Source organism: Sinorhizobium sojae CCBAU 05684, from assembly GCF_002288525.1.
Taxonomy (GTDB): domain Bacteria; phylum Pseudomonadota; class Alphaproteobacteria; order Rhizobiales; family Rhizobiaceae; genus Sinorhizobium; species Sinorhizobium sojae.
The window spans coordinates 112,309-169,979 of sequence record NZ_CP023068.1 but is presented as its reverse complement, the minus strand read 5'-3'; the positions used below and the strand labels follow the sequence as shown (position 1 = coordinate 169,979).

At 63.1% G+C, this 57,671-nt stretch carries 44 protein-coding genes and 1 riboswitch (2 of these 45 only partly in view); of the genes, 24 read left to right on the top strand and 20 right to left on the bottom strand.

The features are described from left to right. From SJ05684_RS18485 to SJ05684_RS30930, 6 genes are all read right to left on the bottom strand, one after another. Nucleotides 1-493 carry the start of a cupin domain-containing protein gene (locus tag SJ05684_RS18485; RefSeq protein ID WP_050980113.1) on the bottom strand. Its footprint begins 572 nt before the window's first position, so 493 of the gene's 1,065 nt are visible here — the first part of the coding sequence; the start codon lies at nucleotides 491-493; its stop codon lies off the left edge, out of view. 66 nt (nucleotides 494-559) lie between these two features. Continuing rightward, the gene (gene maiA / locus SJ05684_RS18480) at nucleotides 560-1,207 is read right to left on the bottom strand and encodes a maleylacetoacetate isomerase (RefSeq protein ID WP_034857161.1); all 648 of its coding nucleotides are present in this window, start codon (nucleotides 1,205-1,207) and stop codon (nucleotides 560-562) included. A gap of 2 nt (nucleotides 1,208-1,209) precedes the next feature. Next, nucleotides 1,210-1,905: a fumarylacetoacetate hydrolase family protein gene (locus SJ05684_RS18475; protein WP_034857159.1), complete on the bottom strand. Its 696-nt coding sequence runs from the start codon at nucleotides 1,903-1,905 to the stop codon at nucleotides 1,210-1,212. Nucleotides 1,906-1,963: 58 nt separating this feature from the next. After that, nucleotides 1,964-3,934: a TRAP transporter permease gene (locus SJ05684_RS18470; RefSeq protein WP_244426682.1), complete on the bottom strand. Its 1,971-nt coding sequence runs from the start codon at nucleotides 3,932-3,934 to the stop codon at nucleotides 1,964-1,966. 62 nt (nucleotides 3,935-3,996) lie between these two features. Further along, entirely contained in the window at nucleotides 3,997-4,923 is a 927-nt protein-coding gene (locus SJ05684_RS18465) for a TAXI family TRAP transporter solute-binding subunit (protein ID WP_244426681.1), read from the bottom strand. Between the two features lie 153 nt (nucleotides 4,924-5,076). Next, on the bottom strand, nucleotides 5,077-7,821 hold the full coding sequence (locus SJ05684_RS30930; protein ID WP_034857155.1) for a benzoate-CoA ligase family protein: 2,745 nt from the start codon (nucleotides 7,819-7,821) through the stop codon (nucleotides 5,077-5,079). On the opposite strand from SJ05684_RS30930, the gene SJ05684_RS18455 reads away from it, so the two are divergent. Together SJ05684_RS18455 and SJ05684_RS18450 are read left to right on the top strand one after the other, a co-directional pair. Further along, nucleotides 7,820-8,326: an acyl-CoA thioesterase gene (locus tag SJ05684_RS18455; RefSeq protein ID WP_244426680.1), complete on the top strand. Its 507-nt coding sequence runs from the start codon at nucleotides 7,820-7,822 to the stop codon at nucleotides 8,324-8,326. The genes SJ05684_RS30930 and SJ05684_RS18455 overlap by 2 nt on opposite strands. Then, complete coding sequence (locus tag SJ05684_RS18450) at nucleotides 8,310-9,116, top strand: IclR family transcriptional regulator (protein WP_034857153.1); 807 nt, start codon at nucleotides 8,310-8,312, stop codon at nucleotides 9,114-9,116. The genes SJ05684_RS18455 and SJ05684_RS18450 overlap by 17 nt, the downstream gene beginning before the upstream one ends. A gap of 34 nt (nucleotides 9,117-9,150) precedes the next feature. Here the strand turns inward: SJ05684_RS18450 and SJ05684_RS18445 are convergent, their stop codons facing one another. From SJ05684_RS18445 to SJ05684_RS18425, 5 genes are read right to left on the bottom strand one after another with little or no spacing between them, the layout of a single operon-like run. Then, complete coding sequence (locus SJ05684_RS18445) at nucleotides 9,151-10,206, bottom strand: maleylacetate reductase (RefSeq protein WP_034857151.1); 1,056 nt, start codon at nucleotides 10,204-10,206, stop codon at nucleotides 9,151-9,153. A gap of 1 nt (nucleotide 10,207) precedes the next feature. Then, nucleotides 10,208-11,092 (bottom strand): intradiol ring-cleavage dioxygenase, encoded by an 885-nt coding sequence (locus SJ05684_RS18440; RefSeq protein WP_034857149.1) that lies wholly within the window; start codon nucleotides 11,090-11,092, stop codon nucleotides 10,208-10,210. Between the two features lie 10 nt (nucleotides 11,093-11,102). Continuing rightward, complete coding sequence (tsdA, locus tag SJ05684_RS18435) at nucleotides 11,103-12,077, bottom strand: gamma-resorcylate decarboxylase (protein ID WP_034857147.1); 975 nt, start codon at nucleotides 12,075-12,077, stop codon at nucleotides 11,103-11,105. 32 nt (nucleotides 12,078-12,109) lie between these two features. Then, nucleotides 12,110-13,330 (bottom strand): flavin-dependent monooxygenase, encoded by a 1,221-nt coding sequence (locus SJ05684_RS18430; protein ID WP_374193094.1) that lies wholly within the window; start codon nucleotides 13,328-13,330, stop codon nucleotides 12,110-12,112. A gap of 29 nt (nucleotides 13,331-13,359) precedes the next feature. Then, nucleotides 13,360-13,869: a flavin reductase family protein gene (locus tag SJ05684_RS18425; protein WP_034857145.1), complete on the bottom strand. Its 510-nt coding sequence runs from the start codon at nucleotides 13,867-13,869 to the stop codon at nucleotides 13,360-13,362. A gap of 186 nt (nucleotides 13,870-14,055) precedes the next feature. On the opposite strand from SJ05684_RS18425, the gene SJ05684_RS18420 reads away from it, so the two are divergent. The 4 genes from SJ05684_RS18420 (at nucleotide 14,056) to SJ05684_RS18400 (ending at nucleotide 19,788) form a co-directional block, all read left to right on the top strand. Then, nucleotides 14,056-14,499, top strand: coding sequence for a MarR family winged helix-turn-helix transcriptional regulator (locus SJ05684_RS18420; RefSeq protein WP_034857217.1), 444 nt, complete (start codon nucleotides 14,056-14,058; stop codon nucleotides 14,497-14,499). A 278-nt stretch (nucleotides 14,500-14,777) separates the two neighbouring features. Continuing rightward, nucleotides 14,778-16,451, top strand: coding sequence for a DUF4166 domain-containing protein (locus SJ05684_RS18415; protein ID WP_202947469.1), 1,674 nt, complete (start codon nucleotides 14,778-14,780; stop codon nucleotides 16,449-16,451). 962 nt (nucleotides 16,452-17,413) lie between these two features. Beyond that, entirely contained in the window at nucleotides 17,414-17,719 is a 306-nt protein-coding gene (locus SJ05684_RS18405) for a hypothetical protein (RefSeq protein WP_034857139.1), read from the top strand. Nucleotides 17,720-18,408: 689 nt separating this feature from the next. Beyond that, nucleotides 18,409-19,788: an enoyl ACP reductase FabMG family protein gene (locus SJ05684_RS18400; RefSeq protein WP_095694309.1), complete on the top strand. Its 1,380-nt coding sequence runs from the start codon at nucleotides 18,409-18,411 to the stop codon at nucleotides 19,786-19,788. A 323-nt stretch (nucleotides 19,789-20,111) separates the two neighbouring features. Here SJ05684_RS18400 and SJ05684_RS18395 read toward each other — a convergent pair whose 3' ends face one another. Further along, entirely contained in the window at nucleotides 20,112-23,501 is a 3,390-nt protein-coding gene (locus tag SJ05684_RS18395) for an AAA family ATPase (protein WP_034855974.1), read from the bottom strand. A gap of 307 nt (nucleotides 23,502-23,808) precedes the next feature. Between SJ05684_RS18395 and SJ05684_RS18390 the strand changes: the two genes are divergently transcribed. Together SJ05684_RS18390 and SJ05684_RS18385 are read left to right on the top strand one after the other, a co-directional pair. Further along, nucleotides 23,809-27,189 carry a hybrid sensor histidine kinase/response regulator gene (locus SJ05684_RS18390; RefSeq protein WP_034855977.1) on the top strand — a complete coding sequence of 1,127 codons (3,381 nt, stop codon included), beginning with the start codon at nucleotides 23,809-23,811 and terminating at the stop codon, nucleotides 27,187-27,189. After that, a complete protein-coding gene (locus tag SJ05684_RS18385) occupies nucleotides 27,182-28,102 on the top strand; it encodes a response regulator transcription factor (protein ID WP_374188713.1) in 921 nt (306 codons plus the stop codon). The genes SJ05684_RS18390 and SJ05684_RS18385 overlap by 8 nt, the downstream gene beginning before the upstream one ends. A gap of 72 nt (nucleotides 28,103-28,174) precedes the next feature. On the opposite strand, the gene SJ05684_RS18380 is transcribed toward SJ05684_RS18385, so the two are convergent. Beyond that, nucleotides 28,175-29,500, bottom strand: a complete 1,326-nt coding sequence (locus tag SJ05684_RS18380; protein WP_034855982.1) for a dicarboxylate/amino acid:cation symporter — start codon at nucleotides 29,498-29,500, stop codon at nucleotides 28,175-28,177. A 239-nt stretch (nucleotides 29,501-29,739) separates the two neighbouring features. Between SJ05684_RS18380 and SJ05684_RS18375 the strand changes: the two genes are divergently transcribed. Then, nucleotides 29,740-31,614: a sensor histidine kinase gene (locus SJ05684_RS18375; RefSeq protein WP_034855983.1), complete on the top strand. Its 1,875-nt coding sequence runs from the start codon at nucleotides 29,740-29,742 to the stop codon at nucleotides 31,612-31,614. Continuing rightward, nucleotides 31,611-32,975: a sigma-54-dependent transcriptional regulator gene (locus tag SJ05684_RS18370; protein ID WP_034855985.1), complete on the top strand. Its 1,365-nt coding sequence runs from the start codon at nucleotides 31,611-31,613 to the stop codon at nucleotides 32,973-32,975. The genes SJ05684_RS18375 and SJ05684_RS18370 overlap by 4 nt, the downstream gene beginning before the upstream one ends. 78 nt (nucleotides 32,976-33,053) lie before the next feature. On the opposite strand, the gene SJ05684_RS18365 is transcribed toward SJ05684_RS18370, so the two are convergent. Further along, nucleotides 33,054-34,931, bottom strand: coding sequence for an ABC transporter ATP-binding protein/permease (locus tag SJ05684_RS18365; protein ID WP_083846180.1), 1,878 nt, complete (start codon nucleotides 34,929-34,931; stop codon nucleotides 33,054-33,056). Nucleotides 34,932-35,221: 290 nt separating this feature from the next. Then, nucleotides 35,222-35,333: riboswitch (TPP riboswitch) on the top strand. A gap of 97 nt (nucleotides 35,334-35,430) precedes the next feature. Between SJ05684_RS18365 and thiC the strand changes: the two genes are divergently transcribed. From thiC to SJ05684_RS18340, 5 genes are read left to right on the top strand one after another with little or no spacing between them, the layout of a single operon-like run. Beyond that, on the top strand, nucleotides 35,431-37,260 hold the full coding sequence (gene thiC, locus SJ05684_RS18360; RefSeq protein ID WP_034855987.1) for a phosphomethylpyrimidine synthase ThiC: 1,830 nt from the start codon (nucleotides 35,431-35,433) through the stop codon (nucleotides 37,258-37,260). A gap of 2 nt (nucleotides 37,261-37,262) precedes the next feature. Then, nucleotides 37,263-38,237 (top strand): glycine oxidase ThiO, encoded by a 975-nt coding sequence (thiO, locus tag SJ05684_RS18355; protein WP_034855989.1) that lies wholly within the window; start codon nucleotides 37,263-37,265, stop codon nucleotides 38,235-38,237. Then, complete coding sequence (gene thiS, locus SJ05684_RS18350; protein WP_034855990.1) at nucleotides 38,234-38,431, top strand: sulfur carrier protein ThiS; 198 nt, start codon at nucleotides 38,234-38,236, stop codon at nucleotides 38,429-38,431. The genes thiO and thiS overlap by 4 nt, the downstream gene beginning before the upstream one ends. A gap of 2 nt (nucleotides 38,432-38,433) precedes the next feature. Then, nucleotides 38,434-39,207, top strand: a complete 774-nt coding sequence (locus tag SJ05684_RS18345) for a thiazole synthase (RefSeq protein WP_034855992.1) — start codon at nucleotides 38,434-38,436, stop codon at nucleotides 39,205-39,207. Next, on the top strand, nucleotides 39,204-39,809 hold the full coding sequence (locus SJ05684_RS18340) for a thiamine phosphate synthase (protein ID WP_034855993.1): 606 nt from the start codon (nucleotides 39,204-39,206) through the stop codon (nucleotides 39,807-39,809). Before SJ05684_RS18345 ends, SJ05684_RS18340 begins: the two co-directional genes overlap by 4 nt. Nucleotides 39,810-40,073: 264 nt before the next feature. On the opposite strand, the gene SJ05684_RS18335 is transcribed toward SJ05684_RS18340, so the two are convergent. The 6 genes from SJ05684_RS18335 to SJ05684_RS18310 form a co-directional block, all read right to left on the bottom strand. Continuing rightward, nucleotides 40,074-41,447 carry an alpha-glucosidase/alpha-galactosidase gene (locus SJ05684_RS18335; RefSeq protein WP_034855995.1) on the bottom strand — a complete coding sequence of 458 codons (1,374 nt, stop codon included), beginning with the start codon at nucleotides 41,445-41,447 and terminating at the stop codon, nucleotides 40,074-40,076. 23 nt (nucleotides 41,448-41,470) lie between these two features. Further along, the gene (locus SJ05684_RS18330) at nucleotides 41,471-43,141 is read right to left on the bottom strand and encodes an ABC transporter ATP-binding protein (protein ID WP_034855997.1); all 1,671 of its coding nucleotides are present in this window, start codon (nucleotides 43,139-43,141) and stop codon (nucleotides 41,471-41,473) included. Between the two features lie 11 nt (nucleotides 43,142-43,152). Further along, a complete protein-coding gene (locus tag SJ05684_RS18325; protein WP_034855998.1) occupies nucleotides 43,153-44,280 on the bottom strand; it encodes an ABC transporter permease in 1,128 nt (375 codons plus the stop codon). Nucleotides 44,281-44,282: 2 nt separating this feature from the next. After that, nucleotides 44,283-45,290, bottom strand: coding sequence for an ABC transporter permease (locus tag SJ05684_RS18320; protein ID WP_034856007.1), 1,008 nt, complete (start codon nucleotides 45,288-45,290; stop codon nucleotides 44,283-44,285). Nucleotides 45,291-45,412: 122 nt separating this feature from the next. Beyond that, nucleotides 45,413-47,494 (bottom strand): ABC transporter substrate-binding protein, encoded by a 2,082-nt coding sequence (locus tag SJ05684_RS18315; RefSeq protein ID WP_034856010.1) that lies wholly within the window; start codon nucleotides 47,492-47,494, stop codon nucleotides 45,413-45,415. 145 nt (nucleotides 47,495-47,639) lie between these two features. Beyond that, nucleotides 47,640-49,112 (bottom strand): alpha-glucosidase/alpha-galactosidase, encoded by a 1,473-nt coding sequence (locus SJ05684_RS18310; RefSeq protein ID WP_034856011.1) that lies wholly within the window; start codon nucleotides 49,110-49,112, stop codon nucleotides 47,640-47,642. A 185-nt stretch (nucleotides 49,113-49,297) separates the two neighbouring features. On the opposite strand from SJ05684_RS18310, the gene SJ05684_RS18305 reads away from it, so the two are divergent. The 9 genes from SJ05684_RS18305 to SJ05684_RS18265 all read left to right on the top strand — a co-directional run. Then, complete coding sequence (locus tag SJ05684_RS18305) at nucleotides 49,298-50,233, top strand: AraC family transcriptional regulator (protein WP_034856013.1); 936 nt, start codon at nucleotides 49,298-49,300, stop codon at nucleotides 50,231-50,233. A gap of 57 nt (nucleotides 50,234-50,290) precedes the next feature. Further along, on the top strand, nucleotides 50,291-51,352 hold the full coding sequence (locus SJ05684_RS18300) for a LacI family DNA-binding transcriptional regulator (RefSeq protein ID WP_034856015.1): 1,062 nt from the start codon (nucleotides 50,291-50,293) through the stop codon (nucleotides 51,350-51,352). 298 nt (nucleotides 51,353-51,650) lie between these two features. Beyond that, entirely contained in the window at nucleotides 51,651-51,974 is a 324-nt protein-coding gene (locus SJ05684_RS18295) for a c-type cytochrome (protein ID WP_050980059.1), read from the top strand. Between the two features lie 97 nt (nucleotides 51,975-52,071). Continuing rightward, nucleotides 52,072-53,094 (top strand): ABC transporter substrate-binding protein, encoded by a 1,023-nt coding sequence (locus tag SJ05684_RS18290; protein WP_034856016.1) that lies wholly within the window; start codon nucleotides 52,072-52,074, stop codon nucleotides 53,092-53,094. Between the two features lie 71 nt (nucleotides 53,095-53,165). Next, on the top strand, nucleotides 53,166-54,671 hold the full coding sequence (locus SJ05684_RS18285) for a sugar ABC transporter ATP-binding protein (RefSeq protein WP_034856018.1): 1,506 nt from the start codon (nucleotides 53,166-53,168) through the stop codon (nucleotides 54,669-54,671). Then, entirely contained in the window at nucleotides 54,671-55,663 is a 993-nt protein-coding gene (locus tag SJ05684_RS18280; RefSeq protein ID WP_034856020.1) for an ABC transporter permease, read from the top strand. The genes SJ05684_RS18285 and SJ05684_RS18280 overlap by 1 nt, the downstream gene beginning before the upstream one ends. Next, complete coding sequence (locus SJ05684_RS18275; RefSeq protein ID WP_034856021.1) at nucleotides 55,660-56,616, top strand: ABC transporter permease; 957 nt, start codon at nucleotides 55,660-55,662, stop codon at nucleotides 56,614-56,616. Before SJ05684_RS18280 ends, SJ05684_RS18275 begins: the two co-directional genes overlap by 4 nt. Then, entirely contained in the window at nucleotides 56,613-57,650 is a 1,038-nt protein-coding gene (locus tag SJ05684_RS18270) for a LacI family DNA-binding transcriptional regulator (RefSeq protein WP_095694308.1), read from the top strand. The genes SJ05684_RS18275 and SJ05684_RS18270 overlap by 4 nt, the downstream gene beginning before the upstream one ends. Then, nucleotides 57,647-57,671 carry the start of a Gfo/Idh/MocA family protein gene (locus SJ05684_RS18265; protein ID WP_034856030.1) on the top strand. Its footprint extends 1,220 nt past the window's final position, so 25 of the gene's 1,245 nt are visible here — the first part of the coding sequence; it begins with the start codon at nucleotides 57,647-57,649; its stop codon lies off the right edge, out of view. Before SJ05684_RS18270 ends, SJ05684_RS18265 begins: the two co-directional genes overlap by 4 nt.

Genomic DNA, 57,671 nt, shown 5'->3' with positions numbered 1-57,671 from the left:
GGATGTCGAGCCCGTCGATCCAGGCCATGGGCTTATCGGTATCATTATGATGACCGTGGAAATGCCAGCCCGGGGTCAGGAGCAGATCGCCGCGGCTCATGCGTACCGGATCGCCGTTGACCACGGTCCAGACGCCTTCCCCCTCGACCACGAAGCGGAAGGCATTCTGCGCATGGCGGTGCTCGGGAGCGGTCTCCCTCGGGCCGAGATACTGGATCGCCGCCCAGAGCGTCGGGCTGACATAGGCATGGCCGCCCAGCCCCGGATTGGCCAGGCCGATGGCTCGCCGCTCGCCGCCCCGCCCGACAGGGACGAGCTCGCCGGAGCGTTGCGCCAGCGGCAGCAGGTCCGCCCACTTCCAGACATGAGGGACGGCCCGCGGCTTGGGATGGATCGGCATCAGGTCGCCGAGTTGGGTCCACAGCGGAAGCAGGCACTGCTCTTGGAACCCCTTGTAGAGCGCGCGCAGTTCCGGCGTCTCCTCAGGCTGCATCGCATGGGCCGGCGCGTTTTCTGTCTTCTCAAGCACAGCATATCCTCCTGCTTGCGAGTTTGATGGTTAGGCAGCGTCCGGCTGGTTTGGCGGGGCGGCATCCCTGAAGGCAGGGATCTGATCCAGCCGTTTGAAGATGCGATCGATCGTCGGCCATGCCGAGGTACGGATGTCGAAGCGGCGATTGTTCCAGACTTGTGCGTAGAGACAAAGGTCGGCGAGCCCCGGCTCGTCGCCATGGCAGAATACGCCGGTCCTCGGATCCGACGACAGCATCTTTTCCAGCGCCTCGAAGGTGGTTTCCACCCAGTGAGTGAACCATTCCTTCTGTGCCGCCTCATCAGCGCCGAAGCAGTCTGCCAGATAGGCGAGCACCCGGAGATTGTTGAGGGGATGGACCTCGCACGCGATCATAAGCGCCAGCGCCCGGACCCGCACCCTGCCATCGGAATCGGTTGGCAGAAGGGCAGGCTCAGGATGGTTTTCCTCCAGCCATTCGATGATCGCCAGCGATTGGGTCATGATCGTGCCATCCGGGCCCTCCAGCGCGGGCACGAGGCCGGCCGGGTTCATCGCCAGGTATTCCGGCGTGCGCGTGTCTCCCCGCCGCAGGACATAAGGCACGTAATCATAGTCCAGGCCCTTGAGGTTCAGCGCAGCGCGCAGCCGCGTGGACGTCGAGGAGCGGAAGAAATTGTGCAGCGTCAGGGTCATTGTTACGCCCTGGGGCCGATCCGGGTGCTGATCTCGCCCAGCCCCTCGATGCTCACGACGCACACGTCGCCTGGCACCAGCGCTCCCACGCCTGCCGGAGTGCCGGTCATGATCAGATCGCCCGGCGCAAGCGTGACGGAATGCGACAAGAACGAGATGACCTCGGGCACTGACCAGATCAGCTCGTTCAGATCCGCGTCCTGCTTCGTCTCGCCGTTCACGGTGAGCCGGATCGAGCCCTTTTCCGGATACCCGACCTTCGCCACCGGATGAACCGGACCGATGACGGCGGAGCGGTCGAAGGCCTTGCCGAAATCCCACGGACGCCCTTTGTCTCGGGCTTGAAGCTGCAGGTCGCGCCGGGTCAGGTCGTTGCCGATGGCGTAGCCCCAGACATGCGTCAGAGCGTCCGCCTCGGGAATATCGCGCCCGCCCGTGCCGATGGCGACCACCAGCTCCGCCTCGTAATGGAAGTTCTCCGTCTGCGGCGGGTAGGCGACGGTTTCGCCCGCATCCACGACTGCGTCTGCAGGCTTGCTGAAGAAGAACGGCAATTCGCGCTCCGGGTCCTTGCCCATTTCGCGGGCATGGGCGGCGTAGTTCCTCCCGACACAGAAGATGCGCCGCACCGGAAACCTGTCAGGGCTATCGGCAACTGCCACAGTCGCGACCGGTGGGGGAGAAAAGACGTAGGACATTTGTGTCTCCTTGTTGTCGAGTTCAGCCAGGTTTGCGAAATAGCTACCAGCCGATCTGTCATTGCGCGGGATGGGGAACGGAAACCTGGCTTTGCCTGTCCCGGCCCAGCAGCCAGAGCATAGCCAGCGCGGCAAAGCCCGCCCCGTTGATCCAGAGTGTTGCTGCTCCGAGAATTCCCGGTGGCAGCAACAACGCCGCGCCCGCGAGCCCTGTCAGGATGCGGCGGAAAATGCCGGCCGGGCCATGCAGCCAGCCGATGAAGGCGCTTGAGATCGCGTAGACGCCCAGGATCGCCGTGGCGACCGCGACCACGATTTCGACCGGATCGCCCATCAGGAGCAGGGCGGGCGAGAAGACGAACAGGAACGGGACAATATAAGCGGTCCAGCCGAAGCGCATCGACTCGAACGCCGTCGCGAGCGGGGGAGCCTTCGCGATCGACGCCGCGAAGAAGGCGCCGATCCCGATGGGCGGCGTCACCATCGACATCATGCCGAGATAGAAGATGAAGAGGTGTGCAGCGATGGGCTCCACGCCCGTCTCGATCAGCGAGGGCGCGACGAGCACGGCGAGCAGCAGGTAAACGCCCACGGTCGGCATGCCCATGCCCAGGACGAGGCAGACCGCAGCCGAAATGAGCAGCAGCAAGAACAAATTGCCCTGCCCCAGATCAACCAGCGCGAAGGTTACGGCAAATCCGAGACCGGTCACATTCAGCACACCGATGATAAAGCCCGCAGCAGCCGAGATCATGATGATGTCGACGATGGACTGGCCGCTTTCTACGGCGGCACTCCAGAGGTCGCGCAGGGACATGCGGGCTTTGCCGTAGCCCATGAAAAGCCCGATCAGCAGGGCCGCACCGCCGCCCCACAGAGCCGCGGTCTCGGCCCGCTGGTTGAACCAGAACAGCGCGGCCACAATCGCCGCAAAGGGCAGCGCGAAAACCCATCCACGCGACAAAACGCGGCCCACGGGAGGAATGACCTCCCCCTCTACCGGCCTGATATTGTGCTTGGCTGCCTGAAGGTCGGCCTGCACATAGAGAGCGACATAGTAGAGCAGCGCCGGCACGATCGCTGCCACGACGATTTCCGAATAGGGCTTCTGCAGGATGTCGGCCATCAGGAAGGCCACCGCGCCCATGACCGGCGGCGCGATCTGACCGCCGGTCGAAGCGACCGCTTCGACAGCCGCCGCCGTGGTACGGCGGAAACCCGAATTGATCATCAGCCGGATGGTCACCACACCAGTCGCGACGATGTTCGACACCACCACGCCGGAAATCGAACCGAACAGAGCCGATGCGACGATGGAGATCTTCGCGGAGCCGCCGCGCCTGTGGCCCATGCTGGCGAGTGCGATATCGTTGAAGAAATCGGCTCCGCCCGAGCGCAACAGAATCTGGCCGAAGAGGACGAAGGCGACCACTACCGTCGCCGCGACGTTAAGGGTTATCCCGAACAGACCGTTCGGATCGAAGGCGAGATAGACCGCCATGCGCGGCGCCTGAACTTCGCGCGTTTGCAGGATGCCCGGCACCATATGGCCGATAAGCCCGTAGAGTACGATCGCCAGCACGACGATGACGAGCGTCATACCCACCGTCCGGCGCAAACCTTCGAGCACAAGGAGAAACAGCAAGCCGCCGCCGACGAGCGCATCCCACGGCAGCATCATGGCGCTGGAGAGGAGGGCTGGGTAGGCCCAGGCTACATAGAAGGAAAGGCCGAGGCCGAGCGCGGCGAGGATCAGATCGGGGATCGGCGGCGAACCCTTTGCCTCGTCCGAAGATCGAGCCCTGCGGAGAAGGAAGACGAGCGCAAGGCTTAAGCCTAGGATCACCGCCAGGAACTGCTCGGTATAATAGGAGTAGCCAAGCCTGGACGCGAGGTCAGCGGCCTGCGCAACAGCAACCAGGGTCAGGGTGCCGGCGAGCGCATGGACCAGGTGACGAACCCATGGCGGCCCGCTCACATCTTGCGGCACTTCGGTTCCGGCTGCGATTTGCGAGATGTTGTCGGTCACTCTATACCCTTCCGATCCAGCTCAACCCGGGTGGCGCCAGCGCCGCCCGGGGAGACACAAGACTATTTGGACTGCTTGATGCCGCGCTCTTCGAAGAAGGCGACTGCGCCGGGATGGTATTCCAATCCCGGATAGCTCTTGTATGCAGTCTCTACATTGAGCGCCCTGAGTGGGGGATAGGCCGTGCCGATGGCTTCGACGTTGTCAAAGATGACCGCGAGGAATGATTTCACCTGCTCGTCCGGCACGTGGCTGCCCGCAAGGAGGACGTTATCCCAGGTCACGAACATCGTTGGCTCCTCGACCCCGACCCGGGCCGGGGCGGGGGCAATCTCGGAGAAATAGAAAGCCGGGCGCACCGCCTGAATCTTCGCAAGGTTCTCGTCATTGGCTTCGACGGCCAAAAACCGGACGCCGCCGACCGAGGCGTCTATCTCGGCCACCTTCGGTCCGCCGACGGCGAAGAAGGCGCTGTCGACCCGGCCGGAAGCCATGTCATCCGAGCCGCGGATCAGCTCCGGTACCGGAACCTGTTTGACGTCATCCCAGGTCAATCCGCCGGCGGCAAGAATGGCCGTGATGTGGGACCGCGCGATGGGAAAACCATCCCAGCCCGAGGGCACGCTCTTGCCCGCGAGGTCAGCGACCTTGGTCATCCCGGAGCTTTCCTTCACATAAAGCCCGACCGGGAACGGGTTGATCCGCGCAACGGCACGCAGATTGGGCAAGGCAGCGCTATATTCGCCGCTGCCCGCGACCGCCGAAATGGCATCGTTGACATCGTTAAGTGCGAACTCCGCGATACCTTCGTTCAGGGCCTGCATCATCTGTGCATTGCCGCCGTAAGGCTGCACCACCATGCGCAGATTGCTGCTTTCGCGCGCCTGACCGGCGATGACGGACGACATGGTGTTCCAGACCGATCCCTGAGGCGGGGTCGCGATGGAACTGACCTGCGCGGTGGCGGGCACGGTGAGCCCGAGCGCCAAGCCGGCTGCCAACAAATATCTGCTGATGTTCATTTTATTCCTCCCGTTGATGGATTTGCCAAACGAATCGTCGCAAGGGCCTCCCCGCCCACAGGACGATTGCGGATCGTTCGTTTCAACCAGTCTCGGCTTTGGGCTTCGGCCCATGCCGCGTCATAAGCTTTCCTCTTTCACCCGCAGCAGTGCCTGCCGATCTATCTTGCCGGTTCCGGTCTTGGGCAGATCGGCGGCATATTCGACGATACGCGGATATTTGTATGGCTGGAGGCGCGACTTGACGTAGGCCCGCAGCGCTTCGCTCTGTTCTTCGCTCCCCGCCTTGCCGTCGCGAAGCCGCACCACGGCTCGCAGCGTCATCCGGCGGTCGGCCATTTGATGCGCCATGACGGCGCATTCGTGCACGTCCGGATGCTCGTTCAAGCAGCGTTCCACCTCCAGCGGCCACACCCACTGGCCCGACACCTTGATCAGTTCGTCGGCGCGTCCCTGAAAGTAATAGCAGCCGTCTTTCTCGATGAAGCGGTCGCCTGTGTAGAGCCAGTCGCCGCGCATTGTATCGCGTGTCTTGTCCGGCCGGTTCCAGTAACAAGGTGCCGAGGAATGGCCGCGCACGAACATCACGCCTTCTTCGCCGGGACCTGCCGGCTTGCCCTCAGGCGTTTCGAGACGCACCTCATAGCCCGGCACGCGCGCGCCCGCCGAACCGATGCGGTGGTCGTCGAGGCTGTTCGACAGATAAATGTGCAGCATCTCGGTCGAACCCAGCCCCTCGGTCGGGCCGTGCCCCGTCAACGCCTTCCAGGAGTCATAGATTTCCTGCGACAGGATCTCAGCCGCCGACATGGACTGGCGCAGGCAACTCAAGTCGCGCGCCGCCACGCCCTCGGCCCGCGCCAGTGCGGTATAAAGTGTCGGAAGGCCAAAGAGCACCGTGGGCCGAAAGCCCTCAATAGCGTCCAGCACAGCGTTGGGGCGCGGCTGGCCCGGCAGCAATAGCGTTGTCGCGCCGATCGAGAAGGGAAAAGTGATCGCATTCCCAAAGCCATAGGCGAAGAAGATCTTCGGAACCGAGAAGCAGATGTCGTCGGGACGCAGCTTCAGGACATGCTCACCGAAGGACGCCTGCGTATAGGCCATGTCGTGATGCAGGTGGACAATGCCCTTGGGTCGCCCGGTCGAGCCGGAGGAATACATCCAGAACGCCATGTCGTCCGCACCGGTGTCGGCACAGTCGAGCGTCTGCGGTTGGCCTGCGAGGAAGTCAGCGGCGGCGATGCGCCCTGCCCCATCAGCCGTGCCATTCGCGATCACAACCCGCTCCAGTGCGGTGCCTTTCAGCGTCTCCGGGCCGAAACGGTCCGCCAGGGACGCCTCACATAGCGCAACCCGCGCTCCGGTGTCCTGAAGGAAGAAATTCAGGACGTCGGGCGTGGTCTGGATATTCAGCAGAACGGGCACAAAGCCGGCGCGTACTGCCCCGAAGAAGGCTGCTGGATAGGCCGGCGTATCATCGAGGAAGAACGGTATGCGCTCTCCCCGCTTCAGCCCGGCGGCGATCAAGGCATTGCCCCACCGCGCCGCCTCGGCCACCATTTCGGCATAGGTCAGCGTGCCGGCAGGCCCAATCACCGCAGGCTTGTCCGGATTGCGGGCGAGATTGTCCCACAGGATAATGGAGCAGTTCGGGTGCGCCGCCTTCTCGAAGCCGATCTCGGTGGCCCCGGGCGCGTCGTCCTTCACCGGGTCGGCAAGCGCGCTGCCTTCCGCCGCCTTCTCGGCCTCGTAGCGGGCCATGAAGCCCGGCGCGATCTTGCGCAGACGCTCCATGTCCATACGGCCGGAACGCGTCAGGTAATCGAAGGCGAAATCGACCGGCGGCAGGGCCATCTTCGCCGCGAAGCTCTCATACCAGTTCGCAGAGGTGTTGGCCGCGTCGACAATCTTCCTGGCGACTGGCTGCCGCTCGGCCTGGTATGCGGCCAGCGCTTCATCGACATCATCATGCTTGCCAAGCGACCGGACGAGTGCGATGGCATCCTCCATTGCCAGCCGCGTGCCGGAACCAATCGAGAAATGTGCGGTATGGGCAGCGTCGCCCAAAAGCACATGCCGCCCCGCAACCCAATTTTGGCACCATAGCCGCGGAAACTGCCGCCACATGGACTTGTTAGTGATCAGCGGCGCGCCTTCCAGAACGTCGGCAAAGATCGTTTCGCAAAGCCGCGCGCTCTGCGTCTCGTCCATATCGGCAAAGCCGTATGCGCCGAAGGTGGCCTCGTCACATTCGACGATGAAGGTGCTGCGGTTCGAGGCGAATCGATAATGATGCGCGTTGAGCGCCCCCTTCCCGGTTTCCACAAAGGTCTGGGTCAGCGTGTCGAAGGGGCGTTCCGTGCCGAACCAGGCGAAACGGTTGCTGAAGTGCTCAAGCACCGGCGCGAATTCCGCCTCCCGCGAGCGGCGCACGAGCGAATTCAGCCCATCCGCTCCGATGATGAGATCCGCCTGCAATCCGTCAAGCGCGGTCACCGTGTGCGAGAAGCGCATTTCGACGCCAACCGCTTCGGCCCGCTTGCGCAGGATCTCGATTAACTCCAGCCGGCCGACGGAGGCAAATCCGACACCGTCGAGGATAACCTGCCCGGCGGGCAGATTCAGCGTCATGTTCCGCCAGCGCTCCATAAGCGGCGTCACAAGATCATGGGTCTCGGGATCGTCGGCCTTGAGGAAATCCAGCGCCTGATCGGAGAAGACCACACCGAAGCCGAAGGTCGCGCCCTTTGGATTTTGCTCGGTCACACGCACCCGCGCCTCCGGCAGGATACGTCGCAGCAGGATTGCCGCATAAAGCCCCGCCGGGCCCCCGCCCAAAATCTCGATGCTGGACAGCCTAACCATGCGTCCTCCCAAACTCACTCGACAGACCGAGATTAAGACGATAGATTCTTTTCCAGATTATGCAATGCTTTTTATGGAGCAGAAAATGATAACGGTACACAGCCTTGATTATCCGGTCAGTTTTGGCGATTGTGATCCCGCTGGCATCGTCTTTTATCCACACGTCTACGCATGGTTCGACCGCACCTTCCACGACTGGCTCAGGCAGTTCGGCGGTCATGGTGCGCTTTGCGAAAGGTTGGGAGCCATCGGCATTGGGCTGTTGGAGGCGAGCGCCCGGTTCCTTCGGCCGATGCGCGATGGAGACAGCCTGATCCTGACCCTTTCCCTCGAAGAATGGGGCCGCAAAACCCTGCGCCTTTCCTACGAGGGGCGCGTCGGCGGCGACATCACGGTTGTGGGCAGCGAGGTGCGAGCGCTGTTCAAACACGGCAATACCGGTATGGTCGCTGCGGAAATCGAGGCATTACGCAGCATGGTGGAAGCCAATGGCCAAGAACGATAAGGGCGAGGGACAGACGGGCGGCATCCAGTCGCTCGACGCGGCATTGCGGCTGCTCGTCGCCATGATGGAACGCCGCGGTCCGGTGTCGCTGTCGGAGTTGGCTCGCGATTGCCGCATGCCGCCCAGCAAGGTGCACCGCTACCTCGCTTCCTTCCAGCATGCGAGCCTTGTGGAGCAGGCCGGGCGCTCCGGCAAATACGACCTCGGTCCCGGCGCGGTGACGCTCGGCCTTTCGGCCCTTGCCCGGCATGACTTTGTGAACCGTGCCTCTGACGCCTTGCCCGATCTGTGCACCGAGTCGGGTCTGACCACGCTGCTCTCCGTCTGGGGAAATCAGGGCGCGACGGTGATCCGCTGGGAGCGCGCCGCCTCGCCCACGGTCACCTCCATGGGCCTCGGCACCACGCTGCCCCTGCTAAACTCCGCGACCGGCCGCGCCTTCCTCGCCTGGGCACCCCAGGCGCCGCTTCAGGCAATCCGCGACGCTGAGTTGCGTCACGCCCGCAAGAACCCGGCCATCGCCCCGGATGTGCCAGCCGACCGGGATATCGACAAGCTGGTTGAGACCATCCGCGCCAAGGGCTACGCCTCGGTGGAGGGCAAGTTCATTCCCGGCCTTGTTGCCATCGCGGCCCCGATCCTCGACTGGCAGGGAGAAGCGCAGGCGGTGGTGACCTTGATCGGCACCGACCCCTCTGTGGTTCAGCCGGGATCGGAGGCGGTCAAGCGCCTCATTGCCTTTTGCGAGGATCTTTCCTTCGCCCCCATGACAATGGCCGACGCGAAGTAGGCGAAGCGGATCTCCTCTGCATGGTCGGCTGCTCTCAAACATCGGAGCCATGGAACGCGCGCTCCAGAAGGTCACGGATGCGGGCCTCGATCAGCGGCTCGGGGTTCCAGTATGGGTTTGCCATAGCCTGGGCCACCGCAGGATCGATGCCTTCCGCGGTCATGCCGATCTCCTTGAGCGAAAGCGGTGCGCCAACGCGGCGCGCGAGGTTCTGCAAACCCTTTGCCGCGTCCCCTGCCCCGAGCGCGCGCGCTACCCTTCCAGCGGCTATTGGTGCGGCCTGCATGTTGTAGCGCATCGCATGGGGCAGGATGACGGCGTGCGTTTCCGCGTGGGGAAGATTGAACATGCCCCCCAGCGTGTGGCAGAGCTTGTGATGCAGCGCCATGCCGACAGAGCCGAGGCAGATGCCGCAGAGCCATGCGCCATAAAGCGCATCCGACCGCGCATCGAGATCGTCCGGCTTGGTTATGGTGGCGGGGAGCGAACGGGCGAGCGCTGCGATGCCTTCCTCGGCCATTAGGTCGATCACAGGGTTGCGGTCCTGCGCGTAAAGCGCCTCCACTGCATGGGCTATGGCATTGAGACCGCTGACGGCGGAGAGCTTCACCGGCAGCCCGAGCGTCAGCGAGACGTCATAGATGACCGTTTCGGGAAGCACCTTCGGGTCGCGCAGCGTGGTCTTGCGGCCATTTTCCGTCTGGCCAAGGATTGGCGTCATTTCCGAGCCAGCATAGGTAGTCGGCACCACCAGCTGCGGCAGATCGGTGCGCAGCGCAATCGCCTTGCCGAGTCCAGTCGTCGACCCGCCGCCTATGGCAACAATGCCGTCCGCTCCGCCGCGCTCGACCTCGCGCATCGCCCGCTCGGTGACATCGACGGGCGTGTGCATGGCCGCTTCCGAAAAGATGCCGGCAGCAAGCGAACCGAGGCGCTGCGCGGTATCCTCCGCCATGTCCCGCTGATGAGGCGTTGAAAGTACCAGCGCGCGCGAGATGCCGAGGCGATCCACCTCGGGGCCAAGCTTTTCGAGCGTGCCGTGGCCGAAAATGACCCTCGTGGGAAGCCCGGTATATGTGAATGGCTGCATGTCAGGCACCCGATCGTATTAGAACGAAGTCCCAATTCACGCTCCAGTAGGGTGCTGCGAGACCCGCATCTTCGCCCGTTCCGGGCTCCTCGATCCGCCGGAAATCCGCGATCAGGCTCTCCTTTACGCCGAACACCGCGTCCTGATCGATAAATTCGCAGTCCGGCGGGAAGATGTGGGTGATGAGCGGATCGTAACCCGGCGCGGTGACGATGAAATGGATATGCGCCGCGCGGTTGGGATGCCGCCCGAGCTGGCCGAGCAGTTTGCCCACCGGCCCGTCATCCGGGATGGGATAATAGCGCGGCTTGACCGAGCGGAAGCGATAGCTGCCTTGTTCGTCCGTAGTGAAGACGCCGCGCAGGTTCCAGTCCGGCTGCACGCCCTTCTGTTGCACGTCGTAAAAGCCGTCGTCATTGGTCTGCCAGATGTCGATCAGCGCGCCCTCGATCGGTTTCCCCTCTGTATCGCGAACGAAGCCGCCCACCAACAGCGGCTCGCCCTTTCCATCGAGACAGATATTGGTGCCGCGCTCGTAGCGGGGCGCCTCGGGCACGTAAAACGGTCCGAGGATCGTGTTTTCCGTCGCGCCGGACGGGCGGCGATGGTTGATCGCATCGACCAGCATGGACACGCCAAGCACGTCCGACAGCAGGATGAACTCCTGCCGCCAGTCCGTGCACATGTGGCCGGTCTTGGTCAGGATCTCGATTGCCGTCAGCCACTCCTCGTGGGTCGGTTCCACTTCCTTCACCGCCGCATGAAGATGGCGCACGATGGCGCCCATCACTTCGCGCAGGCGCGGGTCGATATCCGCGCCCATGCGAGCATTGACCACCTCCGCAGAGTTCTCCTCTGAGAAGAGCGGATATTTGCCGTCCGTCATGGTCCGCCTCCTACAGGTTGAAGAGCGCCTTTGCGTTCGTACGGCCGATCTTGGTGCGATCCGCCTCCGAAATGGTGGTGCTGTCGAACCAGTCTGCGGCGTGATCGATGTTCTCGAACGGCCAATCGGTGGAGAATAGAATGCGGCCGGAGCCGATCTCCAGCATGGCGTCAATCAGCGTCTGGGTGCGGAAGTTCCCAGAGGTAGTGATGTAGAAGTTCTCGTTGAAATAGTCCGCGATGCGCCGCCTCGCCGGATATTTCGGCGGCACCTTCACCCATGCATTGCGGTTGTCGATCCGCCACATCATGTAGGGCAGCCCCTCGCCCATGTGGCCGAGGATGATCTGCAGGCCGGGATGCTCGTCGAAGAGACCCGAACCCATCAGCCGGAGCGCGTGAACCGCCGTTTCCTGCGCGAAGGCCCAGGTGGGGCCCATCAGCCAGGGATGGCCTTCATAGATGCGGCTATCCTCTGGCAGGGGATTGCGCGGATGCAGGTAGAAAGGCACATCGAGCGCGGCGACCGTGGCCCAGAAGCTACGATATAGCGGCAGATCGTAGTAAAGCAGGTCTTTGGTGTCGTTGCGCTGGCTGAAGCCGTTGACCAGCGCGCCGACGAAGCCGAGATCCTTGACGCAGCGCTCCAGCTCGCGCGATGCCGCTTCCGGGTCCTGCAGCGGCAGGGCGGCAAAGGCGCGGAACCTGCTAGGGCGCTTTGCGCACTCCTCGGCCAGGGCATCGTTCGCGCGGCGCGAGATTTCGACTGCCTTGCCCGTATCGGGGATTGCCTGAACGGCGGGCGCGTTGAGCGACAGGACCATCATGTCGATCCCATGCCGGTCCATGAGCCTCAGGCGCGTGTCCTGGATATCGAGCAGCCTGCCTTGCAACTCCGTCCAATAGTCCCCCGGCACGAACCCGGCTGAATCCATCAACGTTTCGCGAATAGCGAAATGCTCCTCGAGCGCAATCTTGCCTTGCATGTTTCCTCCCTTGAGGTTTGTTCGAGCGCGGGTCAGTACTGACCCTTGGGTTCGAGACCGAGCATGTGCTGGCCGACCATAGTTCCGACGGCGTCCCAGTTCATGCTGATGTGTCGGCCGACCGCATTTGCGTCCCGCCAGGCGCGCTGGACGGGATTTTCCAGACCGAGTCCTGTGCCGCCGGTCGAGGCATTGAGCGCTTCGACGGCGCGCAACGCGAGGCTCACCGCGAAGGCCTGGCCACGGCGACTGACGAGGCGGTCCTCCACCGTGAACGCATTCCCTGACCCGGCCAATGCCTCGGCATTGGTGACATCGCGTAGGAGGATTTCGCGTGCGGCATCGACGCTTGCCGCCGCTTCCGCGACGCGAAGCTGAATGGTGGGAAACTCGGCCATGCGGTTGTTGCCGCCGGCCACCGCGCCGCGCGTGACGCGTGTCGAGATCGAGGCTGCATAGCTTTCGAGCGCGCCCTTGGCGGCACCCACGGCGGCGGAGGCCAGGCAGGAGGGAATGCCTGTCAGCAGAGGCATGTTGAACAAGGCCTGACCCGGGTAGACTTTGGCGCCTGGCGTCCTCCCGCTGGTGGCCTGCGGGAATGCCAGAACGCGATGCTCCGGCACCACCACATTGTCGGGCACCAGGGTCTTGGAGCCCGTGCCGGCGAGACCCACCACATTCCAGGTGTCGTCAATCGTGTATTCGTGCGCCGGAACGAGCAGAAAGGCGGGAACCGGCTTTTCCTCGCCATAAGGGGGAAGGATGGCCGCGCACAGCGACCATTGCGCATTGTCGCAGCCGCTGGCGAAGGACCAGCGCCCGTTGAGGCGATAACCGCCTTCGACGCGCTCGGCCATGGAGATGGGCGCATAGGAGCCGCAGAGCAGCGCGTCGGGATTTTCGCCCCAGACATCTTCCTGCGCCTGCTTCGGGAACATGGCGAGCAGCCATTGATGCGCCGAGAGAAGGCCCGCGACCCAGCCGGTGGAGGCGCAGGCGGCGGAAAGCTCGATATTCGCGTCGACGAGTTCAGCGAAAGGCCGCGGCGAACCGCCATAGGCCGCAGGCTTTACCGCGTCGAAATAACCGATCTCACGCAGGGCCGCGATGTTGGCCGCCGGCACCCGCCGCATGCGCTCGGTTTCCAATGCCCGCTGCCGGATGAGAGGGACTAGTTGCGCCACGCGGTCTTTAAGGCTCCCGCCGATGACGGCAACGTCCTCCCTCATGGCTTCGATAGCGCCGAGTGTCATGGGTTCCCTCCTGAAACTGATTGCGGGACTCAAGCGGCAGGCTGCGAAATGCAGTACCGCGCATTCTCGTAGAGAAGAGGCCGGGTCACATCGTCCACGAAAGCGTCGATAACCTGGCCGATAAAAAGGGTATGGGTTCCGTAGGGCACTGCGGCGACGCGCCGGCAGACCACCCGCGCATGAGCGCCCGCAAGCATGAGGACGCCAGATCCATGACGCTCCCATTCGTCCGGCTGGAACCTGTCCTCCGGCGCGACCTTGCCGCTGAATGCATCGGAAAGAGGCCGCTGCTCCTGCGTCAGTACGTTCACCGCAAAATGAGGCTGGCACAGAACCATTTCATGCAGGTAGGACCGGTTGTTGAGGCAGACGACCAGTGCTGGCGGTTCCATCGAAACAGAGGTGACGGCCGTCACCGTCATGCCGTGATCGACCCCTTCGTTACAGCCTGTGACCAATGTCACCGTGGCCGGGAATTTCCGCATCATGGCGCGAAAGCTGGTGCCAACGGTTTCGTCTGGAACGACAGTCAAGGTCATGAGACTTCCTCCTCCCAATCTGCAAGTGACAATATTTGCATTTGCAAATGTTGTCTACACAATTATCTTAAAGGAGGCGCAGGGCATCGACGAGGCGCTCGGCCGGGCGGTGGTGCATCGTCTCGCTTGCTTGCATGGCGGGGCGGCAAGCGCTAACCATGCCCCACGCAACAATTGTGAATGAAAATGACCTACCGCTTCACGAGTTCACTGCCCTACCTGCTCAACCGCGTCGGCGTCAGGATGGGCGAGCTGTTTTCGCAAAGGCTCGCAGAGCACGACCTCACCCTTCCCATGTACCGCGTCATGGCGGTTCTCCGGCAGGAAGGCCCACAGCGGCTGGGCGATCTCAGCGCCATGGTCACGGTCGAGATTTCGACCCTCTCGAGACTGGTCACGGCCATGAAGCAGGTCGGCCTGGTCTCGCGCGTGCGCCCTGAAGACAATGGCCGGACCGTCCGGATCGACCTGACCAAGGCCGGGGAGAAGCTGGTGGACGATCTCATGCCCATTGCAGCACATTTCGAAGAGGTGAGCATAAAGAGCTTCAGTGAGGACGAAGTGAACAGGATCAAGAACGCTCTGAAGCAAATTCATGAGAACCTCGAACAGATCGGCGATTCCGATTAGCCGCCACATTGACCGGCACGTGGTGCCTCTGAGGCAAAGCGTTTAAAAGGGATTTACTCGCGCCTGATATCGGTCAAGCTCAACCGCTTCGTCCGGAATGTCCTCAAAGCAGGCGCTCGTGCGCCCGGCTGCCGAAGGCGGCCCCAGTGCCTATCGACAGATGTCAGCGTGGCCTTTCGCAGATCACACACAACTGCTATCGCATGTTCGGGCCGGCGTGACGCCTCATTGATTTCACCTACCGTTGATCGAACACGCTTCGTTGTTGGGCATTGGAAATGATGGCACGGCGTGTACTTTTGGTCGGAGCGACTGGTACCTTCGGAAGCCGCCTCGCGGCACTATTAGCAAAACACGCCGAAGTGGAACTGATTCTTGCTGCGCGAGGAACCGGCGCGCTGGAGGCGTTACGAGCATCGCTCGTCGGAAACGGTGCACGCGCCAGAATTCTAGTCCGTTCTTTCGATCGGTTGCGCCCGCCGGATCTGAGCGAGCTTTCACCGTGGCTCGTCGTGGATGCTGCCGGACCATTCCAGGGAAGCGACTACCGCTTGGCGCAGGCGGCTGTCCGGCACGGCGCGCACTATGTCGATCTCGCCGATGCACGTGACTTTGTCGCAGGCTTTCCAGACGCGCTTGATGAATCTGCAAGACAAGCTGGCGTCCTCGCTGTCACCGCCGCGAGTTCGACCCCGGCCCTCTCCCAGGCGGCCCTCGATCATCTTGTCGAAGGCTGGCGAGCTATTGATGAAATCGTGGTGGCGATTTCGCCCGGCGCTCGAGCCCCGCGCGGCCTTTCAGTGATCGAGGCGATCCTGTCCTATGTCGGGCAGCCCGTTCGTGCCTTCCGCAACGGCACCTGGCAGATCGTGCGCGGCTGGTCTGGGCAACGCATGCTCTACATGCCGGGCCTTGGTTGGCGATGGGGCTCGATCTGCGAAACGCCAGACTTGGATCTTCTTGCCCGGCGCTTCCCAGTTCGAAGCACCGCGCTGTTCATGGCCGGCCTCGAGCTACCGGTGATGCACCACGGCCTCACACTGCTCAGCCTCCCGGTACATTGGGGGATCATCCGATCACTGCGGTCATTGGCTAGACCGATCCGGACAATGGCAGACGCACTGGCGGCGTTTGGCTCAGACCGCGGCGGGATGATCGTGGAAGCGATTGGTCGTGATAAGCAGGATCGGCCGATTCGCGCGCGCTGGGCGCTGGCCGCAGAAGCCAACTCAGGGCCGAACACACCGGCGGCGCCAGCGGCCGCATTAATCCGGGCATTGCTGGAGGGGCGTGAGATGACGCGAGGCGCCACGGCCTGCGTCGGCTTGCTCGATCAGCGGGACATCTTGCGCGAACTCGCGCATCTGCCGATCAGTACACGCGTCGATGACGGACTGCCTCAAAGCAACATCCTGTTCGAGCGCCTGCTCGGCAACAGGTGGGCGACGTTGCCAGCTTGTATCAAGACAGTGCATGGAGGCGAGCACCAAACGTTGTCCGGCCGCGCGGTCGCGCGCAGTGGAAAAAACGTGGTCGCCAAGGCATTGCGCTGGCTACAGGGTCTTCCTCGGACAGGTCCACACGACGTTGAAGTAATGCTGAATCAGGACAATGACGGTGAAAAGTGGGTCCGTCGCTTTGGTAACTCGAGTTTCTCCTCGCGCCTGTGCGATGCCGGACCTCTCGGACTGTTCGAAGAACGCTTCGGTCCGCTGCGATTCAAATTCGACCTCCAGCCAACGCCAAACGGAATTTCCTGGGAGTTTTGCGGTTGGAGTTTTGGCGGACTCGCACTACCGAGCCGCCTTGCACCACGCATCAGAGCTGGAGCAGAGGATACCAATGGCTTCTACCGCTTCAGGGTCGTTGTCTCCCATCGTCTGACTGGCTTGCTATTCGCTTACCGCGGGACCCTTATCGACAGGCCCCACTTCCAAGCACCGCCGGCGTGAGTCCCATGTAACTGCGGCACCCAGATCATCATTCGCAAATTCCGCTCATTCGTTCGGCCTCAACATTGCGCATATTCGTGCGACAGCCGCTGTCGGCTCAGCTTCGACATTTCGCCGATCTCATCCATCATGAACGTCGTGTAGCATCAAGGATAGCTTTTGCCATGTAGAGATCCTGGAGGGAAATGCCCGAGCTGTCGAAGACGGTGATCTCGTCCTCGTTCTGCCGGCAGATCGAAGCGGAGAATCGTTCCACAAACTACATCGACACGCCCGTGCGGGACACCGCATCTGTCGCGGCCGGCGCGATTACACGGCCTGGCCGTGGAGGCAACCGCTCAATGCATTCCTCGCCGGTTGAGCCTCAGCCCGAGTTCCAATGGATCGAACGTGATGCTCGTCCCGGCGTTCAAGGAGTTTCGTCGCTTTGACGACCAGCGGCATTTGACGCTCGCCTTGAAAGGATTCGAACTCTGGACCTCCAGCACCGCTACAGACAAACGACGTCAAATCAAAAACTAGGTTGCAGACGCGATGTCCATAAGCCGATTCCCCACGCGCTTCCCCAGCCTATGACCCGCAGTCGACATGATAGACGGTGCTTACTCATCTGGTCGCAAGTAGTACAGGTGCTTGCGGATCTCGTCTTTGAAGTCCTTTGCCAGCCGAGGTTTCGGCCCATCGACAAGCATGTCCAGAAGGAGCCTTGTTCCTGGTCGATCCCGTTTACCGTACGCCATCTGACACAGCGAATCGCTCGGCCGGTTGCTGCTGGTGCATTTGATGTGCTGAGCACGGCGGACCTAGGCTACGAAATGCGCCGATGAACGATGGTACGCCTCAAATTCGGGGCGTTCCTCCTGATCGGACAGTTCGACAGACGATGGGCTGTGCAAAGTTTGCGTTGACCGTTTTCGATGGCGAGGCGACACTGCAACCTGCAGCAAGACAGGAGGAAAATGATGGCCGAGCCAGACCCCTGGCGACACATGGCAAGCGCACCGAAAGACGGCAGTCGGATCCTCGTTACGATCCGCCCGTCCGAACAGGGGGCGGCAGAAGTTGACCTCGCGTACTGGTCGAATGGCGATCAGTTTGGTGCAGAAGGTTGGCGCGCCTCTGACTCCTCGCCGGGGCGCATCATCGAATACGCCGAGCCCGAATTGAAGTGCTGGATGCCGATGCCCTCGGCCAATGTCGATCGCACCTCGCTGCCCTCACCCTGGGAAGGCGAAGACGAGCGAGAGCTCGACGGGTCAGGGATTTAAGAACTCGCGCCGCCATGTTGCGTGGATGGGACGCAGCGAGTGGCAAGATCCGCGCAACGACTGTGCACCCCGGCGACCCTGGAACTCACGGATCGTCCAACAAAATCGATTTTATCTTCGGAACGGCATGAACTTCTTCGGTTAAGCGGACTTCGAGGGCCAGCGCAGATCGTTCATTGGCTGTCCGTAACAATTGCTCTCATAAGTAAACCTTCCCGTGTAAAGCTGCCGGACGACTATCCTATGACAGCTCCGGCCAATGCCCACCAGCGCGCCGAACTCGCACGCGCGTCCGGGCGGCGCCGAGAGAGGCTGCTGCTGCGCCCCAGCCTCGCAAGAAGATCGGCCTGAAGTTCCGTTGAGGGCTTCTCCGTCCTGCTTAGGCCAGCGGCGCACCCCGTCATCCGTATCGAAATCCCGCCAAAAACTGAACGTCAGGCCGAGCCCGGTGCTATGGCCGCAGGACATTTCGTCTGCGGCCATTGCACATCGGACCGGCGGGAGCCAGCGACGCCTGCAAAAATCTGCTTTATCCGGTTCGGATTGCGAGAACTCCTTTGGGGGACTTCACGCTTTGAAATGAACGGTCACTTAAAATGACTTCCTATTACGGCCCTTTACGGTCATGTGGATTATCCAAGCTCGTGTGAGCCATCGATCGACGACTAACGGACCAAAGAGCTGATTGCATGGAAAACCCGGTCTCATTGAACCGCATCGCCGAAAACAAAGTCTTTCGTAAAGGTGATGTTTTCGTCCTCTTCGGCGAACTATTCGGGCGCGGCTATGCGACTGGCTTGCTCGAAGAAGCCCGGCGGGCTGGAATGGAGATCGTGGGAATCACGGTTGGGCGGCGCGACGAGAACAACGCGCTGCGGCCCCTGGACGCCGAGGAACTCTTTGCCGCCGAGGCCCGATTGGGCGGCAGAATTATCAACATCCCTCTTATGGCCGGCTTCGATCTCGACGCTCCGGCAGGGGGCCCCACTCCGACGGATCTCCTCGCAGCCATGACGCTGGAGAGCTGGGAACAGGACACGCTCGATTGGGACTACATCAAACAGTGCCGGGACATCGCCACCGCACGGTTCACGAATTCGCTTTCGCAGGTCATGGCCGTTCTCGACGGAATGATTGCCGACGGCCGCAATGTCTTCTTCGCCCACACAATGGCCGGCGGCATCCCGAAGGCTAAAGTTTTCCTGGTCGTCGCCAACCGAATCTACAAGGGACGCGGTCCCCGCCACATGTCGTCGCAAGCCCTGCTCGACAGCGACATGGGCAAGCTCATCCTGCAGAACTTCGACGAAGTCTCCGCAATCACCTTTCAACATCTTATCGACTTCAGCGCAGCGATCCGTGAGCGCGTGGAGGCGTCGGGTGGTCAGGCCCGGTATACCGCCTACGGTTACCATGGAACCGCAGTCCTGATTGACGGGAGTTATCGCTGGCAGACCTACACCAACTACACCCAAGGCTACGCTAAGATGCGGCTCGAATGTATCGCGCAAGATGCCTGGGCAGCGGGTGTCAAGGCAACCGTCTATAACTGTCCCGAGATCCGAACCAACTCGTCCGACGTATTTACGGGTATCGAGCTTCCGCTGATACCGCTGCTGCTCGCCTTGAGGAAAGAGAACGGTGGACAGTGGGCAGAGGACCAATGGCAGGCATGCCAGCAGCTTCTGGCAGACGGCTTCACGATGAAGGATGTTTTCCAGAAAATTACCGAAATGCAGGCCAACGAGGTCATGCGTCCGTTTTACGATTTCTCGGCGTGGCCCATGGCAAACAGCCAAGCACAGTCCGATCTGACCATCGGCACGTCCAACGAGATCACGCAGATGCATCGGGACAGCAAGGCGATGATAAGCGACCTCCTGAGTGCTCTCGTGGTCGAGGCGACGGGGCAGCTCATTTTTGGCGAGTCGTCAGATCCCTCCGGTCCCATCCAGTGGCTCAATCACGATATCGTGGCGCGCCGACTTAACGCTTCCCACCGGCAATGGAAGTCTCCCGTGCCGTTGATCGAGCAAAGGGCGAACGATTCTCACGTTGAGTTGGCCTGACAGCTTCCCGATGTAGCTTGGAAGTTGGTTCCTCTTAGGGCCAAAGGGATACGAGAGTCTTGTAGCAGGCGGTAGAGACAACGGTGTAGTTCCCGCACCCTTCGTCCCTTCTCGGGGGCAAGCCGATGCGGTTGACAGACTCTAAGCGGTCGCTCGCCTAGCGAGCAGAACCGCCGTCTGCCCCCGGATCGGACATTCAGGGGCTCTAATTCGTTGCCGGAAAGCGGACGACTACTGCCTCGGTGACGCTCCATCACACCACACCCTTGCCGTCCGACAGTGCTGTCAGCGCGGTTTGGCGCAGAACATTGCGACTCGGCTGACTAGTCGGATGACTTGGTCGCGCCATTGACACCGGCTGTCTCGCGAAGCACCCGTTGGGCCGATTGCAGATCCGATGTCGCGAATCCCTCCGTAAACTTGCCGCAGAGGGGCGCAAGCAGGTGATGAGCGTCGCCGAACCGGTTCTGCACGATCCATAGTCGGGCTAGGCTCGTCGCCGCGCGCAACTCCCACAAGTCAGCGCTTTGCCCTCGCGCTATCTCGGCCGCGTGCCGGAGTCGTGCTTCCGCCTCGGCACGATCAAACGCGGGCAGCTTCAGCATCAGTTCGCCCGTCAGCCGATGCAATTCCGCCTCGAACCACCGCTCGCCCGTTGCGTCCGCTCGGTCCAGCGCGTCGGTCAGCAAATCCAATCCTCGCTTTGCTCCCCCGGCATGCGTCTCGAGGCGCGCGAGCAAGCTCAAAAAGAATGGAACCAGGAATCTCGCTCCAGTCATCTGCCACGACGCCAAACCCTCTCGAACCTGTATGAGGGCCGCCCGTAATTCACCCGCCTCTGCTACCGTCCAGCCTCGAACTATTGCACCTGCGCCGAGGAAGTGGGGAGAGCCCTGCGCTCTTGCGAGCGAGATCAGTGAATCCGCCCGGTCTCGTGCTTCTCGCCAGTCGCCCCGAAGCTGCGACAGGATGCAGCCGTAAAGCAGGGCGTAACCGAGCGTGTTGCGGTGGGAAAGTTCCCTTGCGTCCGCCAATGCCTCGTTACTCCTGGCCTGGGCCTGCTCGGGATACCCAAGAGTGAAGAGGGTCCAAGAGAGGACCGACAGTCCCGCCACCCGAGGGTCCTGGGCGAACAGGAATGCGAGGGAGCGGTGTTGCTGCGGGTCATAAAGGGCGAGCGACCGTTCCAGATATTCACGGGCTGTAGCGATCTCGCCGCGAAGGAAGGCATCGGTTCCGGCAATGCGATTACCGACGGTCTCACCGGACGCCTCCCGTTCTTCCTTCGCGCGCCGGAGCAGCTCCTCTCCGGCCTTCCTCCCCGCCTCCAGTTCAGCGCGCACGACGTGGAAGACCCACTCCCCGTAGAGGACAGGGAAGAGCCTGCCTTTATCCCCGATCCGCTCGCATAATTCACGTGCTCGCGCGTTGGCCCGACCGACCTCTGGCGCTGCCCAACCCTTGGCAGTCATCAGTGCAACGCTGAGAGCGACCTGCAATTCGAGTTCCTGCCGCCATCGCGCAGCATCATCCGGCAGTCCTTCAAGCAGCTCCAGCCCTCGTGTCAGATGGGTAATCGCTTCGGCCGTTGCCGAGCGCGCAATCTCTGCTTGCCCGGCCTTGAGCCAGTAATTGACGGCAGGTTCCAGCCGCCCCGCCTCCGCATAGTGCCGGGCCAGAAGCTCGGGCTGCGTCTGGACCGTTTCGGGGAAGCGTTGCTCGATCGCAGTGGCTATCGCCGCGTGCAACCGTTGTCGTTTCGTGCGCACAAGGGTCGCGTAGGCGGCGTCGCGTACGAGCGCGTGCTTGAAGCTGTAGGTCACCTGCGGCGGGGTCCCGTGGCGGAACACCAATCCCGAAGCAACGAGGTCGTCCAGTGCTTCCTCCACCTCGCTCGTCTGCAACGGCGCGGCGGTCACGAGCAACTCATGCGAGAATTCCCGACCGATTGCTGCCGCAACCTGCGCTACCTCCCTGGCGGACGCAAGTCGGTCGAGCCGGGCCAATAACGATTCCTGAAGCGTAGCTGGAATTGCCATTGCCGACAGGGGACTCGCGAGAGCGTAGTGATCGCCCTCGTCTTTAAGCAAGTTGGTCTCCAATATGGCGCGCGTCAGCTCCTCAACGAAGAGCGGCACGCCGTCTGTCTGTCCGACGATCTGGTTGAGCACTTCGGCAGGCAGAGCCCTGCCGCCGGTCAGGCTCTCGACCATATCTGCGCCTTGCCGGCGGCTCAAACGACTAAGCGTCAATGCCGTGACATGGGGATAGCGCATCCACGGTGGGAGAGACTCGGAGCGGAATGTGATGAGCACCAGCACTGGCGAGTCTTGCACGCGGTCAACAACAAGATCCAGCAGTTCCATCGACGTCGGATCTGCCCAATGCACGTCCTCGTAGACTGCCAGGACGGGCCGACGTGCCGCGAGCCCCATAAGCTGATCGACGAGTACCTCCAGCGTCCGCTTCTTCTGCCGGTGTGGGCTCAACTCCAACGGCAGATAGCGACCGTCCGCAGGAACCGACAGCAACGCCGCGAGCAGTGGGGCCGCGTGGGCGACGTCTTCGGTCGATTGCGTGAGCAGCGCCTCGAGCTTGCTCAGTTTCATTGCCGGGGGATCGTCCGCAGCGAAGCCAGATGCCCGCTCCAGAAGGCGGATGACCGGATGAAGCGGACTGCTCTGATGATAGGGCGAGCAGTAGTGACTTACGGTGGTATGCGGCTCACCTTCCAAACGCCGACGCAGGGCACGAACAAGGCGCGACTTGCCGATGCCGGCCTCGCCCGCTAGCAACACCACGCAACCTTCCCCCCTTTTGACCGCTTCCCAGCGCTTAAGCAGGAGTCCTATCTCGTGCTCGCGACCGACGAGCGGGGTCAGGCTCGCCCCGTGCAGGGCTTCGAAACGGCTCTCCGCAGAGCTTTCACCGAGCACGCGCCAAGCGGGTACTGAAGCAGGAAAGCCCTTCAACGGGTGGAAACTGAGCTCGGCGAGATCGAACAGACCGCCGATCAGCTGTCGGGTGGTGGATGCCACCACCACCGTTCCCGGCTCGGCGACACTTTGCAGTCGTGCCGCTAAATTGGGCGTCTCGCCGATTACCGTCTCCTCACGCGCAGCACCTTCGCCGATCAGTTCGCCGACAACCACCAAGCCGGTCGCGATGCCGACGCGAGCTTGCAGCGCCTCCCCATGCGGTGGTTGCAGGTTCCCCACCGCGTCGATGGCTGCAAGCCCCGCTCGCACCGCTCGTTCTGCCTCATTCTCGTGAGCGCGCGGATAGCCAAAGTAAGCGAGCACGCCATCGCCCATGTACTTCGCAACATGGCCCTCGAGCCGAGCAATAGCGCCCGCCACTGCACCCTGGTAGCCTCGTAGCAGGTCGCTCATCTCCTCTGGATCCAGTCGTGAGGAAAGCCTGGTCGAGTCGACAAGGTCGACGAACATCACGGTGAGCTGGCGGCGCTCCGGCTCAGGGAGAATTACAGGTGTCCCGGCAATCCCCGCTGGGCCGCTCGGCTGTTGAGCGACCTCACGCAGTGCGGCGATAGCAGCAAGCAGCTTACGACGGTGCCCTACTGAAGCGACGCCAAGCCCAATCAGGTCCTCGACCGTAAGATCTCTTAGGACTTCAGGATCGATGTCGTTCTGGCGGAACGCTTCTTCGTACTGTCCCAGCCCTTGATCACGCAGCCAGGCACCGACGTCCATGGCTCCTCCTCCGTCTGCTCGGAGTACAAGGTTCTGCAGCATACTCCAGAAATCTCTAAGCCGCACGACCCCAAGCAAATGACCATGGCCTGCGTCGTCTAGTCGTCGATCACCAGGCTCGAGCAATTGCTCCCGTGGAATTGGCAGCCAACGAAGTCCCTAAAGATCAGGCTGCCTAACCTGCGACCCCTGATCTCATATGCGTTTCGCAGCAACTTTCCCGCAACGCAGCAATTCCGCCCGATCTCCGCCTGTGCTACGAAGGGGGAACTGGCGTTCGCCGGCATTCCGAGAGAAACGAGGCCCTATGGCGGCACGCCAGCGCATCATTCCCGTTCGACGCGAATATAACCGCTGGGTCGCCAACCAGACGCTCGAAGACTACGCGCTGCGCTTCACCGCCAAGGGCGCGCGCCGCTTTTCCTCCGAGCGCATCTCGCAGACGGCGATCGGCGCCATCTCCTTTCTGGCGCTGGAGGCGATCGGCGGCGCCATCACCATGTCCTACGGCACCACCAATGCGATCGTCGCGATCCTGGTGGCCAGCCTGATGATCCTCCTGGTCGGCCTGCCGATCAGCCGCTACGCCATTCGCTACGGGGTGGACATCGACCTCCTGACGCGCGGCGCGAGCTTCGGCTATATCGGCTCCACCATCACCTCGCTCATCTATGCGAGCTTCACCTTCATCCTCTTTGCGATCGAGGCCTCGATCATGTCGGGCGCGCTGGAGCTCGCGCTCGGCATACCGCTCTGGATCGGTTACATCGTCAGCGCCGTCGTGGTGATCCCGCTGGTGACGCACGGCGTTCGGCTGATCAGCAAGTTCCAGCTTGTCACCCAGCCTTTCTGGATCGTGCTCAACATCCTGCCCTTCGCCTTCATCGCGCTTGCCGATTGGGAGAAGGTAGGCCTCTGGCTATCCTATGCCGGCCTCCAGCATGCGTCCGGCCCCGTGGGCACCCTCGCCCCCTTCGACCTCCTCGAATTCGGCGCGGCATCCGCCGTCATTTTCGCCCTCATGGCGCAGATCGGCGAACAGGTGGACTTCCTGCGCTTCCTGCCGCCGGACGGCCAGCGCAAGCTGCATCATCGGATCGCCGTCTTCCTCGCCGGCTCCGGCTGGGTCGTCCTCGGTGCCCCGAAGCTTCTCGCCGGCTCGTTTCTCGTCGTCCTGGCGCTCAGTGCCGGCGTGCCCTCGACCCGCGCCGCCGATCCGGCGCAGATGTATTACACCGCCTTCGGCTACATCTTTCCGTCGGAAACGGCGGCCCTGCTCCTGATGGTCGCCTTCGTCGTCGTCTCGCAGCTGAAGATCAACGTGATGAACGCCTATGCCGGGTCGCTCGCCTGGTCGAACTTCTTCTCGCGATTGACCCACAGCCATCCCGGCCGCGTCATCTGGCTCGTCTTCAACGTGGCGATCGCGCTGCTCCTGATGGAGCTCGGCATCTACCGCCTGCTCGAGGAGACGCTCGGCATCTTCTCGATCATCGCCATGGCCTGGCTCTGCGCGATCTCCGCCGACCTCTTCATCAACAAGCCGCTGGGCCTGGCACCCCCCGGCATCGAGTTCAAGCGCGCCCATCTCTACGACATCAATCCCGTCGGCATCGGCACGATGGGCATTTCGGCGCTTCTCGCACTCGTCGCGCATTTCGGGGCGCTCGGGGCGACCGCCGCCTCGCTTGCGCCCTATATCGCGCTTGTTGCCGCCTTCGTCGTCTCGCCGCTGCTTGCCTGGTGGACGGACGGCAAATTCTATCTCGCCCGCAAGCCCCGAAAGAGCTGGTTTCGCGAAAGCGAAATCACCTGCTCGATCTGCGAGCACCCGTTCGAGCCGGAGGACATGGCCTGGTGCCCGGCCTATGCGGCGCCGATCTGTTCGCTCTGCTGCTCGCTCGACAGCCGCTGCCACGACATGTGCAAGCCGAAGGCACGGCTGAACACGCAAGTCGCGACCGTCGCGAAATCGCTGCTGCCGGAGCCGGTCGTCGCCAGGCTCGCCACCCGGCTCGGCCGCTACGCGATCTCCGCCATCCTGTCGATCACCGGCATCGGCGTCATTCTGGCGATGATCGCCCACCAGACGACCGCCGCCCTGCCCGAGACCGCCGAAGTCGTGGAGCGGACGATCGCGATCGTCTTCTTCGTCTTTTCGATCGTCGCCGGCGTCGTCTCCTGGTTTTACGTGCTCGCCCATGACAGCCGTGTGGTGGCCGAGGAAGAATCCTCGCGACAGAACACGCTTCTCCTGAAAGAGATCGCCGCCCACAAGAAGACCGATGCGGCGCTCCAGAACGCCAAGGAGGCGGCGGAAGCGGCGAACCGCGCCAAGAGCCGTTATGTCGTGGGCTTGAGCCACGAGCTGCGCACGCCGCTGAACGCGGTCCTCGGCTATGCCCAGATCCTCGAGCGCGACGAGACGATCCCGCCCTCCCGCCACGGGGCGATCAAGGCGATCAGGCGTAGCGCCGACCACCTCTCCGGCCTGATCGACGGCTTGCTCGACATTTCCAAGATCGAGGCCGGCAAGCTGCAGGTCTATTCGAACGAAATCAACATCCACGATTTCCTCGATCAGATCGTCGACATGTTCCGCCCGCAGGCGCAGGCCAAGGGCGTCGCCTTCGAGCACAACCGGACCCCGTCACTGCCGCAATATGTACGCACCGACGACAAGCGGCTCAGGCAGATCCTCGTCAACCTGCTATCGAACGCCCTGAAATTCACCGATCAGGGCCGCATCCGCTTCGACGTCGCCTATCGCAGCCAGGTGGCGAGTTTCACCATCGAGGACAGCGGCCGCGGCATCAGCGACAAGGACCTGCCGAAGATCTTCGAACCCTTCCAGCGCGGCGATGCGGAGTATCGACAGCCGGGGCTTGGCCTGGGCCTGACAATCACCCGCCTGCTCACCCAGACGCTCGGGGGCGAAATTTCCGTCGTGAGCGAGAAGGACAAGGGCACGACCTTCAAGGTGCGGCTGATGCTTTCGGCCGTCGACCGGCCGGCGGCGCTGAAGGATCCGGTGCGCAGGATCAGGTCCTATAAGGGCCCGCGCCGGACCATTCTGGTCGTCGACGACAATCAGGACCACCGCGACCTCATGCGCGAAATTCTGGTGCCTCTCGATTTCACAGTACTTCCGGCGGCAAGCGGCGCCGAGTGCCTGGCGCTCGTCGAAGCCACGAAGCCCGACCTGTTCCTGATCGACATCTCCATGCCCGGCATGAATGGCTGGGAGCTGGTGACCCGGCTCAGGGAAGCCGGCCAGACGGCGCCGGCGATCATGCTTTCGGCCAATATCGGCGACGGCTCGGCGGCCGGCGCCTTCGGCCATAACGATACGCTTGCCAAACCCTTCGGCGTGCGCCAGCTCACCGACAAGCTGGCGATCCACCTCAAGCTCGACTGGATCTACGAAGGCGATGGGAAGAGTATGCCGGACCCGGGCAAGACCGGCGCGGTGAAGAGCCCCGGCGAGCATCACGTGAAGGAATTGATCCAGCTCGGCGAAATCGGCTACGTCAGAGGTATCGAGGCGAAACTGACGGAGATTGCCCTGAACCCCGAGAGCCAGCCCTTTTCCGAGGCCGTGCGCGCCTATATCCAGGCATTCGACCTCACCGGCTACGACGCCTTCCTGAAACGGATGCTGCCCGAGGAGGCAAATAGCCGTGGTTGACGCGAACCCGCGCGACATCGTCCTGCTTGTGGACGATTCCCCCGAAGCGCTCGGCTTCCTGACCGAAGCGCTGGAGCAGTCCGGCTTCTCGGTGTTGATCGCCACCTCCGGCAATGCGGCGCTCAATATTGCCGACCGCATCACCCCCGATATCATCCTGCTCGATGCGGTGATGCCCGGCATGGATGGATTCGAAGCCTGCATACGGCTGAAGGCGAATGCCTCCGTTGCCCAGGTGCCCGTGGTCTTCATGACGGGGCTCACCGAGACGGAGCATGTCGTGCGCGCGCTTGAAGCGGGGGGCGTCGACTATCTTACGAAGCCGATCAATATCGACGAGCTGCGCGCCCGCATCCGCGTCCATCTTTCGAACGCCCGCTCCGCCCAAAGCGCCAGGGTTGCGCTCGATGCCGCCGGGCGGCATCTCCTCGCCGTGCGCGGCGACGGCACCGTGTGCTGGTCGACGCCGCAGGCGACCCGCCTCGTCAACGCCGCCACCGGCAGCGACGATGGCGTCACCGTCGTCGCCGGCCGCATCGCCGCGTGGATGCGGGATCGCGAAGGACCGGCCGGCGAGAGGCACGGCAGCTTCGCGCTGCAGCAGGCGGGCCAGACCGGCCTGCAGATTTCGTATCTCGGCGCCATCGGCGCCAATGAATATCTGTTTCGGCTCACGGCCGAGAACGGCATGAGCGACGAGGAGATGCTGCGCCAGCATTTCCATTTGACCCAACGAGAATCCGAGGTGCTGCTCTGGATCGCCAAGGGCAAATCCAACCGCGACATCGGCGATATCCTGGGATTGAGCGCCCGCACGGTCACCAAGCATCTGGAGCAGATCTATGTGAAGCTCGGCGTCGAGAACCGGGCATCCGCCGCCGTCAAGGCGACCCAGGTGCTGCACGGGATCTGACGGCAAAAAAGGACGCGATCCGGAAGACCGGACCGCGCCAAACCGCACTTGTCGTGCGGGCCCTGGGAGGCATTACTCCGCTGGCTGAACGACCGCAGGAATGGTTTCGACCGGCGCGTCGGCCGCAAGCACGCTCGCAAGCTGCGCCTGATCAAGCTCGCCTTCCCACTTCGCCACTACCAGCGTAGCAACTGCATTACCGATAAAATTGGTAATTGCGCGGCATTCCGACATGAAACGGTCGATTCCGAGGATCAGCGCCATGCCCGCGACGGGAACGGACGGAACGACCGAGAGCGTTGCCGCCAGGGTGATGAAGCCGGCGCCGGTGATGCCGGCAGCCCCCTTGGAGCTCAGCATGGCGACGAGCAGGAGCAGGATCTGGTCGCCAAAGGTCAGCGTCGTGTCGGTTGCCTGGGCGACGAAGAGCGCCGCAAGCGTCATGTAAATGTTGGTGCCGTCGAGGTTGAAAGAATAGCCCGTCGGAATGACGAGGCCGACGACCGAGCGCTTGCAGCCGGCCTTCTCCATCTTGTTCATGAGCCCCGGAAGTGCGGCTTCCGACGAGGAGGTACCAAGCACGAGCAACAGCTCTTCCTTGATATAACGGATGAGCGAGACGATCGAGAAGCCGTTGTAACGGGCGACCGCGCCGAGCACGATGAAAACGAACAGAAACGAGGTCAGATAGAAGGTGCCGATCAGCATCGCGAGGTTGGCGATCGAGGCAAGGCCGTACTTGCCGATGGTAAAGGCCATGGCGCCGAAGGCGCCGATTGGCGCGGCCTTCATGAGGATCGCCACGAGCCGGAAGATCGGCAGCGTCAGCGCCTGCAGGAAATCGACGACCGGCTCGGCCTTCTTGCCCACCATCGCCAGCGAAATGCCGAAGAGCACCGAGATGAACAGCACCTGCAGGATGTCGCCTTCAGCGAAGGCGCCGACAAGCGTCGAAGGGATGACGTTCATCAGGAAGCCGGTGATCGACTGTTCATGCGCCTTTTCCGCATAGCCGGTGACCGCCTTGGCATCGAGCGAGGCCGGATCGATATGCATGCCCGCACCCGGCTGCACCACATTCGCGACCGCGAGGCCGACGACGAGCGCCAAAGTCGAGAAGGTCAGGAAGTAGATCATCGCCTTGCCGGCGACGCGGCCGACCTTGGCGAGATCGGTCATGCCTGCGATCCCCGTCGCGACCGTCAGGAAGATCACCGGTGCGATGATCATCTTCACGAGCTTGATGAAAGCATCGCCGAGCGGCTTCAGCTCGGTACCGATATCCGGATAGAAATGCCCGAGCAGGATGCCCGCGGCGATCGCCGCCAGAACCTGGACATAGAGATGGCGATAAAAGGGTGTCTTGCCGCGGATCTCCGCGGAATGCTCAATGATCATCACGATATCCTCCACAGGGGGCGCGCGCCCAGTCCGGCAATCGCCGGGCCTCCCGGGCCGCATTTCCGAAAACCGACAGCGGCGGCTGTCATGTGAAGCTGGTGAGCAATGGTCGTGCCAAGTTAGCCGCGGTGGCGATAAACCTCTGGGATCCTGATGTTTTTTCAAATCCTTGCCACGCAGCGCGTATTCATTTGTGCGGAAATCCGCACGAGCCGACTGGCGGAGTGAGCGAAAACATGCACAATGTCGCCATGGTCGGATTTCCCGCACGCATGGAAGACCTGCACAGGCTTCGCCGGAAGGCGCGGCAGGCATGGCTGGTCTTCGCCGCGTTGGCATTCGCCATTCTCGTCGCCGGCATTCTGCTCTCCGGCGAGTACGGCCGGACGGGGGCGCTTGCGGCTATCGACGCGCAAAGCCGCATTGACGCTAGCCTGAAGGCGTCGCTCCTGAGAGCGGTCATCGAGCGGCAGCGCGCGCTTCCACTCGTCCTCGCCGACGACGCGGCCATTCGCGACGCCCTCCTCTCCCTCGACGAGCAATCGCTCGACCGGATCAATCGCAAGCTCGAAAGCCTTGCGGCAAGTGCTGAAGCTGCGGTCATCTACCTGATGCGGCCGGATGGTGTCGCCGTCGCCGCCAGCAACTGGCGGGAACCGACGAGTTTCGTCGGCAGCAACTACGCCTTCCGCGACTATTTCCGGCTGGCAATGCGAGACGGCAAGGCCGAGCATTTCGCCCTGGGCACGGTGAGCAGGCAGCCCGGCCTCTACATTTCCCGACGGGTCGACGGGCCGGACGGCCCGCTCGGCGTGATCGTCGCCAAGGTCGAGTTCGACGGTCTCGAAGCCGACTGGCGCGTCTCGGACAAGCCGACCTATGTCACCGACCGCCACGGCGTCGTCTTGATCACCAGCCTGCCGTCCTGGCGCTTCATGACGACGAAGCCGCTTGCCGAGGATCGCCTCGCCGCCATTCGCGAAAGCCTGCAATTCGGCGATGCGCCCCTGCTGCCGCTGCCCTTCGAGCAGGTGGAGGCAAGGCCCGACGGCTCCTCCACGCTGGAAGCCCTGCTGCCCGGCCGCGGCGCGCAAGCCTTCCTGCGCGTCGAGACGATGGTGCCGTCGACGAACTGGCGGCTCGCGCTGCTATCGCCGATCACGGCCCCGCTTGCAGCGGGCGCGCGCGAAGCGCAGCTGATGATGCTTGCGGCGCTGGTGCCGCTCCTTGCACTCGCCGCCTTCCTGCTGCGCCGCCGCCAGGTGATCACCATCCGTTCGGCGGCCGAGCGGCTGAGGGCCAGCGAACTCGAAGCGAAGGTGGAGGAACGAACGCGCGACCTGCGCATGGCCCGCGACCGCCTCGAGACCGAGATCGCCGATCATCGCCAGACAACGGAGAAGCTACAGGCCGTGCAGCAGGATCTCGTGCAGGCGAACCGACTGGCAATCCTCGGCCAGGTCGCCGCCGGCGTCGCCCATGAGATCAATCAGCCGGTCGCCACGATTCGTGCCTATGCCGACAATGCCCGCACCTTTCTCGATCGCGGCCAGAGCGCGACAGCGGCGGAGAACATGGAGAGCATTGCCGAACTCACCGAACGGGTCGGCGCCATCACGGAGGAGCTGCGCCGCTTTGCACGCAAGGGCCATTTTGCCGCCGAACCGACGGCGATGAAGGATGTCATCGAGGGCGCGCTCATGCTCCTGCGCAGCCGCTTTGCCGGGCGCATGGACGCGATCCGGATCGCGCTCCCGCCAGACGATTTGAAGGCGCACGGCAATCGGATCCGCCTGGAACAGGTGTTGATCAACCTGCTTCAGAATGCACTCGAAGCCATCGGCGGGAACGACGGCGGCGAAATCCGGCTGCGCTGCGAGGAGACGGCGGCCGGCATCGCCCTTACCGTCGCCGACAATGGCCCCGGCATCCCGGCCGATATTCGCGACGAGCTGTTCACACCCTTCAACACCTCTAAGGAGGAGGGCCTCGGCCTGGGCCTCGCAATCTCCAAGGAGATCGTATCCGACTATGGCGGCACGATCGACGTCACGAGCGGCGCTTCCGGAACGACATTCATCGTCCACTTGCAGAAGGCCGACGCGCGATGAGCCGCACCGTGTTCCTGATCGACGACGACCGTGACCTGCGCAAGGCGATGCAGCAGACATTGGAACTCGCCGGCTTCGCAGTGTCGTCCTTCTCAAACGCGACCGAGGCGCTCGCGGTTCTCGACCCCGACTTCGATGGCGTCGTCATCAGCGATATCCGCATGCCGGGCATGGACGGGCTCGCCTTCTTCGCCAAAATATCCAGTCTCGACCCGGACCTGCCGGTCATCCTTGTGACCGGCCACGGCGACATACCGATGGCGGTGCAGGCGATTCAGGACGGCGCCTATGACTTCATCGCCAAGCCCTTCGCCGCCGACCGGCTGGTGCAGAGTGCCCGCCGCGCCGATGAGAAGCGCCAGCTGGTGATGGAAAACCGGAGGCTGCGCCGGGCGGCGGAGGCCGCCTCCGACAACCTGCCGCTGATCGGCCAGACGCCGGCGATGGAACGGCTGCGCCAGACGCTGAAGCACATCGCCGATACCGATGTCGACGTGCTCGTCGCCGGTGAAACAGGCAGCGGCAAGGAAGTCGTGGCCACGCTCCTGCACCAATGGAGCCGGCGCAGGACCGGCAATTTCGTGGCGCTCAATTGCGGCGCCCTGCCGGAGACGGTGATCGAGAGCGAACTCTTCGGCCACGAGGCAGGCGCATTCACCGGCGCCCTGAAGAGGCGCGTCGGCCGGATCGAGCATGCGAGCGGCGGCACGCTCTTCCTCGACGAGATCGAGGCGATGCCGCCGGCGACCCAGGTCAAGATGCTGCGCGTTCTGGAAGCGCGCGAGATCACGCCGCTCGGCACCAACACCGTTCGGCCGGTCGACATCCGCGTCGTCGCCGCCGCCAAGATCGACCTCGGCGATCCGGCCGAGCGCGGCGATTTCCGCGAGGACCTCTATTATCGGCTGAACGTCGTCACGATATCGATTCCGCCGTTGCGTGAACGCCGCAACGACATCCCGCTGCTCTTCTCGCATTTCCTGAAACGCGCCGCCGGACGCTTCGGCCGCGACGTGCCGGCAATCTCGGCCGCCGTCCGCGACCACCTGATGTCACACCCCTGGCCCGGCAATGTGCGCGAACTCTCGCATTTCGCCGAACGAATGGCTTTGGGCGTCGCGGAAATACCCGTCCGGAAACCTGCCGTCCCGACAAACGGCGGCACGCTGCCCGAACGGCTGGAGCGCTACGAGGCGGACATTCTCAGGCAGGCGCTGACAGTAAACAATGGTGACGTCAAGGAGACCCTGCAGGCCCTCGGAATTCCCCGCAAGACCTTCTACGACAAGCTCCAGCGCCACGGCATAAACCGTGCGGACTATGTCGGGAAGAGCAACACCGCGAAGAAGGAGGGGGAATAACGGGTCTCCTCATGTCGGCCCTAAACCCCCGGCAAACCTCCATCTAGGACTGCAGCGGCGCGACGATTGCCGTCGTCCTCACGTCGGCCCGGGCTCCATCGTTTCCGCCCTCGGTTTGATGCGGGCGGGGCCAATGGGGCCGACCGGCAGTTTCGACAGCGACCGCTTGGTCACCCGGCCGTCGGCAATGGCGAGCACGCTGTCGTAAAACTCCTCGCCCTTTAGGGACTTCGGCGGCACAGCGTCATGCATGATGCTGATCACGGTTGCGCCGGGGCACGCATCCTTGATCGCCTGATGGAAGGCGAGCGTCGCCTCGCCGTCCAGCGCGCTGGTCGGTTCGTCGAGGAAAAGCAGTCCCGGACGCTGCAGGAGGATGCGCGCAAGCACGAGCTTCTGCTTCTGCCCGCCGGAAAGGAGCTGGTCCCAGCTTTGCGTGCCGCGCCCCTCCTCGGCGAGATCGCCAGCGAACTCGGCAAGGCCGGCCCTGGAAAGGGCTACGGCGGCTCGCCGGTCCGTAAAGGCTTCGCCCGGTTCGGGCAGGCATATCAGTTCCTTCAGCGATATCGGCGGAAGCTTCACATCCTGCGCGGCAAAGAGCGTGCGCACGTTCCTTGGCAGGGCGACTGTGCCGCGGCCGTGCGGCCAAAGACCATTGATCGCCTTGAGCAGGGACGACTTGCCGCTGCCCGATTTGCCGACGAGAAGCGCCCATTCGCCAGGACTGACGTGGAGAAAGCCGGTCGTGATGAAGGGCAGGTCCTGGCCCGGGTGCATCAGTTCGAGGCGGCGGATCGTCAGGCCGAACTCGGGATCTTGCGATACCCGGTGCAGCTCCGCATGGCCCGTTCGGGCATAGAAGGCGCGCGGCTGCTGAACGTCCTCGATCGCATTGGCCAGATCGGTGACGCGGCGCGCGTTCGCTCTGAGCCTCGCTATGTCGGGCATGACGTGGATGAACCAGGAGCAATCATTGATGATCGCATTGGCAAGCTCCGCTCCGGTGACATAGCCCTGCAGCGTTACCTTGCCCTCGACATAGGGAAGCAGACCGGGAGCATAGGCGACGATGCGCTGGCCGAAGAAATTGTAGACGAGCTCGAAGCCCAAATAGCACGCCGTCAGTATGTTCAGGTTCGACCAGGTCTGGTCGATGTCGCGATAGCGCCGCCTGTGGATGCGTTTCTGCACCCGTTCCCCGTGCGAGGCCGCGATGTGGAAGCTGCGATGGAGAAGCGTCGTCAGTTCACGGCGATAGCTGCCCTCGGCCCATTGCATTCGGACGTCCAGCCGCTGCTGGATCGCACCGAGCTTGACCGCGATATAGGTGTTCAAGGGAACATAGGCGGCGACGGCGAAGAGCGTCAGAAAGGCACTGCCATAGCTGCCGAGAAATTCCAGTCCGCTGACCTCGGTGGAGGTCTCGATGATCCTGCCGCCGACGAAGTAGAGCGACAGGGTCACGCCGGCAACGCCCATGGCAAGCCCGATGGCGCCGCCGGTCATGCCCTTGATCGATTCCTGGATGCGCTGGTCGATGTTGTCCGGCACCCCCACCGATGTGGGGATGGCTTCCGCCACCCCGCGCTGCAAATGAAGATGGGTATGATTGCGGCCGAGCAGCGCGTCATTGAAGCGCTGGTCGAGCCAGGCGCGCCATTTGCGATGCAAGGTCGTCGAGAAGAAGTGGCGCACGGCCGTGAACCCGATCGATTTCAGCACCATGATCGTGGCGAGCGTCGCCGCGATGGTAAGGATGGAGCTGAGCGTCGTCGGATTTTGCGGATGATGGAGAAAGGCAATCGCGCTGACGAGTTCGCCCGAGGCCTCGGCGAACCAGACGCTCGCCATTGCCGACAGGGCCGTCAGCACGACGATGACCGCTGCCAGTCCCCAGGCCTCCTGCCATTTCTCGGAAAACCAATAGGCCCACATCAGCCCCCAGAAGCCGCGCATCGATGACACGGGAGTCGACCCGGGCTGTTTTCCCCACTTTCGCCTCCGCCAGTGGAAGGCCTTCTCCCTGAGCTTTCTGATCAGGACACGCTCCTTATTACCGTTCCGTCCACTATCGCCAAGGCTGCGCCTGACCGCACTGATCGCAATCAGTTTCTAAGGAAGAATAGTCCCTGCGCCTTGATGTTCCAACCAAACGGGAGGCGAGAAACGCGGGCAGTCCACTGCCAATGTCTCGCTGGAGCTCGAAAAACCATCTTGACGGCGCGGCGATATCGGTGACTATGGGCGTCATTCACCAGGGGGGTCCCGGCAAGGGGCTGAGATACTGCTGCAGCGCGCAGTGACCCGTTGAACCTGATCCAGTTCATACTGGCGTAGGGACGGTGCAGACGTGCGAATGCCAGGATTCCGTTGTTTCACGGTTCGTCGGCGCAGCGTCTTTTCATCCTTCCGGCTTCAGAACTGGGTCTCCAACGCGAAAATTGGAGCCTCAAGAATGAATGTTTTCAAGCCTCTCTCCACGATTTCCGTCACGCAGGGACCTCTTCCCGCGTCGAAAAAGGTCTACAAACCAGGCGAGCTCCATCCCGATCTCCGCGTGCCGATGCGCGAGATCGCGCTGCATCCGACCTCGGGCGAACCGCCGGTCACCGTCTATGATTCCTCCGGCCCCTATACGCTCGAAGACGCCGACATCCGCATTGACCAAGGTCTGCCGCGGCTGCGCCAAGACTGGCTCCTGGCGCGCGGCGACGTGGAAAGCTACGAGGGCCGTGCGGTCAAGGCGGAGGACAACGGCTTTGCCACCGGCGAGCGGCTGACGCCGGAATTCCCCATTCGCCATCAGCCGCTTCGCGCCAAGCCGGGCCGGGCCGTCACCCAGCTCGCCTATGCCAGAGCCGGGATCATCACGCCGGAAATGGAATTCATCGCCATTCGCGAGAATCTCGGCCGCAAAGCCGCAAAGCAAGCGCTCACGCGCGACGGCGAGAGCTTCGGCGCCGCGATCCCCGATTTCGTCACGCCGGAATTCGTTCGTCAGGAGGTCGCCAGCGGCCGGGCGATCATTCCCGCCAATATCAATCATCCGGAATCCGAGCCGATGATCATGGGCCGCAACTTCCTGGTGAAGATCAACGCCAATATCGGCAATTCCGCCGTCACCTCGTCGATGGCCGAAGAGGTCGAAAAGATGGTCTGGGCGACCCGCTGGGGCGCCGACACGGTCATGGACCTTTCTACGGGGCGCAATATCCACAATATCCGCGAATGGATCATCCGCAACTCACCGGTGCCGATCGGCACGGTGCCGCTCTATCAGGCGCTTGAGAAAGTCGGCGGCATCGCCGAGGACCTCACCTGGGAGGTCTTCCGCGACACGCTGATCGAGCAGGCCGAACAGGGCGTCGACTATTTCACCATCCATGCCGGCGTGCGGCTGCACTACGTTCCCCTTACCGTCGATCGCGTCACCGGGATCGTGTCGCGCGGCGGTTCGATCATGGCCAAGTGGTGTCTGCATCACCACCGCGAGAGCTTCCTCTACGAACATTTCGAGGAAATCTGCGACATCTGCCGCGCCTATGACGTCTCCTTCTCGCTCGGCGACGGCCTGCGGCCCGGCTCGATCGCCGACGCCAACGACCGAGCGCAATTCGCCGAGCTCGAAACGCTCGGCGAGCTGACGAAGATCGCCTGGGCGAAGGACTGCCAGGTGATGATCGAGGGCCCCGGCCATGTGCCGATGCACAAGATCAAGGAGAACATGGACAAGCAGCTTGCGACCTGCGGCGAGGCGCCCTTCTACACGCTCGGGCCCCTGACGACCGATATCGCGCCTGGCTACGACCACATCACCTCCGGTATCGGCGCGGCGATGATCGGTTGGTTCGGCACCGCCATGCTCTGCTACGTGACGCCAAAGGAGCATCTGGGTCTGCCCGACCGCAACGACGTCAAGGTGGGCGTGATCACCTATAAGATCGCCGCTCATGCAGCCGACCTCGCGAAGGGGCACCCTGCCGCCCGCATCCGCGACGACGCGCTTTCGCGCGCCCGCTTCGAGTTCCGCTGGGAAGACCAGTTCAATCTCTCGCTCGATCCGGAGACGGCACGCAATTTCCACGACGAGACGCTGCCGAAGGAAGCCCACAAGGTGGCGCATTTCTGCTCGATGTGCGGTCCGAAATTCTGTTCGATGCGGATCTCTCACGACATCCGGGCGGAGGCGCAGAAGGAGGGACTTGAAGCGATGGCCGCGAAATATCGCGATGGCGGCGATCTCTATATGCCCGTCGGCGATGCGCCCGAAGCCCCCGGAGAGTGAGGATGCGCGTGCTGATCAAGGGGGCCGGCGTCGCCGGCCTCACGGCCGCCCGTGAGCTCGTTGCGCGAGGCGCCGAGGTCGAAATCCTCGATCGCTCCCCCGGCTTTGCCGCCGCCGCATCGTGGTATGCGGGCGGCATGCTGGCGCCCTGGTGCGAGCGCGAAAGCGCCGATGAAAGCGTGCTCACCCGCGGAGTGACGGCCGCTGACTGGTGGGAGGCGGCCCTTCCCGCCGGAGAGGTCCACCGCAAAGGCACGCTCGTCGTCGCACGGCCTCGCGACGGCGGCGAGCTCAGGCGTTTCGCATCGCGCACCTCGGGATTTCGCTGGGTCGGCGCGGAGGAGATCGCCGCCCTCGAGCCGGCGCTCGTCGGGCGTTTCACGGAGGCGCTGTTCTTTCCGGAGGAAGCGCATCTCGACCCGCGGCGGGCGCTCTCGGGCCTTCGGAAAGGGCTTGAAGCGCAAGGCGTATCCTTCCTCACCAATGGCGCAGAAGGCGATTACGACCTGACCGTCGACTGCACCGGCGCGGCGCGGATCGGCGAGATCGCGGAGCTGCGCGGTGTGCGGGGTGAAATGCTCTATCTCGAGACGAGCGAGGTCGCGCTTATGCGGCCCGTCCGCCTGCTGCATCCGCGAATCCCACTCTACATCGTGCCCCGCGGCGACGGCCTGTTCATGTGCGGGGCGACCATGGTCGAGAGCGACGACGCCGGTCCCATCACCGCCCGCTCGCTGATGGAGTTCCTGAACGCCGCCTATGCGCTGCATCCGGCCTTCGCCGAAGCGCGGCTCGTAGAGGCCGGCACAGGCGTGCGCCCCGCCTTTGCCGACAACCTGCCGCGGGTCAGCCGGCACCAGGACACGATCACGGTCAACGGGCTCTACCGCCACGGCTTCCTGCTGTCGCCGGCTTTGGCCGCGGAGGTCGCCGCACTCGCCCTTGGCCAACCAAATCCAGGAGGACATGCCCGATGAGACTGACCGTCAATGGCGAAGTCCATGAGCTCGAGGCCGACACGCTGGCCGATCTGCTGGCGCTGCTCGACTACGAGGGCGACTGGCTCGCCACCGCTGTCAACGGCGATCTGGTGCACAGGACCGATCGCCGCAACCACAGACTCAACGACAGCGACCGCATCGAAATCCTGTCTCCGATGCAGGGAGGCTGACGATGCCGCATTTCTATGGAACCGAAGTCCGCTCCAGACTCCTGCTCGGCACCGCCCGCTACCCCTCGCCCGCAATTCTGGCCGAAGCGGTGCGCCGGTCGGCAATCGACATCGTCACCGTGTCGCTGCGGCGCGAGACCGCGGGCGGGCGCGCTGGCGGCACCTTCTTTGAGCTCATCCGCGAGCTCGGCGTGCGCGTGCTGCCGAATACCGCCGGCTGCCATTCGGTCTCGGAAGCGGTGCTGACGGCGAAGATGGCGCGCGAGGTTTTCTCGACCAGCTGGATCAAGCTCGAGGTGATCGGCCACCACGACACACTGCAGCCGGACGTCTTCGGCCTGGTTGAGGCGGCACGCATCCTCGTCGGCGAAGGCTTCGAGGTATTCCCCTATACGACCGACGACCTCGTCGTCGCCGAACGGCTGCTGAACGCCGGCTGCAAGGTGCTGATGCCCTGGTGCGCGCCGATCGGCAGCGCCATGGGTCCGCAGAACCTGCCCGCACTGCGGGCGATGCGCGCGGAATATCCGGACGTGCCGCTGATCGTGGACGCGGGGATCGGCCGCCCCTCCCATGCCGCAGCGGTCATGGAGCTTGGCTACGACGCGGTGCTGCTCAACACGGCGGTCGCCGGCGCCGCCGATCCGGCCGCCATGGCGGAAGCCTTCGCCAAGGCGATCGACGCCGGCCATGCGGCCTTTCACGCCGGCATGCTGGAGCCACGCGACATGGCCGTCCCCTCGACCCCGGTCATCGGAAAGGCGGTGTTCTCGTGAAGTTCGACCCCTTCTATCTCATCGTCGACAGCACCGCCTGGATCGAACGCCTCGTGCCGCTCGGAGTCAAACTGGTGCAACTTCGGATCAAGGATTTGAGCGACGAAGACATCCGCAGCGAGATCCGTGCAGCCAGGGCGATCTGCGCGGCGCACGACTGCCAGCTGATCGTCAATGACTATTGGCGTCTGGCAATAGAGGAAGGCTGCGATTTCGTTCATCTCGGCCAGGAGGACCTGGCGGAAGCCGACGTCGCAGCGATCCGCGCGGCCGGGCTGAAACTCGGGCTCAGTACCCATGACGAGGCGGAACTCGAAACGGCGCTCGCGGCGGACCCGGATTATGTCGCGCTCGGGCCGATCTACCCGACGATCCTCAAGAAAATGAAATGGGCACCGCAGGGGCTCGACCGGCTTGCCGTGTGGCGCAAGCGCACCGGACCGCTGCCGCTCGTCGCGATCGGCGGGCTCAATCCGGAGCGGATCGACGGGGTGTTTGCCCATGGTGCGGATAGCGCGGCGGTGGTGACGGACATTACGTTGAATGCCGATCCGGAGGGTAGAACAAAGGAGTGGATCCGGAAGACGGAGGCGTGGCGGTGAGTGTCGCCCCTCACCAAGCCCTCTCCCCACAAGCGGGGCGAGGGGACATCGTCGCCATTTGTCGCTACCGGTGAACGCCCACCGTGATCCGCGGGCCTGCCATAGCTGGAGCTCTTTTGGGCATGTGGGCGCCGCGAGTCTCCTTCGCCCTGCATGGGGGGAGAAGGTGGCCGGCAGGCCGGATGCGGGGCAAACCCCATCAAGGAGAAAAGCCCCGGAACTTCCGTGCCGGGGCCATCTGGTCGCCTGACCGGGAGAAAGAAGTCAGGCGGCCGCAACCTTCTTCGAAACCCGCGCCCATTCCGGGATCCAGTCGCGATGGGCGGCGAGCAGGTCGTCGACGAGCGACCAGATCTGGTCGAGGTCGAGCTCGGCCGCCGTATGCGGATCCATCATCGCCGCATGATAGAGATGCTCGCGGTTCTCGGTAACAAGTGCGTGTACCGTCAGTTCCTGGACGTTGACGTTCGTGCGGATGAGTGCGGTCAGTTGCGGCGGCAGGGCGCCGATATAGGTCGGCTGGATGCCCGAGGCATCGACGAGGCACGGCACTTCCGCCGCGCAGTTTTCCGGTAGCGAGGTGATGCAGCCATTGTTCCTGAGGTTGCCGTAGATCACCGAAGGCTCGCCGGTCCAGACCGAATTCATGATCGACGAGGCGTATTCGTGGCTCTCGGAAACCTCGATCGTCTCGGCCTCCTTGTAGGCGGCCGCCTGGCCCTTCCAGCGCTCGATCTGCTCGATGCAGCGCTTCGGATATTCGTCGAGCGGGATGCCGAATTTCTCAATCAGGTCGGGGCGGCCGTCCTTGATGAAATAGGGCGTGTATTCGGCGAAATGCTCGGAGCTTTCGGTGACGAAATAGCCGAGCCGCGTCAGCATCTCATAGCGGACCTTGTTCGGGCAGCGCGGGTTCCAGTGGCTGGGCTTCGGGAACCGCCCTTCGCGATAGCCGCGGATCAGGTCCGGATAGAGGTCGCGATAGCTGCCGTCCTTCTGGCGTTGCTCGAACTTGAGATAGAACGCCATGTGATTGATGCCGGCGGCGCGGTAGCGGATTTCGTCCAAGGGAATATCGAGGTCGCGGGCAAGCTCGAAGGCGGTACCCTGAACGGAGTGGCAGAGGCCGACCTGCTTGATCTCCGGATATTTCTCGGCGATCGCCCAGGTGTTGATCGCCATCGGGTTCACATATTGCAGGAGGATCGCCTCCGGGCAGACTTCGAGCATGTCCTCACAGATCCGCCAGAGATGCGGCACGGTGCGTAAGCCCCGCATGATGCCACCGACGCCGAGCGTGTCGGCGATCGTCTGGCGCAGCCCGTATTTCTTCGGCACCTCGAAATCGGTGACCGTGCAAGGCTCGTAGCCGCCGATCTGGAAGGCGACGACGACGAAGTCGGCCCCTTCAAGCGCCTTCAGCTGGTTCGAATGTGTCTCCACCTTCGCCTGCGCGCCGAGTGTGCGCACCAGCTTACCGGCGACGATCTCGCTCTCTGCAAGACGCTCCGGGTTCAAGTCCATCAGCGCGATGGTGGCGCCCGAAAGGGCCGGCCGCTGTAAAAGGTCGCCGATGATGTTCTTCATGAAAACGGTCGAGCCCGCGCCGATAAAGGTGATCTTGGGTTGCCTGGTCATATGATACCTCTGTTCTTAAACGGTCATGCGGCCACATCGAAGGCGGCTCTGACCAGCCGCTCCGTGTAGGCAGTCTTAGGATTGGTAAGGATTTCGCTCACGGGCCCCTCTTCGACGATCTTGCCGTGCTGCATCACCACGACGCGATGGCAGAGCGCGCGCACGACTTTCAGATCGTGGGAGATGAAGAGGTAGCTCAGGCCTCGCTCGTCCTGCAGCTTGCGCAACAGCTCGATAATCTGGGCCTGAACCGAGAGGTCGAGCGCCGAGGTTGGCTCGTCGAGCAGGATGAATTCCGGTTCGAGCGCGATGGCGCGGGCGATGGCGATGCGCTGGCGCTGACCGCCGGAGAACTCGTGCGGGAAGCGCGACAGGATATTGGCCGGCAGCCCGGCGCTGACGAGCGCGTCCTGCACCCGCGCCAGTCGGTCCTTCCGGTTCTCACCGATGCCGTTGACGATCAGCCCTTCCTCGATAATCTGGCCGATAGACATGCGCGGATTGAGCGAGGCAAACGGATCCTGGAAGACGATCTGGATTTTCGATCGGAGCGGCCGCATGCCTCTACGGTCTCTGTCGTGGATCGACTGGCCGTCGAAATAGATTTCGCCGCCGTCATTGCCGATCAACCGGATCAGCGCCTGGCCGAAGGTGGTCTTGCCGGAACCGGACTCGCCGACGAGGCCGAGCGTCTCGTGTCGACGCAGGTTGAGGCTCAGGCTATCGACGGCGACGAGCTCCTTCAGCTCCGGCTTGAAGAAGCCGCCCTTCTTCAGCATGAAGGTGACCCGAACGTCGCGCCCGTCGAGCACGATCGGCGCATTGTCCGGCAGTGGATTGGCCGAACCGGAGGGCTCGGACGCAAGAAGCCGGCGCGTATAGGCGTGCTGCGGATCGGCGAAAAGCGCTTCAGTGGTGTTATGCTCCTTCACCTCGCCGCGTTGCATCACATAAACATAGTCGGAGAATTGTCGCACCACCGTCAGGTCGTGGGTAATCAGGATCACGGCCATGCCGAGTTCCTGCTGCAATCCGCGGATCAGGTTCAGGATCTGCGCCTGCACCGTGACGTCGAGCGCCGTCGTCGGCTCGTCGGCGATCAGCACGTCGGGATCGTTCGCGAGCGCCATGGCGATCATCACGCGCTGGCGCTGGCCGCCGGAAAGCTGGTGCGGATATTGATTGAGCCGTGCTTCAGGGTCGGGGATCTGGACGTGGCGAAGCAGTTCCAGCGCCCGCTCTGCGGCCGCGCGGCGGCTCACCCGGCGATGCGCCCGGATCGCCTCGATGATCTGGCTACCGACCGTGTAAACCGGGTTCAGCGAGCTCATCGGCTCCTGGAAGATCATCGAAATGCGGTCGCCGCGCAGCGCCCGCCGCTCTCGCTTGGAGAACTTCAAGACATCCCTGCCCTCATATTCGATGCGCGAATGCGAGGCGATCGTGGCACGCTTGGACAGGAGACCCATCACCGTGCGGGCCGTGACGGACTTGCCGGAGCCGGACTCGCCGACGATCGCCACCGTCTCGCCGCGATAGAGCTGGAAGGACACGTCCTTCACCGCCTCGACCGTGCCGTTCTCCACCTTGAAGGTGACGGCGACGCGGCGCGCGTCGATGATCGGCCGCGTATCCTTCGTATGACGGTCCCGCCGTTCTTCCGGTACCAGCACAGTGCTTTCGATCGTTGGCATCGGCGCGCTCCTCAATAGGGGTCGATTGCGTCGCGGAGCCCGTCACCCAGCGCGTTGAAGGCGAACACGGTGACGAGCACGAAGGCGACGGGCGAGAGGATCCAGGGATAGGAGCCGATGACCGAATAGGTCGCCGTATCCTGCAGCATCAGTCCCCAGGAAATCAGCGGCGGCTTCACCGCAAAGCCGAGGAAGCCGAGGAAGGATTCGAGCAGCACGACCTGCGGGATCGCGAGCGTCACCGCGACGATCACGTGGCTCATCACATTCGGGAAGATGTGCTGGAAGATGATGCGCCGGTCGGTTGCGCCGATCGCGATCGCCGCGCGCACATAGTCGATGCGGGCGAGCGCCAGCGTCTTCCCGCGCACCTCGCGCGACATCTGCGCCCAGCCGAGCGCCGACATCACAACGACGACGAAGGCAAGGAAGACATTGGTCGGCGCGGTCACCGGGATCAACGAGGCAAGCGCCAGATAGAGCGGCAATTGCGGGAAGGCGAGCACGAGTTCGACGAAGCGCTGTGTCCAGGCATCGAAGCGCCCGCCGAAATAGCCCGAGACCATTCCGACGGTCGTGCCGACCACGGTGACTATGGTGACCACGACGAGCGCGATCATCAGCGAGATGCGCGAGCCGTAGAGAATGCGCGAGAGCACGTCCCGGCCGAACTTGTCGGTGCCGAGGAAATGCACCGCGGATCCGTCGACGGCACCGAAGAAATGGCGCTCGGCCGGAATGAGCCCGAAGAGCGTGTAGGGCGCGCCCTTGACGAAGAAGCCGAGGACCTGTGGATTGTCATAGTCCGGCCCCACGACCGGCTGGAAGGTGATCGGGTCGAGCTCCTCCGTGTCGCCGAGCGGATAGCTCCTCGGCGGGAAGACGAAATTGCCGTCCTTGTCATGGAAGCTGATAGCCTGCGGCGGCGCGAAGGCGACACCGGTCGCTTTCGGATCGACCGGCGACAGGAAGTCGGCGAAGACCGCCATGAAGATCAGCAGGCAGACGAGGAAGAGTCCGAGCATGCCGGTCCAGGAGCGTTTCAGCCGCCGCCAGACGAGGGCGGAATAGCTCTCGTGATGGTGCTTTTCGTCCGGCTCTATCGCCACGGGAACCGTGGTTGGAACGTCGATCGTCATGGTCAGGTCCCTCCTCCCGTGCGCACGCGCGGGTCAAGCGCGGCGAGCATCATGTCCGCGATGATGTTGCCGAGGATCAGCGTTGCCGAGAGAACCAGCATGAAGGTCGCCGTCACATAGACGTCGCCCACCCACATGGAACCGACGATCGCCGGGCCGACGGTCGGAAGCGCGAAGATAATGGCCGTCTCGATCTCGCCGGTCAGCATGTATGGCATCACGACGCCCTGATACATGATCAGCGGGTGCAACGCGTTCGGCACCGCGTGCCGCATTACGACCGCGCCTTCGCCCAGACCCTTGGCGCGGGCGGTCTCGACATATTGCGCGTTCAACGTATCGAGCAGGTTGCCCCGCATGACGCGCATGTTGTAGGCGAGCCCGCCGAAAGTGGCGATCGCAATCACCGGCCAGACATGCTTCACCAGGTCCACGAACTTGCCCCAAGACCAGGGCGCGCCTCCATAGCGGGCCGAATGGAAGCTGTTGATGTCGCTCACATTGAAATGGAAGACGAGGATGTAGACGATGATCAGCGCCATCAGGAAGCGCGGCACCGTCATGCCGAGGAAGGATACGGTCGAAAGCAGGCTGTCGATCCAGGAATATTGCCGGGTGGCGGCAAGGATGCCGAAGCCGATCCCGATCACGGAGGCGAGAATATGGCAGACGAGCGCCAGCGCTAGGGTGCGCGGCAGCCGTTCGCCGACCACGTCGGCAACCGGCTTGTTATAGTAGAGGCTGTGGCCGAAATCGCCCCGTGTCAGGATGCCGGTCACCCAATTGACGTATTGGACCGGCAGCGGCTTATCGAGGCCGTGTTCCTTGCGATAGGCCTGCGCCTGGGCATCGGCCTCCTCGAAGGAGGCGCCGCCCTGGTTGATGAGCTGCGAGCGGATATAGTCGCTATAGTCCCCGGGCGGCGCCTGGATGATGGCAAAGGTCACCACGCTCAGCACGAACAAGACCGGTATGGCAGAGGCGATGCGGACCAGCAGGAACCTGAACATGGCCGTTTCCTTCTGTCTGTTTTCCGTGAGGCGGTGCCGGAACCGGCTTCGCCTCTATGGAGCGAAAGGGCTCGTAACCCCTCCCGGCTCTTCCGATCGGGGCCGGGAGGGGCGCTTCAGGTTCAGTTGCTCGGGCCACCTTCACCGGGCTTGCCGGGAAGCTGTTCCGGGAAGAGTTCGTAGTCGCCCTGCTTGTCGGCCGCGACGAAGACCCTTTCGCGGATGATCGTGTCTTCCGCCCAGTTGAACATGTAGATCGGCGCACCCGACGGAATGTTCGAGAAGCGCTTGTTGATGATCAGCGCGCCCGGATATTCGGTCAGACCGACCGTGTCGACGTTCGTCGTCGAGATCTTCTGGAACTCTCTCATCAATTGCGCACGCTCGTCATTGTCGCTGCTGGCGATGAACTTGTTGACGATGTCGACGAGTTCCTTCTCGTGCGGCAGAAGATCGACCTCGCCGCTCTCCGGCGCGCGGTGGTGCCAGCTCGTGCGCGGGCCGACCGGAGCAAGCTGGGTCGTGTTCTGCACGACGGAGGTCAGTTCCTGGTCGTTGCGGCGGATGAGCCAGTCGAACTTGCCGGCATATTGCGTCGCATCCCGCTTGGTGCCGTCGACCGCGTTTAGCACGACCTTCAGGCCCAGCTGCTCCATCTGCCCGACAACGCCTTCAGCAAGGTTGCGGTCGGTGTTGTAGTCGGAGTTGACGAGCATCACGATCTGAACGTCGGCGCCGCCGGCGGTGCCGGCCGGGAAGTTGACGAAGCCGTTGCCGTCCGTGTCCTTGAGACCGGCCTTTTCGAGAAGCGTCTTGGCGCCTTCGAGATCATAGGGGTAGTAGACCGTCGACTCGCGGTCATAGAAGCTCGTGCCGGACGAAAGCCCGCCGGGGTAAATGGCCGTGAACGGCCCCTTCACCAACGCTTCCCCAAGCTTCTTGCGGTCGACCGCCATGGTCACGGCCTTGCGGAAATCGAGATTGCGGTTGAGCTCGCGGACCGCCTGGGCGCGCTCGTCCGGCTCGCCCCAGCCATTGGCCGAGTAGTTCATGCGCAGATTGTAGCCGATGACACGCGGACCGAAGGCCAATCGCGCGGGGGCGGATTCGTCCGCCGCACGCTTCAGCGACTCCACGAAGTTTTCCGGCTGCTCGAGGTTCGAGAAGTCACCCGACCCGGCGATCGCCTGGACGTCGCGATCCGCCCAGGTCGAAAGCTTATAATGAACCTCGTTCAGATAGGGCAGCTGATTGCCGGCCTCGTCCACCTTCCAGTAATAGGGATTGCGGCGCAATACGATGATGTCGTCCGACCGATAGGCGACCGGGACCCAGGCCCCCATTACCGGAATGTTCATATATTCCGGCGGGAAGCCGTTCTTGTACTGGTTATAGGTCGTATCGGCGAATTTCGGGTGCTTGGTTTTCAGGATATGCGACGGGCCGGGGCAGAAGGTGCCGTAGGCCATGGCGTAGAGATGCTGGCGCGGGAAGGCATCCTTGAAGGTCCACTCCACCGTGTACTGGTCGATCTGCTTCAGCGTCGTGCCCTCGCCGAAGGTCTCGGGCGTCGCGCCGTTCAGGGGCGAGACATTGGAATCGACGACATTGTGCTCCCAGTAGAACATCACGTCCTCAGCGTCGAAGGGGTCGCCGTCCGACCATTTCGCGCCTTCGATCAGATGCATGGTCAGCTTGTGCCCGTCCTCGGACCACTCCCAGCTCCGAGCAAGGTTCGGGAGCGGTTCCACGTCTTCGGCTTCCACCTGGTAGAGCGGCGCCGTGCGCGTCAGGCATTCCGACATGCCGATATCGATACCGCCCCAGCCCTGGGTCTGGCCGGCACTGTAGTTCCAGCCTTCCGGGCGCCCGCCGATGACGTGGCGCATGACGTCGCCGTAAACGCCGACGCCGTCCGGCATGTTGCCGGTCTTGAAGACCATCGGCTCCTTCGGCAGGCGCTCGGCGACCGGCGGCAGCTTGCCGGTCTTGACGAATTTCTCCGTCACCCATTCCGGCTCGTGATATTCGGGCAGCGCCTTGAACTCCAGAATGGAATCGCGCGGCACATAGGTGATCTCGCCCTGCGCCGGAAACGGCGGCGGCTCGGGCACGACGGTCGGTTCGGATGCAAGGGCCTGCACCGAAAAGGCGGAAATGCCGATCAGCAGGCTGGCGGTTGTCTGTAGTCGATACGTTTTCATTGTCTCTGGTTCTCCCTCCTTTTTCGCCACGCCGGATCGGGGTGGCGCTCCTCCTGAAAATGCGGGCAGACCTGTCCGGACGGTTATCCGCCGCATTGGATCGGTATCCGCGACTCCTCAGCGCGTACGCCCTTTCGTGCGGCGCTCAACCGGCTGCGCGCAATTTCGCCGCTTCCTTCTCCGCACGCATCTCCTCGATCGAGCGCACGTCGCGCCGCGCCGCACCCTTCCAATCACGGGTCTTGACCGTCGCCTTGCTCAACCGCTCCTTCGCCGCATCGACCGCATGCGCATATTGCGGCAGCCACTTTGCCTGGGTGACGACCATCTCGTCGACCATCTGCCAAACCTCCTCCGGTGTGCAAATCGCGCCGACCAGTGGATCATGCAGCACGGCGAGCTTCAGAAGATCGATGTCGCCGGCAATCGCCGCATGCACAGACATGCGCTGCACATTGATCGATGACATGCAGGTGGCGGCACAGGCCTCCGGCAACGTGATGCCGGACACCATGTTGATGCCGAAGCGGTCGACGAAGCCCGGCGATTCGATGATCGCATCGGCGGGCAGGTTGGTGATGACGCCATTGTTCTTGACGTTGAAGTGGCCCCGATAGACTCGGCCCGTTTCAAGCGCTTCGAGAATATGGCTCGCGTGCTCGTTCGAGCGCTCGATCGTCTCCAGCGGCCGGGCCGCCTCTTCGAGGAAACGCGGATATTCCGTCTCGAACCAGTTGCGGGTTTCGGTCGAATGGCGCAGGTAACCGCCCGTTTCGCCATGGATCCAGTCCGACATGTCGATCCATCTGGCGATCTCGTCCGGACGCTTGCGGTACCAGGGCAGGTATTCGGAGAGATGGCCGTTGCTCTCCGTCGAATAGACGCCGAAGCGCTTCAGGACATCGATCCGGAGCTTTTCCTGTCTGGAGAAGACCGGATGCGCCTCGAAGGCAGCGACGAGCTCATCCTTGCCGATCCGGCGGCCCTTGAGGCGAACGTCGATGAACCAGGTCTGGTGATTGATGCCGGAGCAGACATAGTCGAGCTCGCCATCCTTGGCACCGAGTATCTCCGCGATCTGCTCGCCGCCATGCTGGACACCGTGACAGAGGCCGACCATATCCACCTTGCCGTATTCGATCGCCGCCCAGGTGTTCATCGCCATCGGATTGGCGTAGTTCAGGAATTTCGCGCCCGGCTCGGCGACCTCGCGGATGTCCTTGCAGAAGTCGAGGATCACGGGAATGTTGCGCTGGCCATAGAGGATGCCGCCGGCACAGATCGTGTCGCCGACGCATTGGTCGACGCCGTATTTCAGCGGAATGCGGATGTCGTCGGCATAGGCTTCGAGACCGCCGACGCGCACGCAGCTGATAATATAGCGCGCGCCCTCGAGCGCATTGCGGCGATCCGTGGTCGCCGTCACCCGTGTCGGGAGCTTGTTCGACGCGACGATCCGATCGAGGATCGTCTTGATCATGCCGAGATTGTGCTCGCTCAGATCAGTGAGGGCGAACTCGACGTCCCTGAGCTCCGGCACGGAGAGGATATCGGTAAAGAGCTTCTTGGTGAAACCGACGCTGCCGGCGCCGATAATGGCGATCTTGAAGCTGTTCATAGTCGTCTTGTTCCTCCTCGCGGACCGCGATCCTCGCGCTAAAAGGGTAAAATAAATTCATCGGACTGATTTCGGCCGCCTGGCGCCGCCCTCCTCCCGGAACCCTGCCAAAACCAGTTGCCTTGCGCATTCTGTGGCCATTATGTGTATAATGAGTCGCACGGCTAGAGAGGTATTGTGCTTTCATGGGTAATTCTGTGCTGCAGCAATTGATCGACCGGGGGCCGGTAATGCGGACCGTTTCGCTGCCGCGGGGAAGACAGAGCCTGCACACCATGCCGACGAGCACGGGATACGAGATCAGGACCGGCGGGAGCTACGATTGGGACGGGCGAAAGCGCGGCCAGACGCCGTTCACGGTGCTGCAGCACACCCTCGGCGGCGCCGGCAATCTGCGCTACGAGAACCGTACCTATCGCCTGCGCGAGGGCGACACACTGCTCTTGCTCGTGCCGCACAATCACCGCTACTGGCTCGAGGACGGCGGACGCTGGGAATTCTTCTGGATCTCGATGAACGGCGAGGAAGCGCTGCGCATCCATCGCGCCATTCTCGCCGTTACCGGCCCGGTCGTCAGGCTGCACCCGGAAACGATCGAGCATCTCGCCGACTGCAGCCTGCGGCTGATCACCGGAGCGGAAACGCCCGGCCGCGCCTCGGCGATCGCCTATGAGGCGGCAATGGCGCTCTATGACGACGTCTTCGGATCGCATCCGGTGTTCAGCGAGGAATTTCGCCGGATGCAGCACGTGATCGATTACATCCTGGCAAACCTCGAAAAGCCATTGCCCGTCGAGGAACTCTCCCGGATTTCGGGCTTGAGCCGGGCGCATTTTTCCCGCGTCTTCGCGGCAAGCGAAGGTATGCCGCCGGCAGAATTCGTGCTGCAGAAACGGCTGCAGCGGGCGGTCAAGCTTCTCACCAAGACCGCGGACCTACCCGTCAAGGAGGTCGCGATCCTGTCCGGATTCGAGGATCCCAACTACTTCGCCAAGGTCTTCCGCCGCGTCTTCGGCGCAAGCCCCACCGAATTTCGCACGACCGGCATGTATGCGAGCGTGGCCGTGAATGGACAGAAGCAGGGCGAATCCGTCACCACCTTAGCCGCTGCGTGCGATTGAAAAAGTAGAGATAAAATTTTACTAAACGAATAAGGCAAGTTGCGCGGGAACGTAAGCATGGTGACAATCAAGGAAATCGCTGCGGCGGTCGGCGTTTCATCGGCAACCGTCTCCCGGGTCCTGAACTATGATCCGACGCTTTCGATCTCGACGAAGAAGCGCCAGGCGATCATCGAGACGGCGGAGGCGCTGAACTACGCCACGCCGCGCAACCGCAACCGCGCGGCCGCTCAAAGTCTCGGCGCCGGGCTGAAAATCGCGCTCGTGCATTTCCTCGATCCCGCCAAGGAACTCGCCGATCCTTATTATGTCGGCGTTCGGCTCGGCATCGAGAGCCGCTGCCAGGCCTTGAAAAGCGAGGTCGTTAAGGTCTTTCTCACCGGGAACGCTCCGGAAGCGACGATCCTCGAAGGCGCCTCGGGCGTGGTGGCCGTCGGGCACTATTATGGCGAGGAACTCGAATGGCTGCGCCGGCATAGCCGTCATCTCGTCTTTGCCGATTATGCACCGATCGGAGACCTGGACGACAGCGTATTGAGCGACGTCGGCCGTGCCATGACCCGGCTCCTCGAGGCCGCCCACGCCATGGGCTATCGCCGGATCGGCTTCGTCGGCTGGGTGGACGCCTTCTACGGGCCCGACAATATCCATGCGGAACGCCGTTGCCGCACTTTCATCGACTGGATGACCAGGGCCGGGCTCTATGATCCTGATCTCTGCATGGTCGAGCGCATGACGCCCGACAGCGGCTATACGCTCGCCAAGACGATGCTGTCGAAGCCCAATCCGCCGAAGCTCCTGATCACCTGCAACGACAACATGGCGCTCGGCGCCTACAGGGCGATCCAGGAATTGGGGCTCAGAATTCCCGAAGACGTCGCGGTCGCCAGCTTCAACGACATTCCGGTCGCGCAATTCCTGGCGCCGCCTCTGACCACCGTGAAGATCCCCGCAGAACTGATCGGCGAAACCGCGGTCGACTTGCTGCTGGAGCGCCTTTCCGGGCGCGAGGTCGCCAAGAAGGTGATCCTCGCTACCGAGATCATCTGGCGCGGCAGCATGGCTCGGCCGGCGGAAGCCGAGGAACCGGCAGGGACCCGACTGGCCGCAAGGGACTGAGCTGTCTCCGTGCCGCATGGGCCGGAATGTGTAGTGCTCCTGCGCCGGGTAGGCGCGCGCGTCTTATAGGACGCGCAAAGGTCGTTGCTGCATGTCTTTGTCTTTATCGAGGTCGATGTAAGGAGACATGCAGTAGCCGGTCTCGTCCTTCAGGCGAAGCCCCTCGTCCATCGAACAGCTTTCGCCCGCCTCCTGCCTGAGGCGGGTCGCTCTGATCCTTGCGACCAGTTGCACCGACACGGAAGCAGGCTACCATCGGAAAGATCATGCGTTGGCCGGGGTAGCGAGGGGGATTTCGATGATGAACACATATGCTCCATGCCTGACCGTGGCGCTGGCTCTCACCGGCTTGTTGGCAGGGCAAAGCGCGGCCGCCGATTGGGCGAATGGCGAGCGGATTGCCGAGCGCTGGTGCGCAGGCTGTCACGTGGTCGCACCGGGTCAAAGCCGAGGATCGGACATGGTTCCGACCTTTGCCGAGATCGGCAGTTCGAAGCGGCTCGACGAGACCGGGCTGACGGCGTTCCTGTCGGATCCCACCCATTCCCGCATGCCGCCGCTGTCGCTTGCGCGCTCGGAGATATCCGACCTCGTCGCCTATATCAGGCGTCAGGCACGTTGATCGCGGCAAAGCACCTGACCCGCGCTGGGGACAGATCGTCATTGAAATCGATTACATTTTCTGGCTTCATGAGTTTCGCAAGAGTTGGGAGGATCTTATGAAGAGATTTATTGCTTTCGCGTTGGGTGCAGTCGCATCCATGGCGATTTCGGCATCGGCGTTCGCCGAGACCTTCAAGATCGGTCTTTCGAACGGCTGGGTCGGCAGCGAGTGGCGCACCCAGATGATCGACGAGGCGAAGGCGGCGGCCGAGAAATGGAAGGAGCGCGGCGTCGATGTCGAGGTCTCCGTGCAGAGCGCCAATGTGGACGTGCCCGGGCAGATTGCCCATGTCCGCAATTTCATCGCAGAGGGCGTGGACGCGATCATCATCAACCCGAACAGCCCGACGGCCTTCGATCCTATCTTTGCGCAGGCGAAGGAAGCCGGCATCCTGGTGATCGCGACGGATGCCGAGGTTTCGTCGCCCGACGCGATCTATGTCGGCATCGACCAGACCGCCTGGGGCGCGGCCGGCGCCGAGTGGCTTGCAAAGACACTGGACGGCAAGGGCAAGGTGGTGGCGATCAACGGCGTCGCCGGCCACCCGGCGAACGAGATGCGGACCGCCGGCTACCGGCAGGTCTTCAAAAATCATCCGGACATCCAGATCGTCAACGAGGTGAATGCCAATTGGGATCAGGCGCAGGGGCAGCAGGCGATGCAGAACATCCTTGCCACCTATCCCGACATCAACGGCGTCTTCGTCCAGGACGGCATGGCTGCCGGCGCGTGGAAATCGATCATGGATGCCGGCAAGACGGACCAGATCGCCGCGACCGGCGAGATCCGCAAGGATTTCATCGATCTCTGGATCAAGGAGGACCTGAACTCCGGCGCCACCGTCAACCCGCCCGGCGTCATGGCAAGCGCGCTCAACGTCGCCGTCCTGATGCTGCAGGGCAAGGAGCTGAAGGAGCCGGCCGATGCCGGGCAATACGGCAATGCGCTCTACCTGCCGATCCCCTTCATCGACAGCGAGAACGTCGAGGAAGCGGCAAAGCAGCTCGAAGGCAAGCCCGGCTATTACTCCTATACGAGCTCGCTTTCGATCGAAGAGGCGGAAGCGCTCTTCAAGTGAGCTTCCCGGGCGCGCGGCGCGGACCGGTTACCGATCCGCGCCGCGCGCCCGAACAGTAGCGGACGACGTTTATGTCAAAACTGAAACTGATCGGCGTGAGCAAGGCTTACGGCGCTACCCTGGCGCTCCGCCGGGGCGATCTCGAGGTCATGGCCGGCGAGGTCCATGTGCTCATGGGCTCGAACGGATCCGGCAAAAGCACGCTCTGCAAGATCATTGCCGGCAGCGTACGACCGGACGCCGGCAGAATCCTGATCGACGACACGCCGGTGACAATCACCGGACCGCGATCGGCTCGTGCGCAAGGGATCGGCATCTTCTATCAGGAACTCAGCCTCGCCGCTCACCGCTCGGTCGAGGAGAACATCTGCCTGGCGGCGCTGCCGGTCAGGGCCGGCCTCTTCATCGACCGGGCTGCGCTGAAAGAGCGGGCGGCGCGGTATATCGCGCTGTTCGACGGCGTGTCCGGTGAGGGATTCGCAGCCGACGCGCTCGTCGGCAATCTTCGCCCCGACCAGCGTCAACTCGTCGAGATCATGAAGGCACTGGCGAGCGAGGCACCGCTCCTCATCTTCGACGAACCGACCTCGGCGCTCGACCGCGCCCAGGTCGAGCGCTTTTTCAAGATCCTCGGCGATCTGAAGCGCCGCGGACGCGGCATCATTTTCATTTCGCACCGCATGGACGAGATCAAGGCGATCGGCGACCGCGTCACCATCATCCGCGACGGCGAGACGATCACGACCCTCAATCTCGACGAGACCGACGCCGCCACCGTGATTCGGCTGATGGTCGGCGGCGCCGGCGCCATGCCGGCCTCGCAATCCTCCGCCCCCGCCGCCGTCGACATCATGGCGGAAAGCGCGCTGACGGTCCGCAATCTTTCCGGCGCCGGCTTCCGCGATGTCAGCTTCGAGGTCGCCCGCGGCGAGATCCTGGGCTTCGGCGGCTTGCACGGCCAGGGGCAATCCGCCCTGCTTCGGGCGATCTTCGGCGCCGGCGCGATCACCTCCGGCGAGATTCTGATCGGCAGCGAGCGCTTCGACGCTTCGAGCCCGCGCGAGGCCATCCGGCGGGGCTGCGCCTATGTCTCGGGCGATCGCGGCCGCGACGGCGTCATCAGCGGCCGGCCGATCATCGAAAACGTCACCCCGATCCACTATTTGCGCGACCGCCTGATGATCGCGAGCCCATCGAAGCTGCGCGATCGGGTGCTGCCCGCGCTGCAAAGCATGAACACGAAGTTTGCGAGCCTCTTCGATCCGATCAGCGCGCTTTCGGGCGGCAACCAGCAGAAGGTGGTCATCGCCCGCTGGCTGATCGACCGACCGGACGTGCTGCTGCTCGACGACCCGACCAAGGGCATCGATCTTTCGGCGAAGACCGATCTTTTCGCATTGATCCGGCAATTGGCGGCCGATGGCCTCGGCATCCTTCTCTATTCCTCTGAGGATGCCGAACTGCTCGGCAACGCCAACCGCATCCTCGTCTTCAACGGCGGGTCCGTGAGCCGGGAACTTACCGGCGCCGAACGCACGCGCTACAATCTCTATCAAGCCGCTTACGAGGCCGCGTGATGGCAGAGATCGCAACAGGCCCGACGTCGCGCTGCGTCGGCGGCGTGCGCAGACTGCTAGAGCGGTATCCGTTCCTGCCGGCGCTCGCCATCGTCGCGGCACTTCTTCTTCTGAACGGCTTCTTCTCGCCAGCAAGCCTCAGCTACCGCGCGCTGACGGGCCTCCTCAGCACCTATATGGCGCTGATCCTGCTTTCGATCGCCCAGACCTATGTCGTCTATGCCGGCGATATCGATCTTTCGGTCGGCTCGATCCTCTCGCTCGTCAATGTGACGATCATCGTGTTGATGGAGCGATGGGGCGGGGGCGCCGGCGCGGTGCTGCTTTCGCTCGCGCTCGGCCTGCTGCTCGGGCTTGCCTGCGGCCTCGTCAACGGCCTCGTCGTCGCCGCACTGCGCCTGCAGGCGATCGTCGCGACCTTCGCGACCAGCATCTTCTTTACCGGGCTTGCGCTTTATATCCTGCCGGTTGCCGGAACACCGGCGCCCACGCTCTTTTGGCGCACCTATGGCGGCAGGCTGTTCGGCTTGCCTTTCGTCTTCTACATCCTTGCCGTGCTGCTCTTGCTCCTTTTTATGCTTGCCCGTACGCGCCTTGCCGCCCAACTGCTTGCCGTCGGCGACGACCGGCAGGCGGCTTACCAGACCGGTCTGCCGGTGGTGTCTGTCCGCATCAGGGGCTACTTGCTTTGCGGTCTTTTTGCAGCGCTCGCCGCCTTCTGCATCACCGGAGATACGGCAAGCGGCGATCCACTCGTCGGCGGCAAGATGACGCTCTACAGCGTGGCTGCCGTCGTGCTCGGCGGCAGCGCACTTGCCGGCGGCTGGGGAACCGTGGTTGGTTCGCTCCTCGGCGCACTGACGATCGGGCTCATCAACTCACTCGTTTTCTTCATTGGCACGCCGTCCGAATGGCAGAACTTCATGCAAGGGCTCGCCATCCTCATCGTGCTGATGGCGGGCGTGCTTGCCGGCCGGAGGGCGCGGCCATGAGTCAGATGATTTCCTTTGTTCGTCAGCCGGTCGTCGTCGCTCTCACGCTGATCGTGGTGCTGCTTTACCTCGGCCAGCTTCTGTCGCCCGGCTTTGCCACTGGCGGGCAGATCCTGCGGCTGCTGATCGTCGCGGCGCTGCTCGGCATAGTCGCGGCGGGCCAGAACGTCGTCATCCTCGGCGGACGCGAGGGCATCGACCTCTCGGTGGGCGGAGTGGTGTCGCTCTCGGCGATCATCGCCGGCAATGTCATGAACGGCGCCGACAGCGGCATCCTGCCGGCGATCGCCGCCTGCCTCGCCGCCGGCGCCTTTTTCGGCCTGCTGAACGGCCTCGGAGTAACACTCCTGCGCATCCCGCCGCTCGTCATGACGCTCGGCATGCTGGGCGTGCTGCAGGGGCTGCTGGTCGTTATCCGCATGGGCATTCCCTCGGGCCAGGCCGCTCCCGCGCTGTCGCGCTTCGTGACCCAGCCGCTCGTCTTCGGGCTGCCCGGCATCATCTGGCTGTGGATCGCGGTCGGGCTGCTGATGGCCTTCATGCTCCACCGCACCGTCTTCGGCCACCGCATCTACGCGATCGGGTCTAACGAGCACGCAGCCTACATGGCCGGCGTCCCGGTGCGGCCGATGCGCATCGCGCTCTTCGCCATTTCCGGCATGTTCGCCGCGCTCGCCGGGCTCTGCCTGCTCGGCTATTCCGGCTCCTCCTTCGCCAATGTCGGCGAGCAATATACGCTGACCTCCATCATCGCCGTCGTCTTCGGCGGCACCTCCCTTGCCGGCGGCAAAGGCGGTTATACCGGAACCATGGCCGGCGCGGTCCTGCTCGTCATCCTGCAGGGGATTCTGACCACGGTGAACATCGACGAGTCGGGTCGGCAGATGGTCTTCGGGGCGACGCTCCTCCTCTTGATGACGTTCTATGGCCGCGGCCGGGCGATGCGGGCATGAGGGAGCGTCCGAAGATCAAGGATATCGCTGTCAAAGCGGGTGTCTCGGTAGCCACCGTCTCGCGCGCGCTTGCCGACTCCAGCCTGGTCACGGCCGAAACGCGCCAGCGTATCCGTGAGCTTGCACGCGAGCTCAACTATCGCCCGAATGTCAGCGCCCGCAACCTGAGAACCCGCAAGTCGATGGCGGTGCTGCTCGTCGTACGCGATGTCGGCAATCCCTTCTATCTCGACGTCTTGAAGGGGGTGGAGGCGACGGCGCGGGAGGCCGGCTATTCGGTGCTGATGGGCAATACCGAAAACGATCCGGCCCGCGAAACCGAATATTTCAACATGCTGCGCGACGGCCATGCCGACGGCATGATCCTGATGACCGGCAAGCTGCCGCCCGGCAGCGGCAGCCGCGCCGGCGGCTGGAGCCATCAGCCGGTGGTTGTGGCGCTTGAGATGATCGAGGGCTCGAGCCTGCCGCATGTGCAGATCGACAATGTCGGCGCCGCCCGGGCGGCGGTCGAGCACCTGATATCGCTTGGCCATCGGCGGATCGCCCATATCAGCGGCCCCGTGCCCGAGCCGATGAGCCTTAATCGCCGGGAAGGCTACCGCCTTGCCATGGGCGAGGCGGATCTCGATATCCCCGAGGGCTACGAGGTGCGCGGCAATTTCCTGCTCGAAAGCGGGCAGGAAGCATGCCGGAGGCTTTTTGCCCTGCCCGAGCCGCCGACGGCGCTCTTCGTCGCCAATGACGAGATGGCCTATGGCGCCGTGCACGAGCTAAGAAGATTGGGGTGCGACGTGCCGCGCGACGTATCCATCGTCGGCTTCGACGATCTCTATCTGAGCAAGGCCTTCTATCCGCCGCTGACGACCATCAGCCAGCCGCGCGCCGAGATCGGCCGCACGGCCATGGACCTGCTGCTGAAGATTCTGTCGGGGGAGGACGTCGATCCCGGCGATGCGATCGTGCTGCCGACTGCGTTGAACATAAGGAGCAGCACGGCGCCGCCCCACGGATATTCTGGGAGGGAGACATGACCACGCTACCGAAACAGACGC

Coding starts and splice junctions, on each gene's coding strand:
- maiA (WP_034857161.1), bottom strand. CDS start 1,207: ATGACCCTGACGCTGCACAATTTCTTCCGCTCCTCGACGTCCACGCGG.
- SJ05684_RS18475 (WP_034857159.1), bottom strand. CDS start 1,905: ATGTCCTACGTCTTTTCTCCCCCACCGGTCGCGACTGTGGCAGTTGCC.
- SJ05684_RS18455 (WP_244426680.1), top strand. CDS start 7,820: ATGCGTCCTCCCAAACTCACTCGACAGACCGAGATTAAGACGATAGAT.
- SJ05684_RS30930 (WP_034857155.1), bottom strand. CDS start 7,821: ATGGTTAGGCTGTCCAGCATCGAGATTTTGGGCGGGGGCCCGGCGGGG.
- SJ05684_RS18450 (WP_034857153.1), top strand. CDS start 8,310: ATGGCCAAGAACGATAAGGGCGAGGGACAGACGGGCGGCATCCAGTCG.
- SJ05684_RS18445 (WP_034857151.1), bottom strand. CDS start 10,206: ATGCAGCCATTCACATATACCGGGCTTCCCACGAGGGTCATTTTCGGC.
- SJ05684_RS18440 (WP_034857149.1), bottom strand. CDS start 11,092: ATGACGGACGGCAAATATCCGCTCTTCTCAGAGGAGAACTCTGCGGAG.
- tsdA (WP_034857147.1), bottom strand. CDS start 12,077: ATGCAAGGCAAGATTGCGCTCGAGGAGCATTTCGCTATTCGCGAAACG.
- SJ05684_RS18430 (WP_374193094.1), bottom strand. CDS start 13,330: ATGACACTCGGCGCTATCGAAGCCATGAGGGAGGACGTTGCCGTCATC.
- SJ05684_RS18425 (WP_034857145.1), bottom strand. CDS start 13,869: ATGACCTTGACTGTCGTTCCAGACGAAACCGTTGGCACCAGCTTTCGC.
- SJ05684_RS18420 (WP_034857217.1), top strand. CDS start 14,056: ATGACCTACCGCTTCACGAGTTCACTGCCCTACCTGCTCAACCGCGTC.
- SJ05684_RS18415 (WP_202947469.1), top strand. CDS start 14,778: ATGATGGCACGGCGTGTACTTTTGGTCGGAGCGACTGGTACCTTCGGA.
- SJ05684_RS18405 (WP_034857139.1), top strand. CDS start 17,414: ATGGCCGAGCCAGACCCCTGGCGACACATGGCAAGCGCACCGAAAGAC.
- SJ05684_RS18400 (WP_095694309.1), top strand. CDS start 18,409: ATGGAAAACCCGGTCTCATTGAACCGCATCGCCGAAAACAAAGTCTTT.
- SJ05684_RS18395 (WP_034855974.1), bottom strand. CDS start 23,501: ATGGACGTCGGTGCCTGGCTGCGTGATCAAGGGCTGGGACAGTACGAA.
- SJ05684_RS18390 (WP_034855977.1), top strand. CDS start 23,809: ATGGCGGCACGCCAGCGCATCATTCCCGTTCGACGCGAATATAACCGC.
- SJ05684_RS18380 (WP_034855982.1), bottom strand. CDS start 29,500: ATGATCATTGAGCATTCCGCGGAGATCCGCGGCAAGACACCCTTTTAT.
- SJ05684_RS18375 (WP_034855983.1), top strand. CDS start 29,740: ATGCACAATGTCGCCATGGTCGGATTTCCCGCACGCATGGAAGACCTG.
- SJ05684_RS18370 (WP_034855985.1), top strand. CDS start 31,611: ATGAGCCGCACCGTGTTCCTGATCGACGACGACCGTGACCTGCGCAAG.
- SJ05684_RS18365 (WP_083846180.1), bottom strand. CDS start 34,931: ATGCGCGGCTTCTGGGGGCTGATGTGGGCCTATTGGTTTTCCGAGAAA.
- thiC (WP_034855987.1), top strand. CDS start 35,431: ATGAATGTTTTCAAGCCTCTCTCCACGATTTCCGTCACGCAGGGACCT.
- thiO (WP_034855989.1), top strand. CDS start 37,263: ATGCGCGTGCTGATCAAGGGGGCCGGCGTCGCCGGCCTCACGGCCGCC.
- thiS (WP_034855990.1), top strand. CDS start 38,234: ATGAGACTGACCGTCAATGGCGAAGTCCATGAGCTCGAGGCCGACACG.
- SJ05684_RS18345 (WP_034855992.1), top strand. CDS start 38,434: ATGCCGCATTTCTATGGAACCGAAGTCCGCTCCAGACTCCTGCTCGGC.
- SJ05684_RS18335 (WP_034855995.1), bottom strand. CDS start 41,447: ATGACCAGGCAACCCAAGATCACCTTTATCGGCGCGGGCTCGACCGTT.
- SJ05684_RS18330 (WP_034855997.1), bottom strand. CDS start 43,141: ATGCCAACGATCGAAAGCACTGTGCTGGTACCGGAAGAACGGCGGGAC.
- SJ05684_RS18325 (WP_034855998.1), bottom strand. CDS start 44,280: ATGACGATCGACGTTCCAACCACGGTTCCCGTGGCGATAGAGCCGGAC.
- SJ05684_RS18320 (WP_034856007.1), bottom strand. CDS start 45,290: ATGTTCAGGTTCCTGCTGGTCCGCATCGCCTCTGCCATACCGGTCTTG.
- SJ05684_RS18315 (WP_034856010.1), bottom strand. CDS start 47,494: ATGAAAACGTATCGACTACAGACAACCGCCAGCCTGCTGATCGGCATT.
- SJ05684_RS18310 (WP_034856011.1), bottom strand. CDS start 49,112: ATGAACAGCTTCAAGATCGCCATTATCGGCGCCGGCAGCGTCGGTTTC.
- SJ05684_RS18305 (WP_034856013.1), top strand. CDS start 49,298: ATGGGTAATTCTGTGCTGCAGCAATTGATCGACCGGGGGCCGGTAATG.
- SJ05684_RS18300 (WP_034856015.1), top strand. CDS start 50,291: ATGGTGACAATCAAGGAAATCGCTGCGGCGGTCGGCGTTTCATCGGCA.
- SJ05684_RS18295 (WP_050980059.1), top strand. CDS start 51,651: ATGATGAACACATATGCTCCATGCCTGACCGTGGCGCTGGCTCTCACC.
- SJ05684_RS18290 (WP_034856016.1), top strand. CDS start 52,072: ATGAAGAGATTTATTGCTTTCGCGTTGGGTGCAGTCGCATCCATGGCG.
- SJ05684_RS18285 (WP_034856018.1), top strand. CDS start 53,166: ATGTCAAAACTGAAACTGATCGGCGTGAGCAAGGCTTACGGCGCTACC.
- SJ05684_RS18280 (WP_034856020.1), top strand. CDS start 54,671: ATGGCAGAGATCGCAACAGGCCCGACGTCGCGCTGCGTCGGCGGCGTG.
- SJ05684_RS18275 (WP_034856021.1), top strand. CDS start 55,660: ATGAGTCAGATGATTTCCTTTGTTCGTCAGCCGGTCGTCGTCGCTCTC.
- SJ05684_RS18270 (WP_095694308.1), top strand. CDS start 56,613: ATGAGGGAGCGTCCGAAGATCAAGGATATCGCTGTCAAAGCGGGTGTC.